Raw genomic sequence first — 57,671 nt, 5'->3', positions numbered from 1 at the left:
CGGCGCGTGCCGGAATTGAACAGCGTCGGCGTTGAGCTCATGAAATCGAACGTCGACAGCACATTGTAGAACTCGATCGCCCGCGCCTCGCGATCGATTTCGTTCAGCGCGAGCCCCATCGCCACCCGCATGAAGAAGGCCTGCGGCATTTCAATGCGCTGCCCGTCCACGTGCAGGAAGTAACGGTCGTACAGCGTCTGCAGCCCGAGGTAGCCGAATTTCAGATCGCGCGACGCATCCAGCGCGTCGCCCAGCTTCTTCAAGTCGAATTGCAGCAGCTTCTCGTCGAGCAACTCAGCCTCGACGCCTCGCTTCAAGAACTGCGAGAAGTACTCCGCATACCGCTCGCCCATCTCGGACTGCAGCACCTCTTCGCCAAGGATCTCGCGGCGGATCGTATGCAGCAGCAGTCGCGCGGTGACCTGGCTGTAGGCCGGCTCCTTCTCGATCATTGTGCGCGCGGCGAGGATCGCTGAGTCGTAGACCTGCGACAACGGCACGCCGTCGTAGAGATTCTTAACCGTTTCGGCGACGATCGGCTCCGCGCTGACCGCCTCGCCGAGCCCATCGCAGGCGGCCGTGATCACGTTGCGCAACGCGGCAAGGTCCAGCGGGCGCACAATGCCATTGTCGTTGACGTTCAACCCGCCTTGCGCCGGCTGTTGCGCCACCTCGTGCGCGCGCTCCGCAGCGCGTTTCTCGCGATACAGCACATAGGCGCGAGCGACATTGTGCTCGCCGGCCCGCATCAGCGCGAGTTCGACCTGGTCTTGAATGTCTTCGATATGGAACGTGCCGCCGTTCGGCCGGCTGCGCACAAGCGCGCGCACGACCGCCTGCGTCAGCGTCTCAACCAATTCGCGCACGCGTGCCGACGCGGCGCCCTGGCCGCCATTGACGGCGAGGAAGGCTTTGGTCACCGCGATGGCGATCTTGGCCGGCTCGAACGACACCACACTCCCGTTGCGGCGAATGACCTTGTAGTCGGCAAGCGTCGCCTGCGGCGCCAATGCGCGCGCGCCATGCGCAGCGCCACCGCCATGCGGCAAGCCGGCTGCGGCACTGGGCTGTTGGGACGTGACGTTCTCGGTGGTTTGCATGGGCAAAACTCCTGATCTTGTGTCTTGCGGTGAATCCGCGTTCTTGGAACGAGCGGGGCGTGGCACGGCGTATTGGCGCGGTGCCGCGGCGCCCCGAAAAACGATGTCTGAGAAGGCAATGCGGCGCCGTCGATGTCAACGAGGCGCCGCATAAAAACCACAATATCTAGTAGCGACGCTGCCGCCACACACCAACTATAGTGGAAATTTACCCCAGATTCCACGAATAAATTTGCGTCCGGAGACTTGACTTTTCGGCATGCGCCACCGGTTGCGGGCTCGCCGCCACGCAAGCGCAGAGACGCCGTACGCCCTGGCGTCGCGGCGAGCACCCGCGCGAAACACGTTCAGCGCAAATAGGGGAAAAACGTCGCCGGCAGCGTAAGCTGCGCACGCAACCGATGCCAGTCGAAATGCGGCCCCGGATCGGTCTTGCGGCCGGGCGCGATGTCCGCATGGCCGGCCAGCGCGGTGATGGGATAGCGCTCACACAGTGCGGCACACAATCGCGTCAGCGTGTCGTACTGGGGCGCCTCGAACACGTGCTCATCCGAGCCCTCCAGTTCGATGCCGATCGAAAAATCGTTGCAGCGTTCGCGACCGACGAAACTCGACGCGCCAGCATGCCACGCGCGCTCATTGCACGAGACGAATTGCAGCAATTTGCCGTCCCGCCGCACAAAAAAGTGCGCCGATACGCGCAGCCCGCGCAGTCGCGCATAGTACGGGTGCGCGTCACAATCGAGTTGGTTGAGGAACAGCGCCGCCACCGCATCACCGCCAAACTGTCCCGGCGGCAGACTGATGTTGTGCACCACCACCAGCGTTGGCTCGACTCCTACAGGACGCGCATCGAAATTCGCACACGGCGTGTGCCAGGCGGGCCGGGCCCACCCTAACACATCGACCACGATGCGCGCCGGCGCGGCCGCGCCCTCGCCGCGCGGCGCGCCCGCCGCCGGGCCAGTCATCGGGCCGGTCGTCGGGCACGCCGCGCGGCTCGTTGCCGCCGCGTCGTCGTTCACGGATTTCTGCGCTGCGCACATCGCCCGCTCACCGCGCATTATCGCGCCTGACCGGCCGGGCCGCGTAGCGGAGAGCATGCTCGTTGGAACAAAAGGGCTGGCCTTCTACCGACACCGTCTCGCTCACTGGTACGTGTACGCCGCACTGTGCGCAACGCACTATGGCCTCCGGCAGTGTGCCGTCACCGGCGGCACCGGTGCGCCGCGTGCCAGCCGCGCCATCGGCGCGACCATGTTCGGCCTGCGGGCGCATGGATTCCTGTCCCGCCTCGGATTCGCGGCTGGCATGCGCCCGATCACGACGCACGCCCTGGCGCCACAGCCACTGGATGGCGAGAATCACAAAAAGCCAAAAGAGGATGCGGGCCATGACGAACGAATAAGCACACAGGAAACGATTCGGATGCCACCGCGAGCCGATTGTGTCAATCAGACCACCGCGCGATGCAACAGCACTTCCAGCACAAAGCGGCTGCCGACATACGCGAACAGCAGCGCCGCGAACGACGCCAGCACCCAACGCAACGCGGTGCGACCACGCCAGCCGCGCCAATGACGGCCCACTAGCAACGCGCCGAACATGATCCAAGACACGAACGCGAACACGGTCTTGTGGTCCAGCTTGACGGCCTGGGCAATCAGTTGCTCGCTGAACCACACGCCGCTGACCAGCGCCAGTGTCAGCAGCACGAAGCCAGCGGTGATCAGGCGAAACAGCAACTTTTCCAGCGTCAACAACGGTGGCAGCGTATCGAACCAACTCGATAACCAGTCACGCGCGGGTGGCCCCGGCGTGCGCCGCCCGGCCACGCCGCGCAGCGCGTGCAGCCGGCGCTCGACCAGCAACATTAGGATCGCATGCAACGCGGCGATCGCCAGCAACCCATACGCGACATTAGCCAACACGAAGTGGACTTTGAACAGCGGGTCCGCCGCATAGGCCAGCACGTGTATGCCGCCGAACAGCAGCGGCAGCAGCGTAGCCACGCAGGCAATCGGCATCAGCAGCAGTCGCAGCCCATCGAGCCGGAAAAAGAAACTCTCGATCCAGTAAATGCCCGCGCCGAGCCATAGCATCGCCGACAGCGCGAATGCAAAGCCGAACACCATCGCGTCGGCCGGGAAGATCGTCATATGCAGCAGCACCCCATGCAGCACCAGCGCGGCGAACAGCACCGCGCGCGCCACCGGTGACGTGCCGTTGCCGGCGGCGCGGCCGGACGCCGCCGGCAACGCGGCTACCGGCGCCGCGGCCAGCAGCGTGCCGTGCGGATCGCGCGCGTGCCGATGCGAGCGCCAGGCGGCGACGCCAAGGCTGCCATACAAAAGCGCGGTGAAGGCATACAGTACAATGTGCATAGTCATTCAGTTTACACTAGCGCCCCGCCGCCGGCCCGGATCTCGCTGCCCCCGTGTGTCTTGATGCACCCGGACCGCACCACCCGCCCGGGCTCGCGTCGATGCGCGGCGAACCGCACGAACTCCCATGCTCGACAATCTCACACAACGTATGGCGCGCGTCGTGAAGACGCTACGCGGCGAAGCCCGGCTCACCGAGGCCAACACGCAAGAGATGCTGCGCGAGGTGCGCCTGGCACTGCTCGAGGCAGACGTCGCGCTGCCGGTGGTGCGCGAGTTTATCGCGAAGGTCCGAGAAAAGGCGCTCGGTGAGGAAGTGATCAGCAGCTTGACCCCCGGCCAGGCGCTGGTCGGTGTCGTGCAACGCGAACTGACTGCGGTGATCGGCGGCGACTACGAGGGCAAGGCGGCCGAGCTGAACCTGGCGGTCACGCCGCCAGCGGTGATCTTGATGGCGGGCCTGCAGGGCGCCGGCAAGACCACTACGGTCGGCAAGTTGGCCAAGCTGCTGCGCGAGAAGCAGAAAAAGAAAGTCCTCACCGTGTCGTGCGACGTATACCGGCCCGCGGCAATCGCGCAGCTGAAAACCGTCACCGAGCAGGTCGGCGCAGATTTCTTCCCGTCCCAACCAGACCAAAAGCCGCTGGATATTGCACGGGACGCATTGGACTGGGCCAAGCGGCACTACCATGACGTATTGATCGTGGACACGGCGGGCCGGCTCGGCATCGATAATGCGATGATGCAGGAAATCGCCGCGTTGCACGCACAGCTCAAGCCGGCCGAGACGCTGTTCGTCGTCGATGCAATGCTTGGCCAGGACGCGGTCAATACCGCGAAGGCTTTCAACGACGCGCTGCCGCTCACCGGCGTCGTGCTGACCAAGCTCGATGGCGACTCGCGCGGCGGCGCGGCGTTGTCGGTACGCCACGTGACCGGCCGGCCGATCAAGTTCGTTGGCGTCGGCGAGAAACTCGACGGCCTAGAGACATTCTACCCGGAACGGATGGCCAACCGGATCTTGGGCATGGGGGATATCCTGGCGCTGGTCGAGGAGGCGCAGCGCGGCGTGGACGTGCAGGCCGCGCAGCAGCTCGCCGAAAAGGTGAAGAAAGGCGGCGCTTTCGACCTGAATGACTTCCGCGCCCAACTGTCACAAATGAAGAAAATGGGTGGCTTATCAACACTGATGGACAAGCTGCCGGCGCAATTCCAGCAGGCCGCTGGCAACGCCGACATGTCTCAGGCCGAAAAACAGATGCGCCGCATGGAAGGCATCATCAATTCGATGACGCCGGCCGAGCGTGCCAAGCCGGAGCTGATCAAAGCAAGCCGCAAGCGACGCATCGCGACCGGCGCCGGCGTGCAGGTACAGGAGGTGAACCGGATGCTGAACCAGTTTGAACAGATGCGCGGCATGATGAAGAAGCTCAAGGGCGGCAACCTGCAGAAGATGATGCGCGGCATGAAAGGTATGCTGCCCGGGCTGCGCTGAGCCGAACTGCCGCGGCGGCTGCCATCGCGGGTTTTCTCTGTGGAGCCCGCGCCGTTTTTTGATTCACACTCTCTTTTTGATTCACACTCTTTATTAGGCCCCTCGCCGAGATCCCGATGAACCGCGAAGAAGCCCTGGATATTTTCCGCAACTCCGAGGAGATCGTATCGTCCACCGACGTGGCGGCGTCAATCCAGCGGATGGCCGTTGCAATCCGCGACGCGATGAGTGACGAGTTCCCGCTTGTGCTGTCCGTGATGGGCGGTGCCGCGGTGTTCACCGGCATGCTGCTGCCGCATCTGGACTTCCCACTCGAGTTCGACTACATCCATTTGACCCGCTATCGCAACACGACAAGCGGCCATGACGTGCAGTGGCGCGTGGCACCGGCCGAATCAGTCAAGGACCGAGTCGTGCTGGTGCTCGACGACATCCTGGACGAAGGCGAAACGATGGCAGCGATCCGAGACCGGATCATCGAGAAGGGCGCGCGTCGCTTCGCCAGCGCGGTGCTGTGCGAGAAGATCATTGCGAAGACCAAGCCGCTGCGCCCCGATTTCTGTGGTGTCCAAGTGCCGGACCGCTATGTGTTCGGCTGCGGGATGGACGTCAACGGGTATTGGCGCAACCTGTGCGCGATCCGCGCGCTGAAAGGCGACGCTTGAGCCCGGTGCCGGCCGCCGCGTCGGCTCACCTGTTTTCGCTCCGGGACTGCAACCCTTAAAGCTGTCGCATGAAGATCCGGATACCCTCGAGGATCATCTCCACCGAAATCGCGACCAACACGAGTCCCATCAACCGCTCGAACGCGGCAACGGTGCGCGTGCCGAGCCATCGCTGGATCTTATCGGCCAGCAGCAGCACGATCGCGCACACGGCCATCGTCACCGTGAGCGCGCCGATCCATTCGAGCATCTTGCCCGGCGCCTGCGACGTCAGCAGCATGACGGTCGCGATGGCTGACGGTCCCGCCAGCGCCGGAATCGCAAGCGGCACGATCAGCGGCTCGCCGAGCGGATCGCCGCCGAACGGACCTTCCGCGTGCGGAAAGATCATCCGCAGCGCAATCAGAAACAGCACGATCCCGCCCGCCAGCCGCAACGACAGATCTGTCAGGTGCATCATGCGCAGGAACGCGTGGCCAGCGATCATGAATACCAGCAGGATGACGAACGCGATCGCCACTTCGCGCAGGATCACCTTCGGGCGCCGCTCCCGCGCAACGTTGCGCAGCACGTTGATGAACAATGGGATATTACCCAGCGGATCCGTAATCAGGATCAGCAGGACCGTCGCGGATAGGAATGTGTATTGCACGGCCGTGTCCGTCAACGTGCCAGTGCCGCGCACACCCGCTCAACCACCCATGCTGCCGCCTGTTCGAGCGGCAACAGCGTCGGCTCCACATCGCGGCGGCCCTGATACTCGATCTTGCCTTCCTTGAGGCCGCGCTCGCCGATCACGAGCCGGTGTGGCACGCCGATCAATTCCCAATCCGCAAACATCACGCCGGGACGCTCACCCCGGTCGTCCAGGATCACGTCAATCCCCGCGCCGAGCAGTTCATCATAGAGCTTGTGCGCCTGCTCGCGCACCGCGTCGCTGCGCTCGTAGCCCATCGGACACAGCACCAAATGAAATGGTGCAATGGCCTCCGGCCAAATGATGCCGCGTTCGTCGAAGTTCTGCTCGATCGCCGCGCCGAGGATCCGCGTGATGCCGATCCCGTAGCACCCCATCGTCATCGGTGCCGGCTTGCCGTTCTCGTCTAGGAACGTCGCGCCCATGGCTTCCGAGTATTTCGTACCAAGCTGAAATACATGCCCGACCTCGATACCACGGCATAGGTCCAGCTCGCCGCGGCCGTCCGGCGATGGGTCGCCCTGGCGCACGTTGCGCAAGTCCGCCACTTCCGGCTCCGGCAGGTCGCGGCCCCAATTGACCCCCGTCGTGTGGTAGCCCATCTCGTTCGAGCCGACAACGAAGTCGCTCATATTCGCCACGGTGCGGTCCGCGACCACCTTCACCGGCTTGCGCGTGTTCAGCGGCCCCAAATAGCCGGACGGCGCGCCGAACCAATCGACGATCTCCTGCTCGGTGGCGAACCGATAGCCGGCCAGCCCCGGCACCTTGCCAGCCTTGATTTCGTTCAGTTCATGGTCGCCGCGCAGCAGCAGCAGCCAAATCGTCGGGTCGGCGCCCTCGTTGTCCACGGCTAGCACAATCGACTTGACCGTGCGCTCTAACGCAATACCCAGATAATCGGCCACCTGCTCGCATTTCGCCTTACCCGGCGTAGCCTTCTTTGTCAGCGGCTCGCTCGGCGCCGCGCGCGACGCGATCAACGACACGGCTTCGGCAGCCTCAACATTGGCCGCATAGTCCGAGCTAGGGCAATACGCGATCGCATCCTCGCCGGTCGCGGCGATCACATGGAATTCGTGCGACCCGGTGCCGCCGATCGAGCCATTGTCGGCCGCCACCGCACGGAACTCGAGCCCCAGGCGCGTGAAGATCCTCACGTACGCGTCGTACATCTTCTGGTACGACAGCTGCAGCCCGGTATGGTCACGATCGAACGAATACGCGTCCTTCATGACGAACTCGCGCCCCCGCATCACGCCAAACCTGGGGCGGATTTCGTCGCGGAACTTGGTCTGCACCTGGTAAAAATTCACAGGCATCTGGCGGTAGCTCTTGATCTCCTTGCGCGCGATATCGGTGATCACTTCCTCATGGGTCGGTCCGACGACGAAGTCGCGGTTGTGGCGGTCCTTCACGCGCAGCAGTTCGGGGCCATATTGCTCCCAGCGGCCGGATTCCTGCCATAGCTCAGCCGGCTGCACCGCCGGCATTAACAGCTCAACGGCGCCCGCGCGGTTCATCTCTTCGCGTACGATCGCCTCCACCTTGCGGATCGAGCGCAACCCGATCGGCATGTAGTTGTAGATACCGCCGGCGACGCGGCGAATCATCCCCGCCCTGACCATCAACTGGTGACTGACGATCTCGGCATCGGCCGGCGCTTCCTTGAGCGTGCCGATGAAAAAACGCGAAGCTTTCATTCTTGGGGTTCCAAAACAAGGGCGCCGGCACACCCGACTCCAGCCGGGTCGCACGGCGCCCATTAACTGTTTATAATCAAAGCAATTTTAAAGGATTCGAAGGTGGTTGTATGCTGGATCGTGAAGGCTTTCGCCCGAACGTCGGCATCATCCTCTTGAACGCGCGCAACGAGGTGTTTTGGGGCAAACGGCTGCGTGAGCATTCCTGGCAGTTTCCGCAAGGCGGCATCAAGTACGGTGAGACGCCCCTGCAAGCGATGTTTCGGGAGTTGCACGAAGAAACCGGTTTGAGACCCGAGCACGTCAAGGTCATCGGTCGCACGCGCGACTGGTTGCGTTACGAGGTGCCCGACAAGTACATCAAGCGTGAGGTCCGCGGTCACTATCGAGGACAGAAGCAGATCTGGTTTCTGTTGCGCATGATCGGACGCGACTGCGACATCTGCCTGCGCGCGACCGATCATCCGGAGTTCGACGCGTGGCGCTGGAACAGTTACTGGGTGCCGCTGGACGCCGTGATCGAGTTCAAGAGAGATGTATACCAGATGGCGCTGACCGAGCTTTCCCGCTTCGTGCGACGGCAGCCCGGACGCCATGAACGTTCTGCGTCGCACCATGGCGCCCGCCACCCAAAGGCGAATGCAAAAGTGGTAACAGTATCAATCGAGACGGTATGTTCGAACATTGAGCCCGGCGCTGAGCCTAACCCAGGTCGCGCAGCGACCGCAGTGCTGGGCGTGGCTGCCGCGGCGCTGGTCGTCGAGCCGGTCGACGCCAAGCCACGACCATGACTGCCACATGGGTTTGCTTGGCGGCGCATAGCCGCCTGAGTAAACCGCCGAGGGCCGCGGTCCGGAGATCCGCATCCGGATCCCGGCCCTTGTGCTTTAATACACCACCTTTTGTGTCAGGAATCCGTCTTGAAACACGTCTGCCCGCCTGCCTGCCCATCGCGCCCAAGCTCGTGCCGCGTCACCGCCCTGGTCAGCACGATCACCGCCGCCGCGCTGCTCGGCGCATGCTCGTCCCCGTCGCCGGAGCAGGGGGCCAAGCCCGGTCAGGACTTCGTCTACCTGCTGGAACGCACGCAGAACTGGATCGAGACCCAGGTCGATAAGTTGCCGCCAATGCCGCGCGCCGCGGACCTGCTGCCATTCGAGGTCTCCGCGACGACGAACCTACAGTTCGCCGTTGACGCGGCGTCCGTGTCAGTGGGCACCGACAGCGTCGTGCGCTATACGATCGTGATCACGAGCCCGCGGGGTGCACGCAATGTTTATTACGAGGGCTTGCGCTGTGAAACCTATGAATGGCGCCGTTATGCGGCCGCCGACGACAGCGGTGAACAATGGGATCAGGGCGCGGCAAACGGCTGGCGGCGCATCGAGAACAGCCAGCTGAACGCGTATCAGGCCGCGCTATACCAGGACTACATGTGCGCGAACAAGATGCCGCAGGGCAAGGCCTCGTCGATCGTGCAAAATATCCGCTACAAACGGATCGCCGCATCGCGCTATCAATAGAGGGCCCCAGTAGCGGCCCCCAATAGCGAGCCTCAGTAGCGACCCCGATAGCAAGATAGCAAAGCCAACCGGCTTCGCGCATTTCGGGTCCGTACGCGATGCATGCACCTCGCTGGCGTTACAGGATCACCAGGTTGTCCCGGTGGATCAGTTCGGGCTCGAGCATGTAACCGAGAATCGACTCGATCTGCGCACTCGGATGGCGGCGAATCAGCCGCGTCTCGACACTACTGTAGTTCGTCAACCCACGCGCCACCTCGCGGCCCGCTTCGTCCAGGCACGCAATCACCTCGCCGCGGGCAAAAATGCCTTGCACGTCGACGATGCCGATCGGCAACAGGCTCTTGCCGCCGGAAGTCAGCTTCTCGACCGCGCCCGCGTCGATCACGACATGGCCGCGCACTTGCAGTTGGTCCGCCATCCATTGCTTGCGCTCGGCCATGCGGGCGGTCCGCGCAATGAGTTGCGTGCCAATTGACTCCGCCGCCGCCAGCCGGACCAGCACGTCCGGCTCTCGACCGCTTGCAATCACCGTATCCGCGCCGCTGTGCGCGGCGCGCTTGGCGGCCAGGATCTTGGTCAACATCCCACCCCGGCCGATGCTTGTACCGGTGCCACCGGCCATTGCCTCCAACGCGGGGTCGCCGGCGTCGGCCTGTTGCACCAGCGTCGCGGCAGGATTCTTGCGCGGATCGGCCGTGTACAAACCACACTGGTCGGTCAGAATCACCAGCACGTCCCCTTCGATCAGGTTCGCCACCAACGCGCCCAACGTGTCGTTGTCGCCGAACTTGATCTCATCCGTGACGACCGTGTCATTCTCGTTGATGATCGGCACCACGCCGAGCCTGAGCAACGTGAGCAGCGTCGAGCGTGCATTCAGGTATCGCTCGCGATCGGCCAGGTCCGCGTGCGTGAGCAAGATCTGGGCCGTGCGGATCGAATACTCGGCAAAGCGGCTTTCATAGACCTGCGCCAGCCCCATTTGGCCGACCGCGGCCGCGGCCTGCAGCTCGGCGATCTCGCGTGGACGCCGGCTCCAGCCCAGTCGCTGCATCCCCTCGGCGATCGCGCCGGAACTGACCAGCACCACGTCCTTGCCCTGCTGGCGCAATGCGGCGATTTGCGCGGCCCACCGCCCGATCGCGTCATGATCCAGCCCACGCCCGTCATTGGTAACCAGGCTCGAACCCACTTTCACAACCAGCCGTTTTGCATCGGCAATGATCGAACGCATCGTTGCGCCGTCCTTGTGTTCCCGTTCGGTATCGTGTTGCGCGGCGGCGACAGTCACTGTGTATCGGCGCTGGGTGGTGTCGCGTCGTCGCACGTCTGTGCGTCATCCCGGAACCGCACGTCGGCCGCCAGGTCCTCGGCATGCTGCGCGTGCGCCGCCAGCCCGGTCTCGCACAAGTAGTCGTAGACCGCATAACACAGATTCTCGCAGCCCAGGCCGGTGAGCGCCGAGATCTGGAATACCGGTCCCTGCCAACCGAAGCGCTCGACAAAGTCGGCCACGCGCGCTTCGCGCTCGTGCTCTGCAATCATGTCAACCTTGTTCAATACCAGCCACCTCGGCTTGCGGTAAAGCGCCTCGTCGTACTTGCGCAGCTCGTTGACGATCGCGCCCGCCTCCGCGACCGGATCGACGCCGTCATCAAACGGCGCAAGATCGACCAGATGCAGCAATATCCTGGTGCGTTGCAGATGCCGTAGAAACTGGTGCCCCAGCCCGGCGCCTTCGGCGGCGCCCTCGATTAGGCCCGGGATATCAGCGATCACGAAGCTCTTCGCCGGTCCGACCCGCACCACCCCAAGGTTCGGCGCAAGCGTCGTGAACGGATAGCCGGCGATCTTTGGTTTCGCGTTCGACACCGACGCGATAAACGTCGACTTGCCCGCGTTGGGCATGCCCAGCAGGCCGACATCGGCCAGCACCTTCAACTCGAGCCTTAGCATGCGGCGCTCGCCCGGCTTGCCTTCGGTTTTTTGCCGTGGTGCCCGGTTCGTGCTCGACTTGAAATGCAGGTTACCGAGCCCCCCGGCGCCGCCCTTGGCGAGCAGCACGCGCTGATCGTGCTCAGTCAGGTCGGCGATCAGCTCACCGGTATCCCGATCCGTGATCACCGTGCCGACCGGCATCCGCAACGTGATGTCCTCGCCTCCCTTGCCGTAGCAGTCCGATCCGCGCCCGTTTTCGCCGTTGCGCGCTTGGTGCTTCTTCGCGTACCGGTAGTCGATCAGCGTATTGATGTTGCGATCCGCGATAGCGTAAACACTGCCACCGCGCCCGCCGTCACCCCCATCCGGCCCGCCGAACGGAACGAACTTCTCACGGCGCATCGATGCGCTGCCATCCCCTCCGTCACCGGCGATGACCTCGATCCTCGCTTCGTCAATGAACTTCATTCAATTGCTCCGTTCGGCTTGCGCCGTTTGCCTGCCTGCTGCCGCCGACCCGCCGATCGCGCCGCCGGCGCCGCGATTTTGTCAGCGCTCACAAACGCGTTGCGGCACTCGCAACATATCTTGCCAGCACCAACAAAAAGGCCCCGCAGATTGCGAGGCCTTTTGCTTCGTCACGCCCGCCCTGCATCGGCAGCCCGAGGCGGCGTCACCGGCGTGAGCCCGGCGGGGTGCCGGATCCGGTCAGCCGGTTCGCGTGGTGATCACTGGGTATTCAAGCAGCCGGGACCACGCTGACGATATGCTTCTTCGCCGCGCCCTTGACCGCAAAGCGGACATGACCGTCGATCAGCGCGAACAGCGTATGGTCCTTGCCGATCCCGACGTTGTCGCCAGCATGCATCCGCGTGCCACGTTGACGCACGATGATGCCACCGGCATGGATTGCCTGGCCGCCGAACACCTTGACGCCGAGGCGCTTGCTTTCGGAATCGCGGCCGTTCCGGGACGAGCCGCCTGCCTTTTTGTGTGCCATCTGTGGACTCCCTGCGCGTTACGCGTTGATCGCGTCGATGCGCAATTCGGTGTAATTCTGGCGGTGGCCGCCATGCTTCTGGTAGTGCTTCCGGCGACGCATCTTGAAGATCGTCACTTTCGCATGCCGTCCGTGCGATACCACGGTAGCTTTGACGGAAGCCCCACCCACCAGCGGCGTACCGAACTTGATCGATTCGCCCTCGCCTACTGCGAGCACCTGGTCGAGCGTGATTTCAGCGCCAATGTCTGCCGGTATCTGTTCTACTTTCAATTTTTCGCCGGCAGCGACCTTGTACTGCTTGCCACCGGTTTTTATGACCGCGTACATTGTTGAACCTCACTTGAAAAGCGGCCCGGATCCGGACCCCTTCATTTGTTTCGAACACGCGTTTTCGCGCGCTTCGTGCGTTTCTGCGCACCACGCACAGAAACACTTGATTATATAGAGATTTTTAAGGCAAGTCAAAACCTGCTGCAGATCGAGCGCACACGGGCGGGCGCCTCGTCCGATCATGATCGACAAGCTGGCGGCAAAGCACGGTCGGCCGCTCCAGTGCCTTATAATTCGCCTGTTTTACTCCGCCCACCCTTTTTCCGGTTTACGTCGTTGACAGCCACCACCACCCCGTCCGCGGCCGCCACGCTAGCGCCGATCGCCGACGACATGCAACAAGTCAATCGCGTGATCCGCACGCGGCTCGCGTCGGACGTCGTCCTGATCAACCAGATCGCCGAATACATCATCGGTGCAGGCGGCAAGCGCCTGCGCCCCGCCCTGCTGTTGCTGGTGGCGAACGCACTGGGAGAGCGCAGCGGCCACCGGCACGAGCTAGCGGCGGTCATCGAGTTCATCCACACGGCGACGCTGCTCCATGACGACGTGGTCGACGAATCACAGTTGCGGCGCGGCAAGCAAACCGCCAATGCGCTGTTTGGCAACGCAGCCAGCGTGCTGGTCGGCGATTTCCTGTATTCGCGCGCGTTCCAGATGATGGTCGCGTGCGATAACTTGCGCGTGATGCAGATCCTGTCGGACGCCACCAACGTCATCGCGGAAGGCGAGGTGTTGCAGTTGCTGAACATGCATGATCCGGACGTGGATCAAGCGCGCTACATGCAGGTGATCCGCTACAAGACCGCCAAGCTGTTCGAGGCGGCAGCCCAGTTGGGCGCGGTCATCGCCGATGCGCCACCCGCGATGGAGGCCGCCGCGGCGGAGTTTGGCCGCACGATCGGCACCGCCTTCCAGATCATGGACGACTGGCTCGATTACACTGGCACGCCCGAGTCAATGGGGAAGAATGCCGGCGACGACCTGCGCGAAGGCAAGCCGACGCTACCGCTGATCTATTTGATCGAGCACGGCACCGCCGAGCAGGCGCAGTTGGCCCGGGACGCCATCGAGCACGGCGGCACCGACCGATTCGACACGATTTTCACCGCCATCACCGAGTCGGGCGCGCTCGACTACACGCTGCGCTGCGCCGAAGCGGAAGCACAGGCTGCGGCGCGCGCCATTTTTTCATTTCCAGATTCCCAATTCAAAGAATCGCTGCTAGAATTATGCTCTTATTCAGCGTCGCGCCAGTCTTGAAAGAGACGGAAATGCTGAAGTGATCCAATTCGGGGTGTAGCTTAGCCTGGTAGAGCGCTACGTTCGGGACGTAGAGGCCGGAGGTTCGAATCCTCTCACCCCGACCAGAATTCTCAGTAGAATCAACAGGTTATCGGTCCTTCTAACTCGATGTGCATGTTGAGATAGAATAAATCCTACATCGGGTTGCCCAAGGATGTCCCGCCAAGTTGGCGGGACATTTTCTTTTTGACTATCTTTCCTCACGTCAGCATTCACGGCTGCAAACTTCATGGCCAGCAACGCTGGATTCGCGGTGGGCGTTCTGCGTTGCTGCGATGACAATCGGCGTGCAGATGGATCCCGACGTGTGGCGTGCTGGCTTCCACGCTGGCGATGCAGGTCATGCCATGACACCATGTTCCGTTGGTCTCGACCCAGCCTCCTACTTTTCGGGCTGGATTGAAGGGGATGTGGGGCTGTGGCGGCTCAAAAGCACTAATGCAGGAATGCAAAGAACCGGCAGAACGCTTGTCGCGCCAGTCTGTCGCCCGCCGGGCTACTGTACGGACGCCCCCGGCGCTCTGATATAGTTGACTTCATCGTCCAATAGCCGGCATCCGGCTTTTTCGCGTGGAAACTCTCCCTCTTTGGGCGCAAATTGGCGCCGTAGTCGTGCTGCTGCTCATATCGGGCTTTTTTTCAATCTCGGAAACCGCGATGATGGCGTTAAACCGCCATCGGCTCAAGCATTTGGCGGGCAAGGGCGTGATGGGTGCGAAGACGACGCAGCGCTTGCTCGCGCACACCGACCAGCTGCTGTCCGTGCTCCTGATCGGCAACAATCTGATGAACGTCATCATCCCGGTGCTCACGACATCGATCGCGCTGCACGCGTTCGGCAACCACAGCGCGGTGCTGTCGATCACCACCGGGATCGTCGCATTCCTAATCATCGTGTTCGCCGAGATCACACCGAAGATCGTCGGCGCGGCCTATCCCGAAAAGATCGCATTGCCGGCCAGCCTCGTCATCAAGCCGCTAATTACCCTCGCCCGCCCGCTGGTCTGGTTCGTCAACATGCTGGCCAACAGCATCCTGTTCGTGCTGCACATCAATACGAAAAGCGGGCGGGATCTGCGCATGTCCAACGACGAATTGCGCAGCGTCGTACTGGAATCGAGCAGCTTCATGCCAAGCAAGCACCGCAGCATCCTGCTGAACCTGTTCGACCTGGAGAGCATCTCGGTCGATGATGTCATGATTCCGCGCCGGCGCATCGAGGCGCTAGACTTCGATGCGCCGTTCGACCAGTTGGTCCAGCAGTTGGAAACCTGCTACCACAACAAGTTGGTCGTCTATCAGGGGGACATTGACCGCGTGCTCGGCATGCTTCATGTACGCAAGACCCTCGCCGCGCTACACAACCAGGAATTCGAGCGAGAAAAGCTGCGCGAGTTGCTCACGGAGCCCTATTTCGTGCCCAGCGGCACGCCGGTCTTTCAGCAGTTGCAGTTCTTCCAAGAGAACCGGCACCGGATGGCGCTGGTCGTCAACGAATATGGCGAAGTCCAAGGGCTTGTGACGCCGGAGGACATTATCGAGGAGTTGATCGGCGAGTTCACGACGACATTGCCGCGCACGGCAAGCGGCGCGGCAGGCGGCTGGAACGCGCAAGGGGAATGCATCGTCGCGGGCAGCATCCCGTTACGGGAGTTGAACCGCCGGCTTGGCCTACGGTTGCCGCTTGATGGTCCGAAGACGTTAAATGGCCTGATCCTGGAACTGCTGGAGGCCATCCCGGAAGGCGACGTGAGCCTGGTGGTCGGCGACACGCGCATGGAGGTCATGCAGATCGACAATCAAGCCATCCGCACGGTGAAACTCTTCCGGCCCACGCGGTTGGACGCCGCGCACGCGGTGGCGGCACGCCAGCACGCCCGCTAGCCTATCGGCAAAGCGGTACGCCGGCCCGGCAGTACACCAACGCGATTGGCCGTTCGGCTGAATGGCGCGAATGCAGCGAGCACGCGACGATAAGCAGGTCTTTATTGCATTGCGCCGCCAGCACATCGCCAGCATGCCTGATCACCCGTTGTTCCCGGCCGAGCCACCGTCCCCTGCGGCGCACGGCGCCCATCCCATTTCCATGCGCTCCACGGCTGAGCCGCCCGTGCCGCGCGAAGCCGATGAGCACGCGCGTTCCGGTTTCACGGCGCCGGCCGCGCCGGTGCACTCGGCTACGGCGCCCGGCGCCACTAAGCTGACGACGCGTGCGGCACAGCGTGCTCGCGCGCTCGCACACGCCGCGCAATCAGACGACACCGACGCACCGGCGGTACGCCTGCTGAACGATTTATTTGCTCAAGCCGGCGCGTGTCGCGCCTCAGATATCCATATCGAGCCGGGCCGACACCAATGGCAAATTCGGCTGCGGATCGACGGTCGACTACATCGCCTCGACAATCCACCCGCGCACCTGCGTGACGCAGTCATCACACGAATCAAAGTGCTGTCGCGGCTGGACATCGCGCAGCGACGCGCGCCACAGGATGGCCGGTTGCGCATCGCCGTGTCCGGCGCCGGGTTCGATGAATTCCGCGTGTCAACGCTGCCCACGGTATTCGGCGAAAAAGTGGTGCTGCGCCGTCTTGATGCGCTACCCGATGGGCTGGATCTAACAGGACTGGGTTTTGACGCCGCCCAGTTGTCCGCCGTACAGCATGCGTTGCGCGTCCGGCAAGGCATGGTGCTGGTCACCGGACCCACGGGCAGCGGCAAGACGCTGACGCTCTATACCTTCATGCGCGAACTCAATCGCGATGCGTTCAATCTTTGCACGATCGAGGACCCGTCCGAGATCGAGCTCGCCGGCATCAACCAGGTGTCGGTCAACGACCGGGCAGGCTTGGGTTTCGCATCGGTGCTGCGCGCGTTGCTGCGGCAAGACCCGGACGTGATCATGGTCGGCGAGATCCGCGATACGGAAACCGCCTCGGTCGCCATCAACGCCGCACAGACCGGGCATTTGCTGCTTGCCACACTGCATACCAATGATGCACCGGCGACGCTCGCCCGACTCACGGACCTGGGCGTGGAACCGTACAACGTGGCGGCAGCGGTCAAGCTGATCACGGCGCAACGGCTGGTGCGGCGATTATGCAGCACGTGCCGACTCGCCGATACGCCCAACCCTGTCGCACTGCGTGCGGCCGGCATGACGGCCGCACATGTCGACCAAGCGCTGGCGGGCCGCTGGCAATCCTATCGACCGGTCGGTTGCACGGCATGCCGCGGCACCGGCTTTGTGGGCCGCTGCGCAATCCATCAGGTCGTGCCCGTGACCGCCGCACTGCAACAGCGCATCGCAGCGCGGACGCCGACCCATGCGCTGGCGGACGCGATGCGCGCAGCCGGCCTGCAGACATTGCGGCAATCCGCGCTCGCGCGCGTGCGCGATGGAACGACATCGCTGCATGAAGCTCTTGCGGTGACGGACGATGCGTGATGGACTGGCACGTGATGCAGCCCCCCATCAAAGCCGCTTCGCCCCATCGGCCAACGATGTCCCGCTTCCACTGGCGAGGCATCGGCGCCGACGGCCGCCGCCGTCGCGGTACGCTCGTGGCGCTCGACGCGCGTTCGGCACTCGAGCGTATTCGGCGCGACAGGATTGTCGCGGTCGAGCTCATCGAGGTCCGCGCACGGTGGAGTCCACGCGTACGCTACGCTGACCTGACGCGCGCCACGCGACACCTGGCCATGCTGCTGCACAGTGGACTGTCGCTGCAACCCGCGTTGGCGCTGGTGGCGCAGCACGCGGGCACGCCGCTGCGACACCTATTCGAGACAGTGCTGCGAGACATCACAGAAGGCAGTACGCTGTCTATGGCGCTGCAACGCCATAGCCGTGTGTTTCCGGCCGCGTACTGGCGGCTCGTCGAGCTGGCGGAACACACCGGCTCGCTCGATACGATCCTCACCCAACTGGCGGACACCCGGGACCGCGTGGCCGCACAACGTGCGCGGCTGCGCAACGCGCTATGGTATCCGACGCTGACCCTCGCGCTGGCACTGGGCCTGTGCGCGTTACTGCTAGCCTGGGTGGTACCAACATTCGAACGGGTGTTCGCCGGATTCGGCTCGCCGTTGCCAAGGCCCACGCGGATCGTGGTCGCGCTGTCCCGGCAGATGCTGGCGCACGGTCCGGCGATGGTTGCGGCGGGGGGCCTCGGGTTTGCGTGCGGCATGCTGGCCTGGCAACGCGCGCCACGGTTTCGCCTGCGCCTGCACGCACTGCTGTTGCGTGCGCCGCTCGTGGGCCCCATCGTGCAGCGCGTGGCCATCGCGCGCTGGAGCTATGCGCTGGGCCGGGTTCTCGATGCCGGCATCGCCCTGGCCGACGGGTTCGACGCCGTGGACGGCATCAGCGGCAATGCCGCGATGGACGCCGCGACACGCGACATCGCGGCACAAGTGCGCGTCGGCGCAAGCCTGGCCGATGCCATGCGTGCCAGCACCTGCTTTCCGCCCGACGTCGTGGCCACGATCGCACTTGCCGAACAAGCCGGCACGCTCGGCACGACGCTGGCCGACATCGGCGCTTGGAATGACCGGCTCGTGGCGGAACGAATCGGCCTGCTCGCACAACTGGCCGAACCGCTTATCATTGTCGGGCCCGGCGCGCTGATTGCCGCGCTCGTGGTCGCCATGTATCTGCCCATTATCGAAATGGGCAACGTAATGTGATTTCAATCAGGTAGCATCGCGTACCGTCCCTCGCTGGCCACCGACATGCATTCGTTTTCTGTCATCGCCCTACACGGCCCCGGCCACTGGATCGCCGGCTTCGCCGACGCCTTCTCGATGCTGCCGGTTGCTTGGCAGTACGCTTTCGCCTGCGCGCTCGGATTGGTCATCGGCAGTTTCCTGACTGTCGTCATACACCGCGTGCCGCTGATGCTCGAACACGCATGGCAGCAAGAGCTGGCCGACTACGCACAGCAAAATGCCCAGCATGCGTTGAGCGCAGGAGGCGATGAACACGATGCCGTGTCAAATCCGGCGCCCGAGCGAAGGCCCGGTCCGTTGTCGCAGACCGATTGGCTACGGCGCTATAACCTATGGGTGCCGCGCTCGGCATGTACTGCATGCGGACATACGCTGCGCTTGTACGAGAACATTCCGTTGCTCAGTTTTGTTGCATTGCGCGGCCGATGCTCGGCATGCGGTACGCGGATCCGTTGGCGCTATCCGTTGATCGAGTCCGCCTGTGCACTGTTCGCGGCACTCTCGCTCGCGGCGTTCGGCCCCACGCTCACGGCGCTTACCGCCTTTGCGTTCTGCGCCGCGCTGCTCGCGATGAGCGCCATCGATCTGGAAACTAAGCTACTGCCCGATTCGCTGACGTTGCCGCTGCTCTGGGCGGGGCTGCTGATCAATCTACATGCGGTATTCGCGCCGCTGGACGCAGCCGTGATCGGTGCGGCGGCCGGGTATGTGTCATTGTGGGCCGTCTACTGGCTGTTCAAGCTCGTGCGCGGCGCGGAGGGTATCGGCTACGGCGACTTCAAGTTGTTTGCCGCCATTGGCGCATGGTTCGGCTGGAGCCCACTGTTGCAGGTGATACTGGTCGCTTCGGTGTGTGGCTCGATCATCGGCCTTGGCGCCACGCTCGCCAAGCGGATGCGCCTGGAGGAGCCGTTGCCGTTTGGTCCGTTTCTGGCGGGAGCAGCAGTGCTCACGCTGTTCGGCGGCACGCCGCTCTATCGGCTGCTCGGAGGTTGACGATGTTCAAAGTTGGACTCACGGGCGGGATCGGCAGTGGCAAAACAACGGTCGCCAATGCTTTCGCCGCCTATGGCGTGCCGATCGTGGACACCGATCTCATCGCGCATCGCGTCACCGCGCCCGGCGGCGCGGCAATACCCGGCATCCGGGCGCAGTTCGGTGCCACCTTCATCACGGCGGAAGGCGCACTAGACCGCGCGCGGATGCGCGAGTTGGTGTTCAGCAACGCGCAAGCGAAGCAACGGCTCGAAGCGATCGTGCACCCGCTGATCCGCATCGAGACGGACCGCGAAATGCAAGCGGCGAGTGGCCCATACGTGATCTGTGTCGTGCCGTTGTTAGTTGAGGCGGGCCATTGGCGCGAACGTGTCGATCGCGTGCTGGTAGTGGATTGTGCGGTGCAGACGCAGGTTGAGCGCGTCATGCGGCGCAATGGCTTCACGCGCAAACAGGTGCAAGCCATCATGGCACGTCAGACCACGCGGCAGACACGGCTCGCGGCCGCAGACGACATCCTCGTCAATGAGGCGGGCACCATCGAGCCGCTCCTGCCGGAAATTGCATTGCTGCATCAGCGCTATTTGTCCTTAGCGAGCGATAGTGCGCCGTCGTGAATCGGCGTGCGCCGATGGTATGCGATGCAGCACGACTTTCGTAGCGATTGCTAGGGGGATTCGAGCGCATTAGAATGGGCGCAAATTGCCGCCCCTGTCCGGCATTTCCAAAGTGAAAGGCACCTACGCTTGATTCTCTACGAGTATCCGTTCAATGAGCGCATTCGAACGCTGTTGCGCCTCGAAGATCTGTTCGACCGCTTTACGTTCTTCCTGGCGCAAGAAGACCCGAGAGAACACCACGTCGCCCTGACCACACTGTTCGAGATCGCTGAAGTAACAAGCCGCAGCGACTTGAAGTCGGATCTGATGAAGGAGCTCGATCGCCAACGCCAGGCCTTGGCATCCTTTCGCGGCAGTCCCGGGATCGAACAGAACACGCTCGAGACAGTCCTCGCGGAAATCGAGCAAACGCTGGCCGGCCTTGCACAGATGCAAGGAAAAACGGGGCAGCATCTGGCCGACAATGAATGGCTGGCCAGCATCCGCAGCCGGGCCATCATTCCCGGCGGAACTTGCCGCTTCGATCTGCCATCGTATTACGCATGGCAGCGCTGCACTGCGCAGCAGCGCCGCGCGGATATCGTGAAATGGGCAATGCCATTGGTGCCGCTACGCGACGCGGCAGCGATTGTATTGCGTCTTGCTCGCGAATCGGGGCAGGCCGCAAAGGTCATGGCGATGCAGGGCAGCTATCAGCAAATGTTGTCGGGGCGGACCTATCAATTGATGCAAGTGCGTGTGGCGCCGGACCTGCGGGTCATTCCCGAGGCCAGCGCCAACAAGTATATGTTGTGGGTGCGCTTCACCGCGCAGGATGGTGACATGCGGCCGCGCACTATCGACGTCGACGTGCCATTCCAACTGACGCTGTGCAGCCTGTAAGCCGAATAATCAAACTTTTACCGATATGACGACCGTCGTTAACTGCCCGACTTGCGGCAAAAAGGTCGAATGGAAGCCAGAAAGCCGGTTCCGTCCTTTTTGTTCCGCGCGCTGCAAGCAAATCGATCTCGGCGCGTGGGCAACCGGGAAATACACGATCGGCGGCGATGACCGCCCGACCGACGAGGCGCATGGCGACCCGCAGAAACTGGGCGGGCTCAACTGAGGTTCAACCCCGTTCAGCGCTGAGCCAGTCGATCACCGGCAACGCCGCCGGCAGCAGCGGCGCAACCTGAACCGGTGGCACCTGCCAGACAAACGCCTGCCCTTCTCGACCGCTCGGCTCACCGCTCCAGCGAGTCACCTTGCAGAAGAACAACCGCACGTAAGCGTGCGGGTAGTCATGTTCGAGGACCCGCCAGCGCACGCAGTCGGCAATCGTCACGCCGAGTTCCTCATGCAACTCGCGCGCCAATGCGTCCTCGACGCTTTCGCCCGGCTCCAGCTTGCCGCCCGGAAATTCCCAGTAGCCCTCGTACGGCTTGCCGGCGGGCCGCTGCGCAAGCAGGAAACGCCCATCCTCGTGCAGCATCACGCCGACGGCCACTTCGGTGATCCGGCGCCCATCAGCAGTATGCGTGGCGGCGTGCGCCTGCGACACGTCGTGCCGCGCGACCGTATCCGGCGTCATGGTCGGGCGCCCCGCGGTCATTGTGCCTTCTGCCGCCGGCCGGACCAGTCCCGGGCAAACTGCCACGCAACCCGGCCCGAACGCGAGCCGCGTTCCAGCGCCCAGACCAGCGCGTCGCCCCGCGCGGCATCGATCTCAGCGTCACTGCACGCAAAATGCCTGAGCCAATGCGCGACGATCGCCAGATAGTCATCCTGCTTGAACGGATAGAAGCTGACCCACAGCCCGAAGCGCTCGGACAGCGAGATCTTCTCCTCGACCACTTCGCCCGGATGGATCTCGCCATCCGCCGCGTGCCGGTAGGTCTCATTGTCGCGCATGTACTCGGGCAGCAAATGACGACGATTCGACGTCGCGTAGATCAGCACGTTGTCGGACTGAGCCGCAATCGAGCCGTCCAGAGCCACCTTCAGCGCCTTGTAGCCAGATTCGCCTTCCTCGAACGACAGGTCATCGCAAAACACAACGAACCGCTCAGGGCGCGAGGCGATCTGCTCGACGATGTCGCCCAGATCGTGCAGCTCGTCCTTGTCAACTTCGATCAGACGCAGGCCTTCGGGCGCGAACTGGTTCAGGCAGGCCTTGACCAGCGACGACTTGCCGGTGCCGCGCGCGCCCGTCAGTAGCACGTTGTTCGCCGGCAAGCGCCGCACGAACTGACGGGTGTTCTGCTCGATCAGTGCCTTTTGCCGGTCAATGTTCTGCAAGTCGGACAACTGGATCGTCGGCGGATGGGCGACCGGCTGCAAAAACCCCCGCCCCTGCCGCGAGCGCCATCGGAACGCAATGGCCGCATCCCAGTCGGTGGCCGGCGCGGCCGGCGGCAACACGGCCTCTAGGCGTTCGAGCAGCGCCTCGGCGCGCGTCAGGAATTGTTCAAGCTTGTCCATCGCAATCGATCTCCAGCGGTACGGTCATGTCCCGCAGTGTGGGTCAGGAGCGGTAATCGGCGTTGATGGACACGTAGTCGTGCGACAGGTCGCAGGTCCAGAGGGTCGCCTGGGCATCGCCGCGCGCCAAACACACGCGAATCGTGATTTCGCTTTGCTTCATCACGCGCTGGCCATCCTCCTCGCGATAGTCGGGATGGCGGCCGCCAGCCTTGGCCACCAGCACGTCGTCCAAGTACAGCTCGATCCGGTTCACATCCAGGTCAGCAATGCCAGCGTAGCCGATCGCCGCCAGGATCCGGCCCAGGTTTGGGTCGGATGCATAGAAAGCAGTCTTGACCAGCGGCGAGTGGCCGATCGCATAGGCCACCTGCCTGCACTCGTCGACACTGCGGCCCGCCTCAACGCGCACCGTCATGAATTTCGTCGCCCCTTCGCCGTCGCGCACAATCAACTGCGCAAGGGTCTGCGCGAGCTGCATCAACGCGTCGCGCAACGCGCGGTATGCGGCACTTTGCGTGGACGTGATCGTCGGCAGCGTCGAGCGGGCGGACGCCACGACAATGAACGAGTCATTCGTCGACGTATCGCCATCCACGGTGATGCAGTTGAACGATTGGTCAGCCACGTCCTTGACCAGTGCGTCCAACACGGGCTGGGTGATCGCCGCGTCGGTCGCCACGAACCCTAGCATCGTGGCCATGTTCGGCTTAATCATCCCGGCGCCCTTGCTGATCCCGGTCAGCGTGACCGTATGGCCGTCGATGTCGAGCTGCCGCGAGGCGGCCTTGGGCAGCGTATCGGTCGTCATGATCGCCTGCGCGGCTTCGTACCAGTGCGCCGGCGCGAGTTGCGCAACGGCTTGCGGCAATCCCGCCTTGAGCCGCTCAATCGGTAGCGGCTCAAGGATCACACCGGTGGAGAACGGCAGCACCTGCTGCGCGTCGATGCGCAGCAGCCGCGCCAATTCCGCACAACTGTCACGGGCATGCGCCAAACCCAACTCGCCGGTCCCGGCGTTCGCATTGCCGGTATTGACGAGCAGCGCCCGAATCGGCGCGGCGCCGTCACGCGCCAACGCGAGATGTTCACGACACACGGTGACCGGCGCGGCGCAAAAGCGGTTCATGGTAAACACGCCGGACACCGTTGCGCCGTCATCGACGGCGATCACCAGTACATCCTTGCGATTCGGTTTGCGCAGATTGGCTTCGGCCCAGCCGAGCGTGACGCCGGGCACGGGATGAAGCGAAGCGGGATCGATCGAGGGGAAATTGACGGCCATGATTGCAAGCGCTGGTCAGAGAAAAAGCCGCCCGCGGGCGCGGCGGGCGGCATCGGACAGGAACGGGGCCACCCCGCCGGCGGAGCACATCACGCGAGCCGACCGTGGCACTGCTTGTACTTCTTGCCGCTGCCGCACGGGCACGGATCGTTGCGGCCGACCTTCGGGTACAGGTTGTCGCGCACGGCCACCGACGACTGGCCGGCGGTGAAGTCCGGTGACAGTTCGGAGGTCGCATGGGTTGCGAGCGCCGCCGGCGACACGCGCGACGGCGCATCGGCAAACGCGCCCTCGACACCGCCATCGGCGGCCTGTGCAAAGTCGGCGTGTCGAAACTCAACGTTCGCCAAATAGCCCGCCTGCTCTTCGTATTGCTCGGCCGCCGCCTCGAGTTGCTCCGGTGTCTGGATCTGCACGTTCATCACAATGCGCGTGACCTCGTGCTTGACCGCGTCCAGCATCGCGGCAAACAGCTCGAATGCCTCGCGCTTGTATTCCTGCTTTGGATTTTTCTGCGCATAGCCGCGCAGGTGAATGCCCTGGCGCAAATGCTCGAGCGCGGCCAGGTGCTCGCGCCAACGCGAGTCCAGCGTCTGCAGCATCGCCGAGCGCTCGAAGCCGCTGAACGCGTCGCGGCCGACCTGCGCGACTTTGGCCTCGTACGCTTCGTCACCCGCCGCGATCACCGCGTCGAGCACCTCGTCGGCTTCGATCGTGTCCGCCTCGTTCACCATCTCTTGCAACGCGAGATCAAGCTGCCACTCGTTGCGCAACGCTTCCTCGAGCGCCGGCACATCCCACTGCTCCTCGATGCTGCCGGCCGGCACATAGGTGCGCACCACCTCAGTGAGCACGCCATGCCGCATCGCGCCGATCGTCTCGTGGATATCCTGCGCCTCCAACAACTCGTTGCGCTGCTGGTAGATCACCTTGCGCTGGTCATTGGCGACGTCGTCATACTCGAGCAATTGCTTGCGGATATCGAAGTTACGGGCCTCGACCTTGCGTTGCGCCGATTCGATCGAGCGCGTCACGATGCCGGCCTCGATCGCCTCGCCTTCCGGCATCTTCAGCCGGTCCATGATCGCGCGCACGCGGTCGCCGGCGAAGATGCGCAGCAATGGGTCCTCGAGCGACAGGTAGAAGCGCGATGAACCGGGATCGCCCTGGCGGCCCGCCCGCCCGCGCAACTGGTTGTCGATCCGGCGGGACTCGTGCCGCTCGGTGCCGATGATGTGCAGTCCACCGGCCGCCTTGACCTGCTCATGCAGCGTTTGCCATTCGTCGTGGATCTGCTGGATCCGACGTCGCTTCTCGTCGTCGCTGATCGACGCATCGACTTCGATCAGCGACGCCTGCTTGTCCGGGTTGCCGCCGAGCACGATGTCGGTGCCGCGGCCCGCCATGTTGGTCGCGATCGTGATGCGCTTCGGACGGCCGGCCTCGGCGACAATCGCCGCCTCCCGCGCGTGCTGCTTCGCGTTGAGTACCTCATGCGGCAGCCCGGCCTGCTTGAGCAAATGCGACAGCAGCTCGGAATTCTCGATCGACGTGGTACCGACCAGCACCGGCTGTGCGCGCTCGTAACAGTCGCGGATATCGCGGATCACCGCGTCATAGCGCTCCTTCGCGGTCTTGTAGATCTGGTCCTGACGATCCGTGCGCCTGGACGGCCGGTTGGTCGGGACCACGACGGTCTCGAGTCCATAGATCTCGTTGAACTCGTACGCCTCGGTGTCCGCCGTGCCGGTCATGCCGGCTAGCTTGGCGTACATCCGGAAGTAATTCTGGAACGTGATCGACGCCAGCGTCTGGTTCTCCGCCTGGATCTTCACATGCTCCTTCGCCTCGACAGCCTGGTGCAGGCCGTCTGACCAGCGCCGACCCGGCATCAGGCGTCCGGTGAACTCATCGACGATGATCACCTCGCCGTTCTGCACGACATAGTGCTGATCGCGGAAGAACAGTGTATGCGCGCGCAGCGCCGCATACACGTGATGCATCAGCGTGATGTTCTGCGGTGCATAGAGACTCTCGCCCTCGCCGATGAGGCCCCATTCGGCTAGCAGCCGCTCGGCCTTCTCGTGACCCGATTCAGTCAGGAATACCGAGCGCGCCTTCTCGTCCAGCGTGTAATCGCCCGGCTTCTCGACGCCGCTACCATCGGCCTTTTCCTCGCCAATTTGGCGCTCCAGCAACGGCGGCAACGCATTCATCCGCACATACAACTCGGTGTGGTCCTCGGCCTGCCCCGAGATAATCAGCGGCGTGCGTGCCTCGTCGATCAGAATCGAGTCAACCTCATCGACGATCGCGAAATTCAGCCCGCGCTGCACGCGCGCATCGGTCTCGTAGACCATGTTGTCGCGCAGGTAGTCAAAGCCGAATTCGTTGTTCGTACCATACGTGATGTCCGACGCGTAAGCTTGCTGCTTCTGGCTGTGCTCCATCTGCGACAGGTTAATGCCGACGGACAGGCCGAGGAAATTGTAGAGCCGGCCCATCCATTCCGCATCGCGCTGCGCGAGATAGTCGTTGACCGTCACCACATGCACGCCGCGCCCCGACAGCGCGTTCAGGTACGCCGCCAGCGTAGCCACCAGCGTCTTACCCTCGCCGGTGCGCATTTCGGCAATCTTGCCGTAGTGCAGCGCCATGCCACCGATCAGCTGTACGTCGAAGTGCCGCATCTTCAGCACGCGGCGGCTCGCCTCCCGACACACCGCGAATGCCTCCGGCAGCAGCCTGTCGAGCGACTCCCCGGCCGCCACGCGCTGCCTGAATTCGTCGGTTTTCGCGCGCAATTGCTCGTCCGTCAGCTTTTCGATCTGCGCCTCCAGCGCATTGATCGTCGCGACAGTCTTTTGATACTGTTTGATCAGCCGCTGGTTGCGACTGCCAAAAATCTTTTGCAGAAAACCGGTGGTCATCGGATCGGGATCTCGAGTCGACACGCGACGCCAGATCGGCGCGACTCTCGCACGACCCGTTGGCGAACGGCGGTTCGACGGCTGTGTCCAGTTGGATTCAAAGGCGCGATTTTATCATGCCGACTGTGTACTGCCTGCCTCAACGCGCGCTCGCGCGCGGTTGTCAACCCGTGCGGCCAGCCAGCGGCGCGATATCGTCGAAGCCGGCCACCAGCGGCTACAATGGTGTAATACGTCGATCCCCCGACGGCCGGCCGCGAGCCGCAAGTCCTCTGCACGAATGCCATGAACCGCTATTCGCCCTACCCGTTGCCGCGCAAGCCGTTCACGCCCCGGCCGCTCACCGAGTTGATGTCGTCTAGCGCCGAGTTGGCCGCGCTGCAAGCCGGCGTACGACAGGTAGCGGCGCTGGAAGCGGCGCTGCAAGCCGTGCTGCCCGGTTATCTGGCCAGTCATGTGCACGCCGGTCCGATTAAGGATCAGGCACTGACCCTTTTTGCAGCCCACAATGCGTTGGCCGCCCGGTTGCGTCATCTGGAGCCCACCGTGCTGGCTGAACTACAGCAGCGCGGTTTCGCACTGCGGGCAATCAAGATCCGCGTGCGCCCGCAGGCGCCGGCCGCTGCTGCACAGATCAAGCAAGCCCGGGTTTCAGCAGCCGGCGCCGATTGTCTTCGCGAATTGGCCGACGCATTGGAGCCTTCGCCGCTGCAGCAAGCCGTCGCCCGCATGGCGCAGCGGCATACGGGCCGCCGCCGCGCCTAGCGAGACTTCACGCGTACACCGCCTGCGGATCGTAGGCAAAGCCGCGCGGCGCCGCTTTCTGGTCGGCAAACGTGACGACCTCGTACGCGTCCTCGTGGGCGAGCAATTCGCGCAGTAGCGCATTGTTCAAGCCGTGACCGGACTTGTACGCGGTGTACGATGCCAGCAACGGGTGGCCGACCACGTACAGGTCGCCGATCGCGTCTAGCATCTTATGCTTGACGAACTCGTCGTCATAACGCAAGCCATCGTTGTTCAGCACGCGGTATTCGTCCAGCACGATCGCGTTGTCCATGCTGCCGCCTCGCGCCAGACCCAACTCGCGCATCATTTCGACTTCGTGTGCGAAGCCGAATGTACGAGCCCGCGCGATCGCGCGCACATAGGATGTGTCGGCGAAATCGACTTCTAGTTCCTGGCCGGTCTTGTCCACCGCTGGGTGGCGGAAGTCGATCGTGAACTTTAGCTTGAAACCGAAGTACGGCTCCAGCCGGGCAAACTTGTCCCCATCACGCACCTCGACCGGCCGCGTGACCTTGATGAACTGCTTGGCGGCAGCCTGCTCGTCGATCCCGGCCGACTGGAGCAGGAACACGAACGACGCTGCGCTACCGTCCATGATCGGGATTTCCTCGGCCGTCACGTCGACATACAGGTTATCGATCCCGAGCCCCGCGCAGGCCGACATCAGGTGCTCAACGGTCGATACCTTCGCGCCGTCCTTTTCCAGCACCGACGCAAGGCGCGTGTCGCCAATCGACATCGCGCTGGCCGGAATGTCGACCGGCACGGCCAAGTCGGTGCGACAGAACACGATTCCGGTATTGGCAGCAGCCGGACGCAGCGTCAACTCGACCTTGCGCCCGGAGTGCAGGCCGATGCCAACCGTCTTCACAATCGATTTGATGGTCCGCTGCTTCAACATCATCTTGACTCTTAATAGTTTATTTTAATCTTAGATCTTAAATCCATAGCCGTTAGTATACTCGACTTGAGAAATTCCCGCTTTTATCAACCTGTATGAAACTGTTTCCCGTTGTTACGGTTTCCGTGTTGAATGGATAACAAAGCGGCCCGATACCTGGAAGGAGGCGGTTCCCAGGCACCGGGCCGTGTAACAGCAGGGCGAAAAACGCTCGCGCACGCGTTGCCAGCACGCAACAGCAGCGGCTATCGCGCCAGATCTGCGCCGTCGGTGAACCACACGCCCTGCCCGGGGCGTGCTATCACTGCTGCGTTTGCACCTCTTCGTTGGCCAAGCGCCGCCGGTCGCGACCGGCGTCTATCATGCCACCGGAGCGCAACGTCGCATCCGCTGTTTCTTCAGCGGGCAGCAAGCGGGCGAGCATCTTGCGAGATGCCGAGCTTGCGTGTCCAGCCAGCGCGGTCCGCGTCGCTGTGACGCCTGCGTCGGGCGCGCTGATCAGTCGGCTTGCTTGCGCAGGAACGCCGGGATGTCGTACGTGTCCACGCCCTTTTCTTGCAATGCCTGCACGTGCGATGCGGCGGTTTCCCGCGAGCTGCGCCACACCGCCGGCGTATCCAGCGCGCCATAGTCGGTCGCGCTCGGCGCGGCAGCATAGCTGACCGGCTGCGCGGCGATCGGATGATTATCCGTGCCGGTGCGCAGCAGCGTCATCGGCGCCGCCTGCTGCTTCTTGGTGACGCGGCCAAGACCCGTCGCCACCACGGTGACCCGCAGCGCATCGCCCATCGCGTCGTCGTACACCGCGCCGAAAATCACCGTCGCATCGTCGGCCGCGTAGCTCTTAATCGTGTTCATCACCTCGCGGGTTTCCGACAGGCGCAGCGAGCGGCTCGACGTGATGTTGACCAGCACGCCTCGCGCGCCAGACAGGTCCACACCCTCGAGCAGCGGGCTGGCCACGGCTTGTTCGGCCGCCAGCCGCGCGCGGTCGACGCCGGCCACCGTCGCGGTGCCCATCATCGCCTTGCCCTGCTCGCCCATCACGGTCTTGACGTCCTCGAAGTCCACGTTCACGAGGCCATCGACATTGATGATCTCGGCAATGCCGGCCACCGCGTTATGCAACACGTCGTCCGCGCACTGAAAGCACTTATCCATCTCAGCGTCGTCGCCCATCACGTCGAACAGCTTGTCGTTAAGCACGACGATCAGCGAGTCGACATGCGATTCGAGTTCCTGCGAACCCGCTTCGGCAATCCGCATGCGCTTGCCGCCCTCGAACTCGAACGGCTTGCTAACGACACCTACCGTTAGGATGCCCATCTCCTTGGCAATTTGCGCGACCACAGGCGCGGCACCGGTACCGGTGCCGCCGCCCATGCCCGCTGTGATGAACACCATGTGCGCACCGCGCAGCGCATCGGCAATGCGCTCGCGAGCCTCCTCCGCGGCGGCGTGCCCCATGTCGGGTTTCGCCCCGGCACCCAAACCGGTCTTACCCAGTTGGATCACGGACGGTGCCTTGGACCGATTCAGCGCTTGAGCATCGGTATTCATCACGATGAAATCGACGCCCTGCACGCCGCGGTTGATCATGTGCTGGACGGCATTGCCGCCAGCGCCACCGACCCCGACGACCTTGATGATCGTGCCGTTGGTTTCGGTTTCCAGCATTTCGAATTCCATTAGTGCCTCCGTCAAGTATTAAGCGACTTCACTCGGCGTTACGCGGTGGCGGAATCGGGCAATTCCGTCACCGTGCACTGGCCGCCGCCGCCAGCGCGTTGCGAAACGACTTCAAAAATTGCCCAGGAACCAGTCCTTCATCCGGGCCCACACCTGCGTTGCGGAACCGGACTGCGTGGCGACCTTACGCCCGCGCATGCGCTGCGAACGCCCCTCCACCAGCAGCCCCATCGCGGTCGAATAGCGCGGGTTGCGCACCACGTCCGCCAGCCCGCCGGCATATTCCGGCACGCCGATACGCACCGGTTTGAGGAAGACGTCCTCGCCCAGTTCAACCATGCCGGCCATCATCGCCGCGCCACCGGTCAACACCACGCCGGAGCTAAGCAGCTCCTCGTAGCCGGACTCGCGCACGACTTGCTGGACCAGCGAAAACAGCTCCTCCACGCGCGGCTCAATCACCGCCGCCAGCGCCTGGCGAGACAGCACCCGCGGGCCGCGCTCGCCCAGCCCCGGCACCTCGATCATCTCGTCCGGATCGGCCAGCGCCTGCTTGGCGATCCCGTAGGTTACCTTGATATCTTCCGCGTCCGGCGTCGGCGTGCGCAGCGCCATCGCGATGTCGCTGGTGATCTGATCGCCCGCGATCGGGATTACTGCGGTATGGCGGATCGCACCCTCGCTGAAGATTGCGATGTCGGTAGTCCCGCCGCCGATGTCGACCAGTACAACACCGAGCTCCTTCTCGTCCTCGGTCAGCACGGCCAGGCTCGACGCGAGCGGCTGCAGGATCAGATCGTTGACCTCCAGCCCGCAGCGGCGCACGCATTTGACAATGTTCTGTGCGGCCGACACGGCGCCCGTCACGATGTGCACCTTCACCTCCAGCCGGATGCCGCTCATGCCAATCGGCTCGCGCACATCTTCCTGGCCGTCGATGATGAATTCCTGCGTCAGGATGTGCAGCACCTGCTGGTCGGTCGGAATATTGATCGCCTTCGCCGTCTCAATCACACGCGCGACGTCCGCCTGCGTGACCTCCTTGTCCTTGATCGCCACCATGCCGCTTGAATTGAAGCTACGGATATGGCTGCCGGCGATGCCGGTGAACACGTTGGTAATCTTGCAGTCGGCCATCAGTTCGGCTTCCTCGAGCGCGCGCTGGATCGACTGAACCGTCGCCTCGATATTAACGACCACCCCCTTCTTCAGACCCTTCGAGTCGCTTTGCCCGAGCCCAATCACTTCATAGTGGCCCTCGCCCTTTAACTCGGCGACAACGGCCACCACCTTCGACGTCCCGATGTCGAGGGCAACCAGCAGGTCCTTGTAGTCTTTGCTCATAGCGTGCTCAATTGCGAGTGTTGTCCGTTCATTGCGTCATGGACGCAGCTTCTTCGCCTTCGGGTCGTCGGGAATGAAGCGCATCCCTGCAGCACGGATCGCGAACCCGTTCGGGTACCGCAAATCCACATATTCGATGTCGTTGCCCCAGCGCTGCGTGACCATCGGCCAGGCAACCACGAGCCGCCGCGCACGGCTGGCCAGCATATCCTTGTTGCGTTCGCGCCCCAGCTCCACCTGCATGCCATTGGTCAGCTTGACGGTCCAGGCGTAGCGCGGCGACAACGTGACCTCCTCCGGCTTCACACCCAGCGGCTCGAACCATTTTTGGAAATCGTGGTATCGGGCCACGACGTCGCGCTCCGAGCCCATTGGGCCGACGAATACCGGCAGTTCGGCATCGGCCTCGGCCTGGTTGGCTGCGAAGACCTCGCCATCGACGCTGACGAACTGGTCGCTGCCCCACGTACCCAGGGGCTTGTACTCCTCGAGCGTGACCGCCAGCGCATTCGGCCACACGCGGCGCACGCTCGCGTGGCGCACCCACGGGATCTGCTCGAACGCGGCACGCGCGCCGTCCAGATCCACCGTGAAGAAATTGCCGTGCAGCTTGCCCAGCACGTTCGCGCACACCGTCGGCCGGTTGATGTGCTCGATATCGCCGTCGATCAGCAGCGTGCGCAACGCGAAGGTCGGCCGCTGCAGCAGCCACAGGCCGGCACCGGCGAGCACGATCACCAGCAGCGCGGCGTGCAGCGCGCTGGTGATCATGTTGAGCTGGCGCGGATTGTTCCACATGTCGGTAGCCGGGCGTCAATCCTTCAGCGTGAGCGCAAGCACGTTCACGACCAGTTCACTGTACGAGATGCCGACCGCACGCGCCGCCTTCGGCGGCAATGAGTGATCGGTCATGCCAGGCGAGGTGTTGACCTCCAGGAAATACGGGTTGCCATCGCTGTCGAGCATGAAGTCGGCGCGCCCCCAGCCGGCGCACGCGAGGACCTCGAACGCGCGACGCGCGAGCGCCGTCAGCCGCTGCTCGTCGGCATCGCTCAATCCGCACGGAATCAGGTACTGGGTATCGTCGGCAACGTATTTCGCGTGGTAATCGTAGAACTCGCCAGCCGGCACGATCCGAATCAGCGGCAACTGCAGCGAACCGGCGATGCATGCGGTGTATTCCCCCCCACCGTCGATGCTCTTCTCCACCAGCACGACCGGATCATGCTGCGCGGCCTGCGCCAGTGCATACGGCAGGTTGTCGGCCGCCTTGACCTTGATCACCGCGACGCTCGACCCTTCGGTAGCCGGCTTGACGAACAGCGGCAATCCGAGTTTCGCGACAATCTGCTGCGCTCGCGTGTCGTAGTCCTCGCCGCGCAGTACCGTGTCGAACGGCGGCGTCGGGATCCCGAGCTGCTGCCAAATCAATTTCGTGCGGAACTTGTCCATGCCCAGCGCCGAGCCGAGCACGCCCGGGCCAGTGTAGCGGATCCCGTAGAAATCGAGTGCGCCTTGGATCTGGCCGTTTTCACCATATCCGCCGTGCAACGCAATGAACGCGCGCACGAACCCTTCTTCCTTGAGCGCCGACAAGGGCCGCTCCTTCGGATCGAATAAGTGCGCGTCCACGCCGGCGTCGCGCAGCCCCTGGCAGACCAGCGGGCCGGACACGAGCGACACGTCGCGCTCAGACGACTCGCCGCCATAGAGCACCGCCACCTTGCCGAACGCCTTTGGATCGATCGCTCCCATCATCACGCCCTTTGCTCCTGCGTGAGCCGCGCCGGCACGCCGCCGATCGAGCCCGCCCCCATCGTCATCACGACGTCGCCGTCGGCGACCACCGCCGCCAGCGCGTCCGGAATCTCGTCGAGGGTGTCGACAAACACCGGTTCGACCCGGCCGGCCACGCGGATGGCTCGCGCCAGCGCGCGAGCGTCCGCGGCCACGATCGGCGCCTCGCCGGCCGCGTAGACCTCGGTCAGCACCAGCGCGTCCACCGTCGAGAGCACCTTGACAAGGTCCTCGAAACAATCGCGCGTGCGCGTGTAGCGGTGTGGCTGGAACACGAGGACCAACCGCCGGTCCGGAAATGCACCGCGCGCCGCGGCAATCGTCGCGGCCATCTCGACCGGATGGTGGCCATAATCGTCGATCAGCAAGTACGCGCCGCCGCGCGTGAGCGGCACTTCGCCATAACGCTGGAAACGCCGGCCCACGCCGTTGAATTCGGCGAGCGCCGACTGGATATCGGCATCGGCCACCTCCAACTCAGTAGCGATCGCGATGGCCGCGAGCGCGTTCTGCACGTTGTGCGTGCCGGGCAGGTTCAGCACGATGTCCAACGGCGCCGCGTCGGCGCGATGGACGGTGAAATGCATCCGTCCATCCCTGGCGCATACCTGGGTCGCACGCACGTCCGCTTCCTGCGCGAACCCATAGCGGATGATCGGCTTGGACACGAACGGCAAAATCTCGCGCACGTTCGGGTCGTCCACGCACAGCACCGCGATGCCGTAGAACGGCAGCCGATGCGTGAATTCGATGAACGCCTGCTTGAGCCGGGCGAAGTCATGACCATACGTATCCATGTGGTCGGCATCGATGTTCGTGATGACTTCGATCACCGGAAACAGGTTGAGGAACGATGCGTCCGACTCGTCGGCCTCGGCAACAATGAAATCGCCCGTGCCCAGCCGTGCGTTCGCGCCCGCGCTGATCAGCCGCCCACCGATCACGAAAGTCGGATCCAGTCCGCCGGCCGCCAGCACGCTGGCCACGAGACTGGTCGTCGTGGTCTTGCCATGCGTGCCGGCAATCGCGATGCCTTGCTTGAGTCGCATCAGCTCCGCGAGCATGACGGCGCGCGGCACGATCGGAATATGCCTGCGGCGTGCCTCAAGCACCTCGGGGTTGTCGGTGCGCACCGCCGTGGAGATGACAACCGCGTCCGCGCCGTCAATATGCCGTGCGTCGTGACCGAACTTGACGTGAGCGCCGAGCCCGCTCAACCGGTCGGTGACAGCTGAGCGGTTCAGATCCGAGCCGCTGACCTGGTAGCCCAGGTTGACGAGAACTTCGGCGATGCCGCTCATCCCGGCACCGCCGATCCCGACAAAGTGAATATGCTTGACGATATGTTTCATTACTTTCCTTGCGCCCCATGCCGCGCATTGTGCGATGCGGCTGTCACATCGCGCGTGACGAGCGACGCGCACACCTGTGCGACGCGCTCAGCGGCATCGGGCTTGGCCAGTTCGCGTGCGCGGGCCGCGACTCGTGCGAGCGACGCGCGCGTCTGACCGCCGATCCAGTCCGCGAGTTTCTCTGCGGACAATTCATTTTGTTGCATGACGCTCGCCGCGTGATGCGCGACGAGAAATGCCGCGTTGCTCGTCTGATGGTCGTCGACGGCGAACGGGAACGGCACGAACAGCGCCGCCACGCCCACAGCGGCGATTTCCGATACCGTCATCGCGCCGGAGCGACAAATCACGAGGTCGGCCTCGGCATAGGCGCGCGCCATGTCGTCGATGAACGGAACCAGCTCAATGCCGTCGCCCTGCGTCAGGCCCGCGTCCGCGTAATGCGCACGCAACGCTTCGATATGCTTGGCGCCGGCCTGGTGCACCACGTGTGGACGCCGCGCCGGATCGAGCAACGCCAACGCGCACGGCACCGTTTTGTTGAGCGCCGCGGCGCCGAGGCTGCCGCCGACCACCAGTACGCGCAACGGGCCGGTGCGTGCCGCGTACCGCGCCTGGGGCGGGGCCACCGCGGCCAGTTCCGCGCGGATCGGGTTACCGATCCATTGCGCGCCGGGCAGCGCGTCGGGAAAGGCGACCAGCACGCGGCGCGCAAGCCTGGCCAACAGTTTGTTGGCCAGGCCCGCAATCGAATTTTGTTCGTGCAGCACCAGTGGAATGCGCGCGAGCACAGCCATCACGCCAGCCGGAAACGTGATGTAGCCTCCCATACCGAGCACGACGTCGGGCCGCACGCGGCCAAGCACTGCGCGACTTTGCAGGCACGCGCGCAGCAGGTTCAGCGGCAAGCACAGCTTTGTGACAATGCCCTTGCCGCGCACGCCGCCAAAGCGCACGAACTCGACCGCAATGTCGTACTTGGGCACCAGTGTCGCTTCCATTGCGTTCGGATTGCCAAGCCATACGACCCGCCAGCCCTGCGCCTGCATCCGCTGCGCAACCGCCAGTCCGGGAAACACATGACCGCCGGTGCCGCCCGCCATCACGAGCAACGTGCGTGCGCTCATACCTTGCCTCCGCGCATCAGCACCCGGTTCTCGTAATCGACGCGCATCAGCAGCGCCAACGCCACGCAGTTGAGCAGGATTCCGGAGCCGCCGTAGCTGACTAGCGGCAGCGTTAACCCCTTGGTCGGCAACAGACCGAGGTTCACCCCCATGTTGATGAACGTCTGCGCGCCGACCCACAAGCCGATGCCTTTCGCGACCAATCCGGCGAACGTGCGATCCAATGCGAGCGCCTGGCGGCCGATTTCGAACGCGCGCCGCACGATCCAATAAAACAGCAGGATCACGACGACCACGCCGACAAAGCCAAGCTCCTCGCCGATCACCGCGAGAATGAAGTCGGTGTGCGCTTCAGGCAAATAGTTGAGCTTCTCGACGCTGCCGCCCAGGCCGACCCCGAACCACTCGCCGCGTCCGAATGCGATCAGCGAATGGGTGAGCTGGTACGCCTTGCCTTGCGCATAGCGGTCGTCCCACGGATTCAGGTACGCAAAGATGCGCTCGCGACGCCACGGCGAGGCCCAGACCAGCATGCCAAACGTGCCAATGGCGGTCAGCGCCAGGCCGCCGAACAGCCGCCCGCTTACGCCGCCCAAGAACAACACGCCCATCGCGATCGCCGCGATCACCATGAACGCCCCCATGTCCGGCTCCAGTAGCAGCAGCGCGCCGACCACGCCGACTGCAAGCGCCATCGGCAGGAAACCCTTCGCGAACTGGTGCATGTACTCCTGTTTGCGGACCGTATAGTTGGCCGCGTAAATCGTCACCGCCAGTTTCATGATTTCCGACGGCTGGATGTTCGTGATGCCCAGTGGGATCCACCGGCGTGCGCCGTTCACGCCCTTGCCCAGGTAAGGTATTAGCACGACCACCAGCAACAGCAACGCAACAAGGAAAAGCCGCGGCGCGTACTTGTCCCAGGTCTTGACCGGAATGCGAAACGCCACCAGCGCGCCGAGCACGCCGGTCACGAGTGACGCAACGTGCCGCACGAGAAAATGGTATGGCATATAGGCCGAGTACTTGGGCGAGTCGGGCAGCGCGATCGATGCCGAATACACCATCACGAGTCCGAGCGACAACAGCGCGACCGTCGCCCAGAGCAGCGAGTGGTCATAGTCGCGCATGCGCGAGCGCAACGGGCGGATGCCGCTGACCGCGCTGGCCAGCCCCACGCCGCGTGCCGGGCTGGCCGCACTGGCGGCGCCGACCCCGTCGCTGGGCACTGCGTAGCGGCACCCAGCGAGCCTTGCTGCGATCCGCTGCACCCGGCTCATAGCACCCCTCCTTTGTCGGCCGCGATGTCCTCGACCTCGCTGCGGAACATCTGCGCACGCTGCGCATATCCGGAAAACATGTCCAGGCTCGCGCACGCGGGAGACAGCAGCACCGCATCCCCGGGCTGGGCGACGGCTGCCGCGGCACGCGTCGCCGCCTGCAGGCTCGGATGCAGGGCCAGTTCGACACCGGTATCAGCCAGTGCCGCGCGCAGCGCAGGCGCGTCGCGGCCGATCAACATCACAGCCCGGCACCAGCGCGACACCGGCGCCGCAAGCGGTGCAAAATCCTGGCCCTTGCCGTCACCACCCGCAATCAATACGATCCGCTGCGCGAGGCCGTCGAGCGCAGCCACGGTGGCGCCGACGTTGGTACCCTTGCTGTCATCGACGTAGTCGACTCCGTCGATCGATCCAATCCACTCGACGCGATGCGGCTCGCCGCGGTACTCGCGCAAGCCGTGCAGCAACGCGGCGAGCGGCAAGCCGATCGACTGGGCCAAGGCAAGCGCGGCCATCGCATTCGCCGCATTATGCAAGCCGCGAATGCGCAGGGCATCGGCAGGCATGAGCCGCTTGACCGCGATATCGGGCGCACAACCGCCGCGCTTGTGACGGCGATTCGTCGCGCGTTGTTCGGATGCGTCGTTGCGCTCGTATGCCTGGACGAGCCACGCGATGCCTCCATCGCGTTGGATACCGTAGTCGCCATCGTTCTGCGGCACGTTAAGTCCAAAGGTCAAATACGGTGCAATGGCATCGCCGGCCGGCACGAATGCCATCACGCGCGCATCGTCGCGGTTCAATACACGCAGCGTACGCAGCCCGAAGACCCGCCCCTTTGCGGCAGCGTAGGCATCCAGTCCGCCATGCCAGTCTAGATGGTCCTGCGTGATGTTGAGGATAACCGCCGCCTCAGGTTCGAACGTGTACGATGTCTCGAGTTGGAAGCTGGACAGCTCCAGTACCCAGACGTCAGGCAGCTTCGCCGCGTCGATGGCCTCGGCCAGCTTGTCCAGCATGGCCGGACTGATGTTGCCGGCCACCGCAACGCTCCTGCCGGCCCGCTCGCACAGCAGCGCGGTTAGCGCCGTGGTCGTCGTCTTGCCGTTCGTGCCGGTAATCGCCAGCACCTTGGGCTGGTAGCCGTCGTTGGCCAGCGCGCGCAACGCCTGCGCAAAGAACTCGAGTTCCCCCCACACGTCAATGCCGCGCTCGCGGGCCGCGCCGATCAACGCAGCCAGTTCCGCACCCAGCGGCGACAAACCGGGACTGATGGCCACCAACTCGATACCGCCATCGAGCAGCGTGGGACTGAACGCACCGCTGACGAATTCGGCGTCGATACCCAGCGCTGCCAATTGCGACAGGTTCGGCGGCGCGGCGCGGGTATCGGCCACGCGCAAGCGGCAACCGTGGCGCGCGCACCAGCGCGCCATCGCCAGCCCCGATTCGCCGAGCCCCAGCACGAGCGTCGTCGGGCGTTGCCGTTCTCCGAACTTCTCACCGAACATCGTTTCTTTTCCTCAGTTCCCAGTTACCGTAATTTCAGCGTGGACAGACCAAACAGGCACAGCATCAACGTGATGATCCAGAAGCGGACTACCACCTGGGTTTCCTTCCATCCGGACAACTCAAAATGGTGATGCAACGGCGCCATCTTGAAGATGCGCCGACCCTCGCCATAGCGGCGCTTCGTGTAGCGGAACCACGTGACCTGCAACATCACCGAGACGGTCTCGGCGACGAACACGCCGCCCATGATGAACAGCACGATTTCCTGCCGCACGATCACCGCAATCGTGCCCAGCGCGCCACCGAGCGCGAGCGCGCCGACATCCCCCATGAATACCTGCGCGGGGTACGTGTTGTACCAAAGGAACGCGAGTCCCGCGCCGCCCATCGCCGAACAGAAGATGAGTAACTCGCCCGCGCCGGGAATATGCGGAAACAGCAGGTACTTCGAATAGACGGCGCTGCCCATCACATACGCGAACACGCCGAGCGCTGCCCCGACCAGCACGACCGGCATGATCACCAGTCCGTCCAGCCCGTCGGTCAAGTTCACCGCATTGCTCGAGCCGACGATCACGAAATAGGTCAACGCAATGAACCCCCAGACACCGAGCGGATAGCTGATCGCTTTCAGGAACGGCAGGGCCAGATCGGCGCGCGCCGGCAAGCCGATTGAAAATCCGCTGCGCACCCACGCCATAAACAGATCGAACACGCGCGCGTTATTCGCCTCGGATACCGAAAACGCGAGATACACGGCGGCGAACAACCCGATCACCGATTGCCAGAAGTACTTTTCGCGCGAGGACATGCCGCGCGGGTCCTTGTAGACGACCTTGCGATAATCGTCGACCCAGCCGATCACACCGAAGCCGAAAGTGACCAGCATCACGATCCAAATAAAGCGATTGGTCAGGTCGCTCCACAACAGCGTCGACACGGCAATGCCAATCAGGATCAGCACACCGCCCATCGTCGGTGTGCCGGACTTGATTAAATGCGTCTGCGGTCCGTCCTTGCGCACGGCCTGGCCCATCTTCAGCGCGGAAAGTTTGTGGATCACCGGAGGGCCGCAGACGAGTCCGATCAACAGCGCGGTGATGGTCGCCATCACCGCGCGAAACGTCAGATAGTTGATCACACGCAAATAGCTTGCATCGCTTTGCAGCCATTGCGCCAGCGCCAATAGCATTCGAGGTCCTTTCAATGCGCGCCGGTCTTAGCCGGCGCATCGGTTGCAGTGGGAAGGGTCAGAGACTGGACCACGCGCTCCATGCGCATGAAACGCGAACCCTTAACCAGGATCGTCGCACCGGCGGCGCGCTCCGATGCGACGGCATCCTTGCGGAGCAGCGCGGAAACGAGTGCCTCGGCCGAATCGAAATGATGAGCGTGCGGGCCGAACGCGGTGCACGCAGCGCGACTCGCGTCACCGAGCGCGTACAGTGCATCGAGCCCGCGTTCGCGCGCATAGACGCCGACTTCGTGATGAAACGCGGGGCCGTTGTCACCGACTTCTCCCATGTCGCCTATCACCAGCACGCGCGGCGCTGCACGCATGGCCAGGACGTCGATCGCCGCGCGCATCGAATCCGGATTGGCATTATAGGTATCGTCGATGACCGTCGCGCCGGCCCATGGCGTCGCTTGGGCAAGCTTGGCCTGCAGCCGTCCATTGACCGGCTCGAAGGCCTCGAGCCCGCGCCGTATCGCGTCCAGTCCGACGCCGGCGGCAAGCGCGGCCGCGGTGGCAGCGAGCGCATTGCGCGCATTGTGCTCGCCGGGCGCGCGCAACGATACCTCGAGCGCGCCGGCGCGGGTCTCGATTCGCAATGCGCCGGTGTCCGCGATCGTACCCTGAACCGCCGCATCGCTATGGGCACCGGGCCGGCGCAGCGCGAAGTCCACGATCGGGTTGCCGGTGGCCGCCACCCGCCAGATGCCGGCATACGGATCGTCGGCGGGGAACACCGCCGTGCCGTCCGGCGGCAGCGCATGGATCACGCTCGCATGCTCCAGCGCCACGGCCTCGACCGTCGCCATGAATTCCTGATGCTCGCGCTGGGCATTGTTCACCAGCGCGATCGTGGGTCCGGCAATCCGGGCGAGTTGCTGCGTTTCGCCGGGATGGTTCATGCCAAGCTCGACGACCGCGAGCCGATGCTGCGGCGCGAGCCGCAACAATGTGAGCGGCACGCCGATGTCGTTGTTCAGGTTGCCCTGCGTCGAGAGCCACTGCGCGTGACCGACGGCGGCGGCAAAGATCGACGCGATCATTTCCTTGACCGTGGTCTTGCCATTGCTGCCGGTCACTGCGACCAGCGGCAACGCAAACCTGCGACGCCAGCCGGCCGCAAGCGCACCGAGCGCGGCCCGAGTGTCGGCCACGCGGATCGCCGGCACACGCCAGTCGCCGGGGCTACGCGACACCAATACGGCGGCCACGCCGCGCCGCGCAAGCTCCGGCAGGAAATCGTGCGCGTCGAAACGCTCGCCCTTGAGCGCGACGAACAGGCTTGCCGGCCCACAACTGCGACTGTCGGTTGAGACTTGATCGAAAGCGACCGTATCGTCGCCCAATACCGTGGCGCCGTCGATCAGTGCAGCCGCCTCGCGCAGCGTCAACCTCATCATTCGGCTTCTCCGCGAGGTTGCGTGGCACGCGACGCGAGCGCGAGGCGTGCATGATCCTGATCCGAAAACGGCCGCTTTTTGCCCATCACTTCCTGTGTTGCCTCATGTCCCTTGCCGGCGATCAGCACGACGTCGGCAGCGGCCGCGCCACGCACCGCCTGCAGTATTGCGCCGGCGCGATCCTCGATGGTGCGCACGCGTGCCGGCTCGCGCATCGCACCGACGATTTGGCCGATGATTGCCAGCGGCGGCTCGCTACGCGGGTTGTCACTCGTTACGATGACGCTGTCGGCGAGCCGCTCGGCAATCGCCCCCATCAGCGGCCGCTTGGTCGCATCGCGCTCGCCCCCACAGCCGAACACGCAGACGAGCTTGCCACCCCGTTGCGTGGCGATCGGCCGCAGTGCGTCGAGCGTCTTTTCCAAGGCGTCCGGCGTATGTGCATAATCGACGACCACCAGCGGCTCGTCCATTTGCAGCCGCCCGCCGAGCTGTTGCATCCGGCCGTTGACCGGTTCCAGCCGCGTGATTTGCGACAGCGCCGTATCGAATGGCACGTCGGCGGCCAGTAGCACGCCGAGGACGGCGAGCAAATTGGCGACATTGAACGTGCCGAGCGGGCTCACCTCGAGTTCGGCGTGCCCCCAGTCGGATACCACCGTGAAGGCGGTGCCGGTGGCGGTCGCGCGGATCGCCATTGCATGCAGCGAAGCGTCGCCGCGCGGCCTGGTCGAGGCGATGCCGTACGAGATCGTGCGCACCCGTGTGGCCAAATGCCCGATCAGCCGGCGCCCGGCCTCGTCGTCGCGATTGATGACCGCCGCGCGCAAGCCCGGCCAGTCGAACAGCCGCGCCTTGGCGGCCTCGTACGACGCGAGGTCCTTGTGATAGTCGAGATGGTCCTGCGTCAGGTTAGTGAACACCGCAATGTCGAACGCGACGCCATTCACGCGCCCTTGGTGCAGTGCGTGCGAGGACACTTCCATCGATACTGCGCTTGCGCCGTGCGCACGCAGCGCCGCAAGGCTGCGGTGCACCTGCGGCGCGTCGGGGGTCGTGAACCCGGTGTGCGAAAGCTGCCCCGGCAGTCCGGTGCCCAACGTGCCGACGATCGCGCAACGGGTGCCGCTGCCGCTCAGCGCGCCCGCGACCCAGTGACTGGTGGTGGTCTTGCCATTGGTGCCCGTGATGCCGACCAGCAGCATGTCGCGACTCGGCTCGCCATACCACGCACTAGCAATGTGGCCCGCAAGTTGATCGAGTTCAGGGACCTCGAGCACCGGCTCGCCGCCCGAAGACCCGCCGCCGGCCTGGACCAGCACGGCCGCCGCGCCGCGCTGCAATGCATCGGCAATATACGGACGACTGTCTGCGCCGTCCACTGCATACGAGATGAACGCGTCGCCGGCGCGCACCGCGCGACTGTCCGCCTGCAATTGCGCATGCGGCGCAAGCCGGGTGCGCAACCACGCGAGCACATCGGCCCGCGCGCGCTCGATTTGTTCGGGCGTCAGTGGCGGGCGGCTCATCGTACGGTCCTTTGCGTCGCGCTCACATTGATGATTGGCTTAGCGTCGTTGCTGACCACGAGCTGCTTAACCGGCATGTCGGGCGGCACATTCAGCGAGCGCAGCGTGTCGCCGGCAATCGCCGAGAAGACTGGACCGGAGACCTGTCCGCCAAAGTGACTGCCGGCGGTCGGCTCATCGACCGACACCGCCACTACGATGCGCGGATTAGGCATCGGCGCCATGCCGACGAACGACGCCCGATATTTACCGCGGTCGTAGCCGCGTCCCACGTGCTTGTATGCAGTGCCGCTCTTGCCGCCGACGCGGTAGCCCAGCACTGCCGCATCGGGCGATGTGCCGCCCGGCTGCGTGACGGTCTCCAGCATCGCGCGAACCTGCCGCGCCGTGGCGGCCGAGAACACCTGCGTGCCTTGCGGCTCGTCGCCGTTGTTGCCTCTGACCAGCGTGAGCGGAATGATGCGGCCGTCATGCGCGATCGCGGTATAGGCCCGACCGAGCTGGAACAGCGACGCGGACAAGCCGTAGCCATATGACATCGTCGCCTGCTCGATGCGACGCCAGCTCTTCCAAGGGCGCAACCGTCCAGCCGCCGCGCCGGGAAAGCCGACCTTCGGCGCCTGGCCCAATCCGATGCTCGTATACATATTCCACATTTCCTCGGGCCGCAATTGCATCGCGATCTTTGTCGCGCCGATGTTGCTGGACTTCTGAATGACGCCGCCGACGGTCAACACGCCAAAGCCGGCGTCGTCCGTGATCGTCGCGCCATCTAACGTGAAGCGGCCCCCGCCGGTATCGACCAACGTCGTCGGCGACACGCGGTGCAGGTCCAGCGCGAGCGACACAGTAAACGGCTTCATGATCGAGCCGGGCTCAAACACATCGGTCAGCACACGATTGCGCAACTGTTCGCCGGTCATGTGCGAGCGGTCATTCGGGTTGTACGTCGGATAATTGACCAGCGCGAGCACCTCGCCCGTCTTCACGTCGATGACGATCGCCGCGCCGGCCTTCGCCTTGAACCGATCGACCGCCGCCTTCAGGTTAGCGTACGCGATGTACTGGATCTTGCTGTCCAGCGACAACTCGACGTCCTGCCCATTGCGCGGCTTGACCAACTCGTCGACGTCCTCGACGATGCGCCCGATCCGGTCCTTAATCACGCGGCGGCTACCCGGCACGCCGGCCAACTCCTTCTGGTCCGCCAGCTCGATGCCTTCCTGCCCCTCGTCCTCGACGTTGGTGAAGCCGATCATATGCGCGGTGATTTCGCCTTCCGGATAAAAGCGCTTGTATTCAGCACGCGCGTAGATGCCGGGGATGTCTAGTGAGGCGACCTTCTGCGCGACGTCCAGTGGCACTTGCCGCTTCACGTAGACGAATGTCTTGTCCTGCGACAACTTTGCGCGCAATTCTTTCTCACCCATCGACAACAGCTGCGAGAGCTTCGTCAGCTTATCGGCGCCCAGATCGTCGGGCACCGATTCGGGAATGGCCCAGATCGCGCGCACCGGCAAGCTGGTGGCCAACACTAGCCCGTTGCGGTCCAGGATCTTGCCGCGCGTGGCCGGCAACTCGATGGTGCGCTGGTAGCGGCTTTCACCCTGCTTTTGATAAAATGCGTTGCCCGGTCCCTGGATCCAGAATGCACGCGTCGCCAGTGCGACGAACGCGACGAACAGCAGAAACACGACAAGCTTGGAGCGCCACATCGGCAAGTGCACCGACAGCACCGGACTCGATGAGAACGGTACATGACGACGAGGATGGGCCGAGCGCTTCATCGGGCCACTCCCGCCGTGGCGCCCGGCGACGCGGAGCCAGAGGCGCGAGCCCCCACGTCGCTGGCCGGCGGCGTATCGGCCGGCACGCTCGCCGGGTCAACGCTCACATACTGGGTACGACCCGGCACCACCGGCTGCATCTTCAGGTCGGCGGTGGCGATACGCTCGATGCGCGAGGTCTTCGACAATGCGCTTTGCTGGTATTGCAACTGCGCATAGTCCAACTGCAGCTGATGCTCTTGCGACTGGGCGCGCTGAAGATCGATAAACACCTCGCGCTGCCGGTTCGTCGCGTTGACGACCGACAGCGCGCAGCCCAACACAACGATGAGCAGGAAAATGTTGAGCCGGCTCATGCCAACACCCGCTCGGCGATGCGCATCACGGCGGAGCGGGCACGCGGGTTGGCCGCCACTTCCGCTTCGCCAGCAAAGACACGCCCAAGAATGCGCAACGGCGGACTGGGCAAGTCCGCCGCGCGAATCGGCAAGCGCCGGTCCATGGCCGGCGCGCGCGCGCGCGATTGAAGGAATCGCTTGACGATGCGGTCCTCTAGCGAATGAAAGCTGATGACCACCAACCGGCCCCCCTGCTCCAACGACTCCAATGCAGTCTCAAGAACTACCGGCAGCTCCGCAAGCTCTTGATTGATGTGAATCCGTATAGCTTGAAAGGTGCGAGTGGCCGGGTCCTGGCCCTTCTCGCGGGTCTTGACGGCACGCGCCACGATCTCGGCAAGCTCGCGTGTGCGCACGAGAGGCCCGAGACGCCCGGATTCCGCCCGGCGAGCAACAATCGCCTTTGCAATCTGAACAGCAAACCGTTCTTCCCCATAATCCCGTATCACCTCTATCAATTCCCGCTCGTCTACATGCGCGAGCCATTGTGCGGCGGACTCGCCGCGCGTCGGATCCATGCGCATGTCCAGTGGACCATCGTGGCGAAAGCTGAAACCTCGCGCCGGATCATCGATTTGCGGCGACGACACGCCCAGATCCAGCAATACGCCCGACACGCGCACACCGCCGCGCGCCGCCAGCACGTCGCGCAATTGCGCGAAGCTGCCATGCACGACATCCAGCCGTGGATCGGCGATTTGGCGTGCCACCTCGATCGCCTGCGGGTCTTTGTCAAACGCAATCAACCGCGCGGCAGGCGCAAGCCGCGCGAGCACCGCGCGACTGTGGCCGCCCCGGCCGAATGTGCCATCGACATAGATCCCATCGGCGCGCGTGACCAGCGCATCGACCGCTTCGTCCAGCAGCACCGTGCGATGCTGTCCCGGCTTTTCTATCGCGGATGCCATCCGATGCTCCGCAATCAGAAAGTAAAGTTCTTTAGTGCGTCGGGCATACCTTGCGCCATCGCGGCCTGCTCCTTCGCGGCATACGTTTGCGCATCCCACAACTCAAAGTGGCTGCCCATGCCAAGCAGCATCACTTCACGCTCCAGGTTCGCAGCGGCACGCAACTCAGGCGAGACGAGCACCCGGCCCGCAGAATCCATATCGACGTCCGACGCATTACCGAGGAAGATCCGTCGCCACCAGTGCGCATCCATCGGCAACGCGGCAATCTTGTTCCGGAACGCCTCCCATTCGGGCCATGGAAATAGCAACAGGCAGCCATCCGGGTGCTTGGTGATCGTTACCCGGCCCTCTGCCTGTCCTAGTAGCGCTTCCCGATAACGCGACGGCACCGACATCCGGCCCTTCGCATCGAGCGTTAGCGCCGACGCCCCCTGGAACACGTCCCATCTCCCTGTCACCGACATGCGCAGCGCATGCCACCCGGACCCACCTCATCGCACAAGTCGTGCAGATAACACACAAAACTACACTTTTTCACACTGGACCCCACTTTAGAGGAACGCCCGGCAGGGGTCAAGGGCGCAACTGCGGTTTTGCACACGAATTCATTCGATAGAACAAAGACTTAGCGCACCCCGTTAAAGCGGGTTCCATAGGGATTTTTCAACTAAATGAAGGGATTGTCTGCGCTTTTAAAAGTAGTACGTGAGAATTCGGCACTTTTTTCACTGCGTCGCGGGGTTCGCGGGTCGGCAGAAGGTCATTTTTGCGCAATGATAGCGGCGCCACGCCGGATCGGGCGCGTTGACCCGATAGCCCGTAGGGCCGACGCGATCGACGTTGCGAGCTACCGGCCGTGTCAACACGCTCGGCGTCGCGGCACCCGGCCATGTCGACGCGAACAGATCGCCGGCAGTCGCACCGTGTCGACGCAATCGGCATTGGAAAGTCGCCCGCCTGCGGCCGATCCCACGCCCACCAGGTCCGGGCGGCGCATGCGATGGCACTAGATATAGTACGCAGTACGGGTCATCATGCGCGCGGCCACGCGCATCAGTGCGGTCACCGGGGCGGGAAGCTCCACGCCGCCGGCGTCCGACGCAGCGCGCGCATGTGTAATCTCATCTGTGCGCATCTGCATGACGATCGCACGTGACGCGTGGTCGAGCGCCGGCAGCCGGTCCAGATGGCCATCCAGGTGCTGCTCGACCTGGCGCTCCGTTTCAGCCATAAAGCCAAGGCTGACGCGATCGCCGAACCGGCCGGCGACAAAGCCGATGGCAAGCGAGCCAGCGTACCACAACGGATTGAGCAAACTCGGCCGCGAGTCTAGTTCGCGCAACCGATGCGCGGTCCACGCCAGGTGGTCCTCCTCCTCGCGCGCAGCCCGCTCGAACGCTTGCTTCAGCCGCTCGGAGCGGGTCGCCAACTTCTGCGCCTGATAAAGCGCCTGCGCGCACACTTCACCGACATGGTTCACTCGCATCAGCGCCGCCGCATGACTTTGCTCGGCCACCGTCATTTCACTGTCGTCGGCCACCACGTCGGGCTGCGGCACCGGCCGGCTCATTCTGGCCACCCCTGTGATCGAGCGCAAGCCACGGTCAAACTCCCCGATCAACTCGTCGAACAACATTTCAATACTCCTTCATCCATACGTCACTATCACTGGACGCGGCACCGGGCACCCCTTGCGCGCACCCGCGCCCGGCAACCGCCGCGCAACGGATAGCGCCGGGTTAACTTAAACGATTTCGCCATCACATCAACGCTCATAAACCATTGAAATTGAATCAATTCTTTTCCGACATGGCCGATCAGGAATGATTAATGGCCGACTGTTGCGTAAAAGTGACACAAGGCACCCTAAGCACGGACAAAACCGGTCTTTTTCTTGGTCGATACGGACCCTTTTGCTACATTAAGGTCTAGCTTCTCGCGAAGTTGCAAAGCAAGGAATTATCACACTGACCTTGCCTATAAGTCAGACAATCTCTGGAGATCATTTCGATGAAAAAGTCGCTTCTCGCTCTCGCGGCATTGGGCGCTTTCTCAGGTGTTGCCCATGCGCAAAGCAGCGTGACTCTGTACGGTATCATTGACGAAGGCCTGAATTACACAAGCAACAGCGGCGGCCACACGCTATGGAACCTGTCCAGCGGCGTGATGCAAGGCAGCCGTTGGGGCCTGCGTGGCACCGAAGACCTAGGCGGTGGCTTGAAGGCGATCTTCACGTTGGAAAACGGCTTTGACGTCAACACCGGCAAGTTCGGCCAAGGCGGCCTCGAATTCGGCCGTCAAGCGTTCGTCGGTCTGTCGTCGAGCAGCTTCGGTACGGTCACGCTGGGTCGTCAATACGACTCCGTGGTCGACTACGTCGGCCCGCTGGAAGCCGGTGACCAATGGGGTGGCTACATCGCCGCTCACCCGGGCGACCTGGACAACTTCAACAACGCCTATCGCATCAACAACTCGATCAAGTACACGAGCCCAAACTTCGCAGGCTTGACCTTCGGCGGCTTGTACAGCTTGGGCGGCGTGGCTGGCGACTTCTCGCGCAACCAAGCGTTCTCGCTGGGCGCCGGCTATACGAACGGCCCGTTGGTGTTGGGTGTCGGCTACTTGAACGTGCGTAACCCGAACGTCAGTTTCTTTGGCAACAGCACGTCGGGCACGATCAACGCTGGCGTGTCGAACGTGACCTCGTCGGTCTACGGCGGCTACGGCTCGGCCCACACGTATCAAGTGATCGGTGCGGGCGGCGCGTACACGTTCGGCCCGGCAACGGTCGGCATCACGTACTCGAACACGAAGTTCTACAAGCTGGGCAGCACGTACGCATCGGCTTTCGCCGGCAGCACGGCGACGTTCAACAACGCCGAAATCAACTTTAAGTACCAGTTGACCCCGGCGTTGGTGCTCGGCGCAGCGTATGACTTCACGAAGGGCAGCTCGATCAACGGCCAGTCTCCTGCGAAGTACCATCAAGGCGCGCTGGGCGCGGACTACTTCCTGTCCAAGCGTACTGACGTGTACCTGATCGGTGTATACCAGCACGCGTCGGGCAACACGGTGTCGACTTCGTCAAGCAGCGTAGACTCAGTGGTTGCGGCCACCGCCAACATCATGGGCCTGTCGCCGTCGACGACGAACAACCAAGCCACGGTTCGCGTCGGCATCCGCCACAAGTTCTAATAACATGCTTTAAAACGGTTGTAACCTTTAAAGGCGCCTTCGGGTGCCTTTTTTAATGCGCTGCCACGCTGATATCACGGCAGGTTCGACGTCGCAGCTAGTTCAGCGTCGGGACCAGCTCAATGTCTCGGCGAACTCGCCGTCCCAGCAAACTTAATGTCAGGGCAAGCTCAATGTCGAGGCGCGTCGCGCAGCTCGCGCCGCAGGATCTTGCCGACGTTTGTCTTCGGCAGTTCAACCCTGAACTCGACCGCTTTCGGACGCTTATAGCCAGCCAGGCGCTCCCTACAGAACGCGATAACAGCCTGCTCGGTGAGCGCTGGGTCTTTCTTCACGATGAACAGCTTCACCACCTCGCCGGAATGCGGATCCGCTGCACCCACCGCGGCGACCTCATAGACGCCCGGCATCTGCGCGACCACGTCCTCGACCTCGTTCGGATAGACATTGAAGCCCGACACCAGGATCATGTCCTTCTTGCGGTCGACGATTTTCACGTAACCACGTTCATCGATCACGCCGACGTCGCCGGACTTGAAGAAACCATCCGCCGTCATCACGTTGGCCGTCTCATCCGGGCGGTTCCAGTAGCCGGCCATTACCTGCGGGCCGCGAATGCAGATCTCGCCGGGCTGCCCCAGCGGCAACTCGTTGCCCTCGTCGTCGCGGATCGACACTTCGGTGGACGGCAACGGCAAGCCGATCGTGCCTGTGTACTCGGTCGAGGTCGCCGGGTTGCACGTCACGCAAGGTGACGTCTCGGACAAACCATAGCCTTCGACGATCGGCGCGCCGGTCATTTCGTACCACCGCTTTGCCACCGCCTCCTGCACGGCCATCCCTCCCGCGTTAGCTACCACCAGTTTCGAAAAGTCCAGCTTGCCGAAGTCGGGATGATTGAGCAGCGCGTTGTACAGTGTATTGACCGCGGGGAACATACTGACCGCGTACCCCTTCAGCTGCTTGATCGTACCGGCAATATCGCGCGGGTTTGGAATCAATACCGCGAGCCCGCCGGTACGAATCGTCAGCAGTGCGCAGACGGTCAACGCATAGATGTGATACAGCGGAAGCGCGATCACCGTAGTAAATTGCGTGAGTTCTGCATGCGCGCTGCGCGCCGGATTAAGCCAGACTTCCGATTGCAGTACGTTCGCAACGATATTCCGATGCAGCAGCGTCGCCCCCTTCGCGATACCCGTCGTGCCTCCGGTATATTGCAGGAAGGCGACATCATCCGGTCCTTGCTGCACGGGGCGAAATGTGCCTCGCTTGCCCTGCGCGAGCGCATCGTTGAAGCGCACTGAGCCCGGCAGCGACCAGGCCGGCACCATCTTTTTCACATGCCGCACGATCCAATTGACCAGGCAGCCCTTCACGCCCATCAGGTCGCCCATCGCGGCCACGATAATGTGCTTGACATCGGTGTTGGGCACGACCGCCTGCAGCGTCGTCGCAAAATTCTCGAGTAGGATGATTGCCTGTGCGCCACTGTCGCGCAGCTGGTGTTCAAGCTCGCGCGGCGTGTATAGCGGATTGACGTTGACCATGACATATCCGGCCCGCAACACGGCAGCAATTGCAACGGGATACTGCAGCACGTTTGGCATCATCACCGCGACGCGAGCGCCCTTAGTCAGACCCTTGCATTGCAGATAGGCGGCCAATGCCCGCGACAGCCGGTCCAGTTCCCCGTAGGTCAATACCTGCCCCATGCAGGCAAACGCTGGCCGCTCAGCAAATTTGCCGAAGCTCTCCTCGAGCAGCAGCGTCACCGACGCATAGATCGACGGATCGATATCCGCTGGCACGCCGGCGGGATAAGATTTAAGCCAGATGCGTTCCATGCGGCACCTCCTCCGATTGATTTCGAATGATCGTGCTAAAAATGGCATGCTAGCCGCAACGGCGTTCTCGGACAATCGCTTTAGATGGTCTCCTCAGCCGGCATTGCCCCTTTAAGCCGGCATTGACCGTGCAGTCGGTGCTGACCGTGCAGGAAGCATTGACCGTTCAAGCGGCTTCGAACTGGACCAGGCAGTTGTAGAGCGCCTGCACCGCGGCCCAAGTCGGTCATCGCTGGCGGGTCACCTCGTTGGCGTTGCGGCCATCCGGAGCCTGTTTCTTCCACCGGATCGACAAGCCAGCCATCACTCGTTCGCGTGCGCGATCCGTGACCGTGGCTCGCTCAGTCATCGCGCCACGGTCGTCGAAGATGCGCACCGTTATGCCGTTTGCGATGCCTCGTGCAGCTGATTGCAAATGCCTGCTTGCTGCCAATCGCGCAGCCGACACCAACGGCTCATGCCCGAGCCACCTCCCGTCTCCTGCGCAAGCATTTCCCAGGCAATGCCAGTGTGTGCGGCACGAACAGAATGCCGGTCAACACGGCGTGATTGTCGAGCGGCTTTCGACGACGTAGCGCGCCCGGCATGGTATAGGTGGTGGCAGAAGCGGTTGGATCAGCAACCACAGTTCGTCATCAAGTAACGGTTTAGCCATGATCTCATCGCCAGCAAAACAACGATGCGGTTAACTAAACACGATGCAGGCTGACAGTCCTAGGGGCTTATTTTGTCAGAGATTTTTAGTCGTCGAACCGTGCGCAGCAATGTGCGTTGCATAGTCATGCTTAAACGTGCGAATGCCTCTGCTGAAACATTCGCACTTGGCTTATGCCGTTCCAAATGACGAGGTGCCTACGCACAAATACCGAATATCGCCTTACATCCGATTCTGCAACGTCAGTGCCACATTGCAAAATCGTGAACTGCTAAGGAGGACCTATCACCATTGGAATCCTCCTGACGCAACGGCTCCAAAATAACCGCGACCGTTCGCGTTTGCGGCGAGCTTGAAAACCCAGCGATTATTCGGCGTGACGTGCGATATGCCAAGCGCAGCGCCATACTGGCCGCGGTATGTTGCACCCGCAAACGCCGCCAGACTCTTCCCGGGCAACGTCGGTTGTGGCAATCCCGCCACCGCCATTGCCGCTGCAATGCCTGCTGACGCGTCGCGATCGACACGCGCAACGGCTTCGTCCAGCTGAGCTTTGTTGACTGCATCGGTCGGTTCAGTGCCGCGTGCGACATGCGTGATCTTGCGCTCTTGGCCAGGCGTGCCGACTGATACGCGGGTTTCGTCGACGCTAATACCGAGTTGCTCGGTCATGACCGACGGCAACTCTGCCGCGATCGCCTCGCGCAACCACCCATGAAGCACGTCTTGTTCGGGGGCGGCATCACGTGACGTAGCGGCTGTCGTACTTGGGCCGGGCCGTGTCAAGGACGTCATTTTTGTCGACTCAGCGTTTGTATGTTGATCGGCCTGCACACTATTCGAAACACTTGAGGAATTGCTGGCGACCGGTTCGGGGTTGCTCTCGCCTACTTGAGACTGATTTTCATCATCCGTCTTCGCCATTACAGCGGCTTGACTGACAGAAACCGAATCTGTATCGGCATCGCTCATCGTTGACGTGCTGTTTCGGTGCGAGGCCGAGTGTGCCAACATTGTGACACTTGCCACCGGCTCGGTTGGCTGCGCCTGCTGCGGCAACTCTGCCGAGTCGGATCCGCCCCTGTTGCCTAGTGCAACGTCTTGCATCTTGTCAGCTGCTGTCAAGGCAGGGGACAAACTGGCCTCCGGGGTCTGGGCCAGAAGCTGAGTGCGGATCTCGTCAGCGGACTGTGTTGACCTACTGTCGATACTGGCGCCGGCATCGCTCATCGTTGACGTGCTGCTTCGGCGCGAGGCCGGGTGTGCCGACGTTGTGGCGCTCGCCTCATGGCCGGCTGACTGCTCCTGCTGCGGCGACTCTACCCCGTCAGATCCACCCCTATTTCCCGGTGCAACGCCTTGCACCTTGTCAGCCGCTGTCAAGGCAGGGGACAAACTGGCCTCCAGAGCCTGGAGTTGCATGCGGGTCTCGCCAGCGAACTGTGTTGGCTTACTGTCGACACTGGCACCGGCATCGCTCATCGTTGACGCGCTGCCTCGGCGCGAGGCCGAGTGTACCAACATTGTGGCGCTCGCCTCATGGCCGGCTGGCTGCTCCTGCTGCGGCGACTCTGCCTCGTCAGATCCACCCCTATTGCCCGGTGCAACGTCTTGCATCTTGCCAACCGCAGTCAAGGTAGGGGACAAACTGGCCTCCAGAGCCTGGAGTTGCATGCGGGTCTCGCCAGCGAACTGTGTTGGCTTACTGTCGACACTGGCACCGGCATCGCTCATCGTTGACGCACTGCCTCGGCGCGAGGCCGGGTGTGCCAACATTGTGGCGCTTGCATCATGCTCGGTTGGCCACTCTTGGTGAACCAGCGATTCAATCGCCTGCGCAGTCTCCATCTCCCTTGACGGGGCTGGGCCGCTTTGCCATATACCGCCCTCCAAGCCTGCCGCATCCAGGCCGTCCGGTCTGCGTCGGTCTTCACTGCTGGAGCGTAACCGCTTCGCCACCTGGGGCTGCTGATGCAGCAACACTGCCGATTTGGATCTTCCCCTGTTGCCCGGCGCAGCATCTCGCACCTTCTCAGCCGCTGTCTGCTGCACAGCAAGGGACGAACTGGCCTCCGGAGGCTGGACCAAGGGCTGAGTGCGGGTCTCGTCAGCGGACTGTGTTGACCTACTACCGATACTGGCGCCGGCATCGCTCATCGTTGACGCACTGCTTCGGTGCGAGGCCGAGTGTGCCAACATTGTGACACTTGCCACCGGCTCGGTTGGCTGCGCCTGCTGCGGCAACTCTGCCGAGTCGGATCCGCCCCTGTTGCCTAGTGCAACGTCTTGCATCTTGTCAGCTGCTGTCAAGGCAGGGGACAAACTGGCCTCCGGGGTCTGGGCCAGAAGCTGAGTGCGGATCTCGTCAGCGGACTGTGTTGACCTACTGTCGATACTGGCGCCGGCATCGCTCATCGTTGACATGCTGCTTCGGCGCGAGGCCGGGTGTGCCAACGTTGTGGCACTTGCCACCGGCTCGGTTGGCTGCGCCTGCTGCGACAACTCTACCCCGTCAGATCCACCCCTATTGCCCGGTGCAACGTCTTGCATCTTGCCAACCACTGTCAAGGTAGGGGACAAACTGGCCTCCAGAGCCTGGAGTTGAGTGTGGGTCTCTTCAGCGAACTGTGTTGGCTTACTGTCGACACTGGCACCGGCATCGCTCATCGTTGACGCGCTGCCTCGGCGCGAGGCCGAGTGTACCAACATTGTGGCGCTCGCCTCATGGCCGGCTGGCTGCTCCTGCTGCGGCGACTCTGCCTCGTCAGATCCACCCCTATTGCCCGGTGCAACGTCTTGCATCTTGCCAACCGCAGTCAAGGTAGGGGACAAACTGGCCTCCAGAGCCTGGAGTTGCATGCGGGTCTCGCCAGCGAACTGTGTTGGCTTACTGTCGACACTGGCACCGGCATCGCTCATCGTTGACGCACTGCTTCGAGGCAAGGCCGGGTGTTCCGACAGCACCTGCCCAACCTCCATCTCCCTTGACGGGGCTGGGCCGCTTTGCCATATACCGCCCTCCAAGCCTGCTGCATCCAGGCCGTCCGATCTGTGTCGGTCTTCACTGCTGGATCGTAACCGCTTCGCCACCTGGAGCTGCTGATGCAACAACACTGCCGATTTGGATCTTCCCCTGTTGCCCGGCGCAGCATCTCGCACCTTCTCAGCCGCTGTCTGCTGCACGGCAAGGGACGAACTGGTCTCGGGGGCCTGGATTTTTGTCGACTCAGCGTTTGTATGTTGATCGGCCTGCACACTATTCGAAACACTTGAGGAATTGCTGGCAACCGGTTCGGGGTTGCTCTCGCCTACTTGAGACTGATTTTCATTATCCGTCTTCGCCATTACAGCGGCTTGACTGACAGAAACCGAATCTGCGCCGGCATCGCTCATCGTTGACGTGCTGCTTCGAGGCAAGGCCGGGTGTTCCGCCGGCGCCTGCCCAACCTCCATCTCCCTTGACGGGGCTGGGCCGCTTCGCCATCCATCGCCATCCCTGTCCACAATATACGGTTTCACAGGCTCATACGGGGCCAACGTCCACTGTCCTTTGCTTCCATTCTCAAAGGCGGAACTATTAGTTCCAAGAATTGGAGTATGCGTATTGCCACTCGCGTCATGCAACACAGCAACCTTGTTGTCTACGACGTTAACATCTATGCCGGAAACAGTGATCGGCGGCACATTGGTAAACGACGATTGATGCCAGGCCAATTCGTGCGCCCCTACCTGTTGCACGCCATCCGGATTCCCGTCGTCAAATGTGTGCACAGGAACGAACAGCGGCGTATCAGCTTGCAAACGGCGTTGTTCCAACCCGGGCGCTAATACTGGTAGCGACCGAGACCGCTGGCGTACCCGGTTAGCTCCTTGCATGCTAGGTGACAGCACATGACTGTCGTCGGCATGGTCCTTTCCCGTATGCGATGGGTGCAGCCCCCCTGCGTCGATTTGATTAGCTGCGTCCTTCTGCGGGCCACCGGGCTTTACATTGTCATTTTGTAGGTCTATGACCGATAGCAGTTCATTTGTTGGTCGCTTCCTTTTCACCAAACGGTCTGCCTCCCTTGGCGAAGGCTCACTGGGCAAACTTATTGGGACCGACTGAGACCTCTCGCGCCGTCGTTTTTCTCTTTGTACGCCAACATCCGTTGGTGTTCCAGTCGTCACATCCAGTCGCTGTTTCAGCTCCCGTCTCGGAGTCAGCTTATCTTGCGTATCCGAACCGAGCGTGGACGGCTTCATCCCCCTTGACGGGGCTGGGCCGCTTCGCCATCCATCGCCATCCCTGTCCACAATATACGGTTTCACAGGCTCATACGGGGCCAACGTCCACTGTCCTTTGCTTCCATTCTCAAAGGCGGAACTATTAGTTCCAAGAATTGGAGTATGCGTATTGCCACTCGCGTCATGCAACACAGCAACCTTGTTGTCTACGACGTTAACATCTATGCCGGAAACAGTGATCGGCGGCACATTGGTAAACGACGATTGATGCCAGGCCAATTCGTGCGCCCCTACCTGTTGCACGCCATCCGGATTCCCGTCGTCAAATGTGTGCACAGGAACGAACAGCGGCGTATCAGCTTGCAAACGGCGTTGTTCCAACCCGGGCGCTAATACTGGTAGCGACCGAGACCGCTGGCGTACCCGGTTAGCTCCTTGCATGCTAGGTGACAGCACATGACTGTCGTCGGCATGGTCCTTTCCCGTATGCGATGGGTGCAGCCCCCCTGCGTCGATTTGATTAGCTGCGTCCTTCTGCGGGCCACCGGGCTTTACATTGTCATTTTGTAGGTCTATGACCGATAGCAGTTCATTTGTTGGTCGCTTCCTTTTCACCAAACGGTCTGCCTCCCTTGGCGAAGGCTCACTGGGCAAACTTATTGGGACCGACTGAGACCTCTCGCGCCGTCGTTTTTCTCTTTGTACGCCAATATCCGTTGGTGTTCCAGTCGTCACATCCAGTCGCTGTTTCAGCTCCCGTCTCGGAGTCAGCTTATCTTGCGTATCCGAACCGAGCGTGGACGGCTTTACATCCCAGCGCGACTCTTTCCGAACCTTCGGCTGGCCCGATCCTTCTCCGTACGATGCCGCGTCGTCCATCGACATCGCTTGCATATCGGACGGCTTCTTATCCCAGCGCGACTCTTTCCGAATCTTTGGCTGGCTCGACCCTTCTCCGTACGATGCCGCGTCGTCCATCGACATATCTTGCATATCGGACGGCTTCTTATCCCAGCGCGACTCTTTCCGAATCTTTGGCTGGCTCGACCCTTCTCCGTACGATGCCGCGTCGTCCATCGACATATCTTGCATATCGGACGGCTTCTTATCCCAGCGCGACTCTTTCCGAATCTTTGGCTGGCCCGATCCTTCTCCGTGCGATGACGCGTCGTCCATCGACATCGCTTGCATATCGGACGGCTTCTTATCCCAGCGCGACTCTTTCCGAACCTTCGGCTGGCTCGACCCTTCTCCGTGCGATGACGCGTCGTCCATCGACATATCTTGCATATCGGACGGCTTCTTATCCCAGCGCGACTCTTTCCGAACCTTCGGCTGGCTCGACCCTTCTCCGTACGATGCCGCGTCGTCCATCGACATATCTTGCATATCAGACGGCTTCTTATCCCAGCGCGACTCTTTCCGAACCTTCGGCTGGCTCGACCCTTCTCCGTACGATGCCGCGTCGCTCATCGACATCGCTTGCATATCGGACGGCTTCTTATCCCAGCGCGACTCTTTCCGAA

At 62.9% G+C, this 57,671-nt stretch carries 47 protein-coding genes, 1 tRNA gene and 2 pseudogenes (1 of these 50 running past the window's edge); 15 read left to right on the top strand and 35 right to left on the bottom strand.

Annotated elements, in window-relative coordinates; genetic code table 11:
• The 4 genes from B0O95_RS09165 to B0O95_RS09150 form a co-directional block, all read right to left on the bottom strand.
• Positions 1 to 1,100, bottom strand: the 5' portion of a protein-coding gene (locus B0O95_RS09165) for a ribonucleoside-diphosphate reductase subunit alpha (protein WP_104077631.1). Its footprint begins 1,879 nt before the window's first position; only the first 1,100 of its 2,979 coding nucleotides appear in the window; its start codon is at positions 1,098 to 1,100; its stop codon lies off the left edge, out of view.
• A gap of 347 nt (positions 1,101 to 1,447) precedes the next feature.
• Complete coding sequence (gene ampD / locus B0O95_RS09160; protein ID WP_104077709.1) at positions 1,448 to 2,071, bottom strand: 1,6-anhydro-N-acetylmuramyl-L-alanine amidase AmpD; 624 nt, start codon at positions 2,069 to 2,071, stop codon at positions 1,448 to 1,450.
• Between the two features lie 82 nt (positions 2,072 to 2,153).
• Positions 2,154 to 2,495, bottom strand: coding sequence for a PP0621 family protein (locus B0O95_RS09155; RefSeq protein WP_104077630.1), 342 nt, complete (start codon positions 2,493 to 2,495; stop codon positions 2,154 to 2,156).
• A gap of 59 nt (positions 2,496 to 2,554) precedes the next feature.
• Positions 2,555 to 3,484 (bottom strand): cytochrome C assembly family protein, encoded by a 930-nt coding sequence (locus tag B0O95_RS09150; RefSeq protein WP_104077629.1) that lies wholly within the window; start codon positions 3,482 to 3,484, stop codon positions 2,555 to 2,557.
• A 127-nt stretch (positions 3,485 to 3,611) separates the two neighbouring features.
• Between B0O95_RS09150 and ffh the strand changes: the two genes are divergently transcribed.
• Together ffh and B0O95_RS09140 are read left to right on the top strand one after the other, a co-directional pair.
• A complete protein-coding gene (gene ffh / locus B0O95_RS09145) occupies positions 3,612 to 4,979 on the top strand; it encodes a signal recognition particle protein (RefSeq protein ID WP_104077628.1) in 1,368 nt (455 codons plus the stop codon).
• A gap of 116 nt (positions 4,980 to 5,095) precedes the next feature.
• On the top strand, positions 5,096 to 5,644 hold the full coding sequence (locus tag B0O95_RS09140) for a hypoxanthine-guanine phosphoribosyltransferase (RefSeq protein WP_104077627.1): 549 nt from the start codon (positions 5,096 to 5,098) through the stop codon (positions 5,642 to 5,644).
• 55 nt (positions 5,645 to 5,699) lie between these two features.
• Here B0O95_RS09140 and B0O95_RS09135 read toward each other — a convergent pair whose 3' ends face one another.
• Both B0O95_RS09135 and B0O95_RS09130 read right to left on the bottom strand, forming a co-directional pair.
• A complete protein-coding gene (locus B0O95_RS09135) occupies positions 5,700 to 6,296 on the bottom strand; it encodes a MarC family protein (RefSeq protein ID WP_076785490.1) in 597 nt (198 codons plus the stop codon).
• Between the two features lie 11 nt (positions 6,297 to 6,307).
• Complete coding sequence (locus tag B0O95_RS09130; protein ID WP_104077626.1) at positions 6,308 to 8,044, bottom strand: proline--tRNA ligase; 1,737 nt, start codon at positions 8,042 to 8,044, stop codon at positions 6,308 to 6,310.
• Positions 8,045 to 8,154: 110 nt separating this feature from the next.
• Between B0O95_RS09130 and B0O95_RS09125 the strand changes: the two genes are divergently transcribed.
• Positions 8,155 to 8,835: an RNA pyrophosphohydrolase gene (locus B0O95_RS09125; RefSeq protein ID WP_233203263.1), complete on the top strand. Its 681-nt coding sequence runs from the start codon at positions 8,155 to 8,157 to the stop codon at positions 8,833 to 8,835.
• 129 nt (positions 8,836 to 8,964) lie between these two features.
• Positions 8,965 to 9,567, top strand: a complete 603-nt coding sequence (locus B0O95_RS09120; protein ID WP_104077625.1) for a CNP1-like family protein — start codon at positions 8,965 to 8,967, stop codon at positions 9,565 to 9,567.
• 118 nt (positions 9,568 to 9,685) lie between these two features.
• On the opposite strand, the gene proB is transcribed toward B0O95_RS09120, so the two are convergent.
• The 4 genes from proB to rplU all read right to left on the bottom strand — a co-directional run bounded on the left by proB (position 9,686) and on the right by rplU (position 12,838).
• Entirely contained in the window at positions 9,686 to 10,804 is a 1,119-nt protein-coding gene (gene proB, locus B0O95_RS09115; protein ID WP_104077708.1) for a glutamate 5-kinase, read from the bottom strand.
• A 53-nt stretch (positions 10,805 to 10,857) separates the two neighbouring features.
• Entirely contained in the window at positions 10,858 to 11,976 is a 1,119-nt protein-coding gene (gene cgtA / locus B0O95_RS09110; RefSeq protein WP_104077624.1) for an Obg family GTPase CgtA, read from the bottom strand.
• A 271-nt stretch (positions 11,977 to 12,247) separates the two neighbouring features.
• Positions 12,248 to 12,508, bottom strand: coding sequence for a 50S ribosomal protein L27 (gene rpmA / locus B0O95_RS09105; protein ID WP_104077623.1), 261 nt, complete (start codon positions 12,506 to 12,508; stop codon positions 12,248 to 12,250).
• Positions 12,509 to 12,526: 18 nt separating this feature from the next.
• On the bottom strand, positions 12,527 to 12,838 hold the full coding sequence (gene rplU / locus B0O95_RS09100; RefSeq protein ID WP_013434098.1) for a 50S ribosomal protein L21: 312 nt from the start codon (positions 12,836 to 12,838) through the stop codon (positions 12,527 to 12,529).
• A 225-nt stretch (positions 12,839 to 13,063) separates the two neighbouring features.
• Here rplU and B0O95_RS09095 point away from each other — a divergent pair, with 225 nt between their 5' ends.
• From B0O95_RS09095 to B0O95_RS09055, 9 genes are all read left to right on the top strand, one after another.
• Positions 13,064 to 14,104, top strand: a complete 1,041-nt coding sequence (locus tag B0O95_RS09095; protein ID WP_104077707.1) for a polyprenyl synthetase family protein — start codon at positions 13,064 to 13,066, stop codon at positions 14,102 to 14,104.
• Positions 14,105 to 14,134: 30 nt separating this feature from the next.
• Positions 14,135 to 14,211: transfer RNA gene (locus tag B0O95_RS09090), tRNA-Pro, on the top strand.
• A 505-nt stretch (positions 14,212 to 14,716) separates the two neighbouring features.
• Complete coding sequence (locus B0O95_RS09085; protein ID WP_104077622.1) at positions 14,717 to 16,030, top strand: HlyC/CorC family transporter; 1,314 nt, start codon at positions 14,717 to 14,719, stop codon at positions 16,028 to 16,030.
• Between the two features lie 61 nt (positions 16,031 to 16,091).
• Complete coding sequence (locus B0O95_RS09080; RefSeq protein ID WP_233203260.1) at positions 16,092 to 17,591, top strand: GspE/PulE family protein; 1,500 nt, start codon at positions 16,092 to 16,094, stop codon at positions 17,589 to 17,591.
• Positions 17,592 to 17,647: 56 nt separating this feature from the next.
• Positions 17,648 to 18,832, top strand: coding sequence for a type II secretion system F family protein (locus B0O95_RS09075; RefSeq protein WP_158249478.1), 1,185 nt, complete (start codon positions 17,648 to 17,650; stop codon positions 18,830 to 18,832).
• Positions 18,833 to 18,877: 45 nt separating this feature from the next.
• Positions 18,878 to 19,870, top strand: a complete 993-nt coding sequence (locus tag B0O95_RS09070) for a prepilin peptidase (protein ID WP_104077620.1) — start codon at positions 18,878 to 18,880, stop codon at positions 19,868 to 19,870.
• Positions 19,871 to 19,872: 2 nt separating this feature from the next.
• Complete coding sequence (gene coaE / locus B0O95_RS09065; protein ID WP_104077619.1) at positions 19,873 to 20,487, top strand: dephospho-CoA kinase; 615 nt, start codon at positions 19,873 to 19,875, stop codon at positions 20,485 to 20,487.
• A 129-nt stretch (positions 20,488 to 20,616) separates the two neighbouring features.
• The gene (gene zapD / locus B0O95_RS09060; protein ID WP_104077618.1) at positions 20,617 to 21,372 is read left to right on the top strand and encodes a cell division protein ZapD; all 756 of its coding nucleotides are present in this window, start codon (positions 20,617 to 20,619) and stop codon (positions 21,370 to 21,372) included.
• A 25-nt stretch (positions 21,373 to 21,397) separates the two neighbouring features.
• Positions 21,398 to 21,598, top strand: a complete 201-nt coding sequence (locus B0O95_RS09055) for a DNA gyrase inhibitor YacG (protein ID WP_104077617.1) — start codon at positions 21,398 to 21,400, stop codon at positions 21,596 to 21,598.
• A 3-nt stretch (positions 21,599 to 21,601) separates the two neighbouring features.
• On the opposite strand, the gene B0O95_RS09050 is transcribed toward B0O95_RS09055, so the two are convergent.
• The 4 genes from B0O95_RS09050 to secA form a co-directional block, all read right to left on the bottom strand.
• Positions 21,602 to 22,063 (bottom strand): NUDIX domain-containing protein, encoded by a 462-nt coding sequence (locus B0O95_RS09050; protein ID WP_304611017.1) that lies wholly within the window; start codon positions 22,061 to 22,063, stop codon positions 21,602 to 21,604.
• Positions 22,064 to 22,080: 17 nt separating this feature from the next.
• Positions 22,081 to 22,953, bottom strand: a complete 873-nt coding sequence (locus tag B0O95_RS09045; RefSeq protein WP_104077616.1) for an ATP-binding protein — start codon at positions 22,951 to 22,953, stop codon at positions 22,081 to 22,083.
• A gap of 43 nt (positions 22,954 to 22,996) precedes the next feature.
• Positions 22,997 to 24,238, bottom strand: coding sequence for a bifunctional glutamate N-acetyltransferase/amino-acid acetyltransferase ArgJ (argJ, locus tag B0O95_RS09040; RefSeq protein ID WP_104077615.1), 1,242 nt, complete (start codon positions 24,236 to 24,238; stop codon positions 22,997 to 22,999).
• 89 nt (positions 24,239 to 24,327) lie between these two features.
• Positions 24,328 to 27,168 (bottom strand): preprotein translocase subunit SecA, encoded by a 2,841-nt coding sequence (secA, locus tag B0O95_RS09035; protein WP_104077614.1) that lies wholly within the window; start codon positions 27,166 to 27,168, stop codon positions 24,328 to 24,330.
• A gap of 285 nt (positions 27,169 to 27,453) precedes the next feature.
• On the opposite strand from secA, the gene B0O95_RS09030 reads away from it, so the two are divergent.
• Complete coding sequence (locus B0O95_RS09030; RefSeq protein WP_104077613.1) at positions 27,454 to 27,933, top strand: DciA family protein; 480 nt, start codon at positions 27,454 to 27,456, stop codon at positions 27,931 to 27,933.
• A 7-nt stretch (positions 27,934 to 27,940) separates the two neighbouring features.
• On the opposite strand, the gene lpxC is transcribed toward B0O95_RS09030, so the two are convergent.
• The 17 genes from lpxC to coq7 form a co-directional block, all read right to left on the bottom strand.
• Entirely contained in the window at positions 27,941 to 28,858 is a 918-nt protein-coding gene (gene lpxC, locus B0O95_RS09025) for a UDP-3-O-acyl-N-acetylglucosamine deacetylase (RefSeq protein WP_104077704.1), read from the bottom strand.
• 498 nt (positions 28,859 to 29,356) lie between these two features.
• Positions 29,357 to 30,547: a cell division protein FtsZ gene (ftsZ, locus tag B0O95_RS09020; protein ID WP_104077612.1), complete on the bottom strand. Its 1,191-nt coding sequence runs from the start codon at positions 30,545 to 30,547 to the stop codon at positions 29,357 to 29,359.
• A 111-nt stretch (positions 30,548 to 30,658) separates the two neighbouring features.
• Positions 30,659 to 31,891: a cell division protein FtsA gene (gene ftsA, locus B0O95_RS09015; protein WP_104077611.1), complete on the bottom strand. Its 1,233-nt coding sequence runs from the start codon at positions 31,889 to 31,891 to the stop codon at positions 30,659 to 30,661.
• 36 nt (positions 31,892 to 31,927) lie between these two features.
• Positions 31,928 to 32,689 (bottom strand): cell division protein FtsQ/DivIB, encoded by a 762-nt coding sequence (locus tag B0O95_RS09010; RefSeq protein ID WP_104077610.1) that lies wholly within the window; start codon positions 32,687 to 32,689, stop codon positions 31,928 to 31,930.
• A gap of 15 nt (positions 32,690 to 32,704) precedes the next feature.
• Positions 32,705 to 33,646, bottom strand: coding sequence for a D-alanine--D-alanine ligase (locus B0O95_RS09005; protein ID WP_104077609.1), 942 nt, complete (start codon positions 33,644 to 33,646; stop codon positions 32,705 to 32,707).
• A gap of 2 nt (positions 33,647 to 33,648) precedes the next feature.
• Positions 33,649 to 35,040, bottom strand: a complete 1,392-nt coding sequence (gene murC, locus B0O95_RS09000; protein WP_104077608.1) for a UDP-N-acetylmuramate--L-alanine ligase — start codon at positions 35,038 to 35,040, stop codon at positions 33,649 to 33,651.
• Complete coding sequence (murG, locus tag B0O95_RS08995) at positions 35,040 to 36,167, bottom strand: undecaprenyldiphospho-muramoylpentapeptide beta-N-acetylglucosaminyltransferase (RefSeq protein ID WP_104077607.1); 1,128 nt, start codon at positions 36,165 to 36,167, stop codon at positions 35,040 to 35,042. The genes murC and murG overlap by 1 nt, the downstream gene beginning before the upstream one ends.
• Positions 36,164 to 37,447, bottom strand: coding sequence for a putative lipid II flippase FtsW (gene ftsW, locus B0O95_RS08990; protein WP_104077606.1), 1,284 nt, complete (start codon positions 37,445 to 37,447; stop codon positions 36,164 to 36,166). Before ftsW ends, murG begins: the two co-directional genes overlap by 4 nt.
• Complete coding sequence (gene murD / locus B0O95_RS08985) at positions 37,444 to 38,961, bottom strand: UDP-N-acetylmuramoyl-L-alanine--D-glutamate ligase (RefSeq protein ID WP_104077605.1); 1,518 nt, start codon at positions 38,959 to 38,961, stop codon at positions 37,444 to 37,446. The genes ftsW and murD overlap by 4 nt, the downstream gene beginning before the upstream one ends.
• Positions 38,962 to 38,984: 23 nt before the next feature.
• On the bottom strand, positions 38,985 to 40,154 hold the full coding sequence (mraY, locus tag B0O95_RS08980; RefSeq protein ID WP_104077604.1) for a phospho-N-acetylmuramoyl-pentapeptide-transferase: 1,170 nt from the start codon (positions 40,152 to 40,154) through the stop codon (positions 38,985 to 38,987).
• An 11-nt stretch (positions 40,155 to 40,165) separates the two neighbouring features.
• On the bottom strand, positions 40,166 to 41,596 hold the full coding sequence (locus B0O95_RS08975; RefSeq protein WP_104077603.1) for a UDP-N-acetylmuramoyl-tripeptide--D-alanyl-D-alanine ligase: 1,431 nt from the start codon (positions 41,594 to 41,596) through the stop codon (positions 40,166 to 40,168).
• On the bottom strand, positions 41,593 to 43,125 hold the full coding sequence (locus tag B0O95_RS08970; protein WP_104077602.1) for a UDP-N-acetylmuramoyl-L-alanyl-D-glutamate--2,6-diaminopimelate ligase: 1,533 nt from the start codon (positions 43,123 to 43,125) through the stop codon (positions 41,593 to 41,595). Before B0O95_RS08970 ends, B0O95_RS08975 begins: the two co-directional genes overlap by 4 nt.
• Complete coding sequence (locus B0O95_RS08965) at positions 43,122 to 44,912, bottom strand: peptidoglycan D,D-transpeptidase FtsI family protein (RefSeq protein WP_104077601.1); 1,791 nt, start codon at positions 44,910 to 44,912, stop codon at positions 43,122 to 43,124. Before B0O95_RS08965 ends, B0O95_RS08970 begins: the two co-directional genes overlap by 4 nt.
• Entirely contained in the window at positions 44,909 to 45,268 is a 360-nt protein-coding gene (ftsL, locus tag B0O95_RS08960; RefSeq protein WP_104077600.1) for a cell division protein FtsL, read from the bottom strand. Before ftsL ends, B0O95_RS08965 begins: the two co-directional genes overlap by 4 nt.
• The gene (gene rsmH, locus B0O95_RS08955) at positions 45,265 to 46,218 is read right to left on the bottom strand and encodes a 16S rRNA (cytosine(1402)-N(4))-methyltransferase RsmH (RefSeq protein ID WP_104077599.1); all 954 of its coding nucleotides are present in this window, start codon (positions 46,216 to 46,218) and stop codon (positions 45,265 to 45,267) included. The genes ftsL and rsmH overlap by 4 nt, the downstream gene beginning before the upstream one ends.
• A 14-nt stretch (positions 46,219 to 46,232) precedes the next feature.
• The gene (gene mraZ / locus B0O95_RS08950) at positions 46,233 to 46,661 is read right to left on the bottom strand and encodes a division/cell wall cluster transcriptional repressor MraZ (RefSeq protein ID WP_104077703.1); all 429 of its coding nucleotides are present in this window, start codon (positions 46,659 to 46,661) and stop codon (positions 46,233 to 46,235) included.
• Positions 46,662 to 47,227: 566 nt separating this feature from the next.
• Positions 47,228 to 47,857, bottom strand: a complete 630-nt coding sequence (gene coq7 / locus B0O95_RS08940) for a 2-polyprenyl-3-methyl-6-methoxy-1,4-benzoquinone monooxygenase (protein ID WP_104077597.1) — start codon at positions 47,855 to 47,857, stop codon at positions 47,228 to 47,230.
• A gap of 374 nt (positions 47,858 to 48,231) precedes the next feature.
• On the opposite strand from coq7, the gene B0O95_RS08935 reads away from it, so the two are divergent.
• Positions 48,232 to 49,416, top strand: a complete 1,185-nt coding sequence (locus B0O95_RS08935; protein WP_104077596.1) for a porin — start codon at positions 48,232 to 48,234, stop codon at positions 49,414 to 49,416.
• 170 nt (positions 49,417 to 49,586) lie between these two features.
• Here the strand turns inward: B0O95_RS08935 and B0O95_RS08930 are convergent, their stop codons facing one another.
• From B0O95_RS08930 to B0O95_RS16115, 4 genes and pseudogenes are all read right to left on the bottom strand, one after another.
• The gene (locus B0O95_RS08930) at positions 49,587 to 51,263 is read right to left on the bottom strand and encodes a long-chain fatty acid--CoA ligase (protein WP_104077595.1); all 1,677 of its coding nucleotides are present in this window, start codon (positions 51,261 to 51,263) and stop codon (positions 49,587 to 49,589) included.
• Between the two features lie 166 nt (positions 51,264 to 51,429).
• Positions 51,430 to 51,672: pseudogene (locus tag B0O95_RS15540) on the bottom strand (molybdopterin dinucleotide binding domain-containing protein); the annotation flags it as partial.
• Positions 51,660 to 51,918: pseudogene (locus tag B0O95_RS16545) on the bottom strand (transposase); the annotation flags it as partial. The pseudogenes B0O95_RS16545 and B0O95_RS15540, both read right to left, overlap by 13 nt.
• Before the next feature lie 285 nt (positions 51,919 to 52,203).
• Complete coding sequence (locus tag B0O95_RS16115; protein ID WP_233203259.1) at positions 52,204 to 57,633, bottom strand: YadA family autotransporter adhesin; 5,430 nt, start codon at positions 57,631 to 57,633, stop codon at positions 52,204 to 52,206.
• Positions 57,634 to 57,671: the final 38 nt, after the last annotated feature.

The organism is Mycetohabitans endofungorum, from assembly GCF_002927045.1.
Lineage (GTDB): Bacteria > Pseudomonadota > Gammaproteobacteria > Burkholderiales > Burkholderiaceae > Mycetohabitans > Mycetohabitans endofungorum.
Note: the sequence above shows the minus strand (reverse complement) of the source record. Positions and strands in the feature narration are given on the sequence as shown.

Bases quoted from the DNA above. Each gene is read 5' to 3' on its own strand.
- ffh (WP_104077628.1), top strand. From the start codon at position 3,612: ATGCTCGACAATCTCACACAACGTATGGCGCGCGTCGTGAAGACGCTA.
- B0O95_RS09030 (WP_104077613.1), top strand. From the start codon at position 27,454: ATGAACCGCTATTCGCCCTACCCGTTGCCGCGCAAGCCGTTCACGCCC.
- ftsW (WP_104077606.1), bottom strand. From the start codon at position 37,447: ATGAGCCGGGTGCAGCGGATCGCAGCAAGGCTCGCTGGGTGCCGCTAC.
- rsmH (WP_104077599.1), bottom strand. From the start codon at position 46,218: ATGGCATCCGCGATAGAAAAGCCGGGACAGCATCGCACGGTGCTGCTG.
- B0O95_RS16115 (WP_233203259.1), bottom strand. From the start codon at position 57,633: ATGCAAGCGATGTCGATGAGCGACGCGGCATCGTACGGAGAAGGGTCG.
- cgtA (WP_104077624.1), bottom strand. From the start codon at position 11,976: ATGAAGTTCATTGACGAAGCGAGGATCGAGGTCATCGCCGGTGACGGA.
- B0O95_RS08935 (WP_104077596.1), top strand. From the start codon at position 48,232: ATGAAAAAGTCGCTTCTCGCTCTCGCGGCATTGGGCGCTTTCTCAGGT.
- ftsA (WP_104077611.1), bottom strand. From the start codon at position 31,891: ATGAGCAAAGACTACAAGGACCTGCTGGTTGCCCTCGACATCGGGACG.
- murD (WP_104077605.1), bottom strand. From the start codon at position 38,961: ATGTTCGGTGAGAAGTTCGGAGAACGGCAACGCCCGACGACGCTCGTG.
- B0O95_RS09150 (WP_104077629.1), bottom strand. From the start codon at position 3,484: ATGCACATTGTACTGTATGCCTTCACCGCGCTTTTGTATGGCAGCCTT.
- rplU (WP_013434098.1), bottom strand. From the start codon at position 12,838: ATGTACGCGGTCATAAAAACCGGTGGCAAGCAGTACAAGGTCGCTGCC.
- B0O95_RS09010 (WP_104077610.1), bottom strand. From the start codon at position 32,689: ATGTGGAACAATCCGCGCCAGCTCAACATGATCACCAGCGCGCTGCAC.
- B0O95_RS09050 (WP_304611017.1), bottom strand. From the start codon at position 22,063: ATGACGCCGGATACGGTCGCGCGGCACGACGTGTCGCAGGCGCACGCC.
- argJ (WP_104077615.1), bottom strand. From the start codon at position 24,238: ATGGCCGTCAATTTCCCCTCGATCGATCCCGCTTCGCTTCATCCCGTG.
- rpmA (WP_104077623.1), bottom strand. From the start codon at position 12,508: ATGGCACACAAAAAGGCAGGCGGCTCGTCCCGGAACGGCCGCGATTCC.
- B0O95_RS09070 (WP_104077620.1), top strand. From the start codon at position 18,878: ATGCATTCGTTTTCTGTCATCGCCCTACACGGCCCCGGCCACTGGATC.
- mraY (WP_104077604.1), bottom strand. From the start codon at position 40,154: ATGCTATTGGCGCTGGCGCAATGGCTGCAAAGCGATGCAAGCTATTTG.
- B0O95_RS09155 (WP_104077630.1), bottom strand. From the start codon at position 2,495: ATGGCCCGCATCCTCTTTTGGCTTTTTGTGATTCTCGCCATCCAGTGG.
- B0O95_RS08975 (WP_104077603.1), bottom strand. From the start codon at position 41,596: ATGATGAGGTTGACGCTGCGCGAGGCGGCTGCACTGATCGACGGCGCC.
- B0O95_RS09055 (WP_104077617.1), top strand. From the start codon at position 21,398: ATGACGACCGTCGTTAACTGCCCGACTTGCGGCAAAAAGGTCGAATGG.
- B0O95_RS09045 (WP_104077616.1), bottom strand. From the start codon at position 22,953: ATGGACAAGCTTGAACAATTCCTGACGCGCGCCGAGGCGCTGCTCGAA.
- B0O95_RS09080 (WP_233203260.1), top strand. From the start codon at position 16,092: ATGGCGCGAATGCAGCGAGCACGCGACGATAAGCAGGTCTTTATTGCA.
- coq7 (WP_104077597.1), bottom strand. From the start codon at position 47,857: ATGTTGTTCGACGAGTTGATCGGGGAGTTTGACCGTGGCTTGCGCTCG.
- B0O95_RS08930 (WP_104077595.1), bottom strand. From the start codon at position 51,263: ATGGAACGCATCTGGCTTAAATCTTATCCCGCCGGCGTGCCAGCGGAT.
- lpxC (WP_104077704.1), bottom strand. From the start codon at position 28,858: ATGTTGAAGCAGCGGACCATCAAATCGATTGTGAAGACGGTTGGCATC.
- ftsZ (WP_104077612.1), bottom strand. From the start codon at position 30,547: ATGGAATTCGAAATGCTGGAAACCGAAACCAACGGCACGATCATCAAG.
- B0O95_RS09075 (WP_158249478.1), top strand. From the start codon at position 17,648: ATGTCCCGCTTCCACTGGCGAGGCATCGGCGCCGACGGCCGCCGCCGT.
- B0O95_RS09005 (WP_104077609.1), bottom strand. From the start codon at position 33,646: ATGGGAGCGATCGATCCAAAGGCGTTCGGCAAGGTGGCGGTGCTCTAT.
- murC (WP_104077608.1), bottom strand. From the start codon at position 35,040: ATGAAACATATCGTCAAGCATATTCACTTTGTCGGGATCGGCGGTGCC.
- ampD (WP_104077709.1), bottom strand. From the start codon at position 2,071: ATGACTGGCCCGGCGGCGGGCGCGCCGCGCGGCGAGGGCGCGGCCGCG.
- B0O95_RS09125 (WP_233203263.1), top strand. From the start codon at position 8,155: ATGCTGGATCGTGAAGGCTTTCGCCCGAACGTCGGCATCATCCTCTTG.
- ftsL (WP_104077600.1), bottom strand. From the start codon at position 45,268: ATGAGCCGGCTCAACATTTTCCTGCTCATCGTTGTGTTGGGCTGCGCG.
- B0O95_RS08965 (WP_104077601.1), bottom strand. From the start codon at position 44,912: ATGAAGCGCTCGGCCCATCCTCGTCGTCATGTACCGTTCTCATCGAGT.
- B0O95_RS09130 (WP_104077626.1), bottom strand. From the start codon at position 8,044: ATGAAAGCTTCGCGTTTTTTCATCGGCACGCTCAAGGAAGCGCCGGCC.
- B0O95_RS09140 (WP_104077627.1), top strand. From the start codon at position 5,096: ATGAACCGCGAAGAAGCCCTGGATATTTTCCGCAACTCCGAGGAGATC.
- B0O95_RS08970 (WP_104077602.1), bottom strand. From the start codon at position 43,125: ATGAGCCGCCCGCCACTGACGCCCGAACAAATCGAGCGCGCGCGGGCC.
- proB (WP_104077708.1), bottom strand. From the start codon at position 10,804: ATGCGTTCGATCATTGCCGATGCAAAACGGCTGGTTGTGAAAGTGGGT.
- murG (WP_104077607.1), bottom strand. From the start codon at position 36,167: ATGAGCGCACGCACGTTGCTCGTGATGGCGGGCGGCACCGGCGGTCAT.
- coaE (WP_104077619.1), top strand. From the start codon at position 19,873: ATGTTCAAAGTTGGACTCACGGGCGGGATCGGCAGTGGCAAAACAACG.
- secA (WP_104077614.1), bottom strand. From the start codon at position 27,168: ATGACCACCGGTTTTCTGCAAAAGATTTTTGGCAGTCGCAACCAGCGG.